The sequence below is a fragment of the Rhodoflexus caldus genome (assembly GCF_021206925.1).
In the GTDB taxonomy this organism is placed as follows: domain Bacteria; phylum Bacteroidota; class Bacteroidia; order Cytophagales; family Thermoflexibacteraceae; genus Rhodoflexus; species Rhodoflexus caldus.
Genome location: NZ_JAJPRF010000004.1, coordinates 288,358 through 340,452, shown reverse-complemented (window position 1 = coordinate 340,452; position 52,095 = coordinate 288,358). Strand labels below are relative to the sequence as shown.

Genomic DNA, 52,095 nt, shown 5'->3' with positions numbered 1-52,095 from the left:
CAGCCTTACATTTCTTGTCACTTTTAAGATTATGAAAAATACTTGCCATAGTTATATAAATTTGAAAGAATCACCAAGTAAAATTAGGTAATTCACTGATAATCACCAACCAAAAGGTCTATTAATGCCAGACTTAGAACCAAGAGATATACACTCTGTTGATTGCTACAAATCTGTTTTGGGTAGTGGTTCGCCTATTTTCAAACTACCTGATTATGATACATTGAAAATAGTTGCTATTACTTTGCAACATAATCCAATAAATAACCTTGTTTTTGGAGAAGCATTTGAGCAACTTATGAACACGCAAGAGTTTCAAGCAGACCAAGAAAGTGTAAAATTGGCTTTTTCTTGTTTCATTTCAGCGGAGTGCTTTAAAAGAGAACCTGAAACCGTAAGACTTTCAGAGCAAAGACTCACTTTGAAAGAAGAATATAGTTCATACGAAAAGATGATTGAAAAACTAAAAGCAGAAATGCAAAAGAAAATACTTTTTGCATTGGGCGACTGCAAAAATGAAGTATTTGAACAAACAATGCAGTAGAACGAAAATGCCAGCCCACAACATTGCATTTGTGGCAAGGCGGGCTGATGTGCTAAATTGAACTTTTGTGCTTTCTATGGGCTTTTGTGCGTGTGGAAAACGGTAGTGCTACTAATCCCGCCCTGCACAAATGCTTTTCCGTTAGCAGCAAGGCTATCGGACGACTGCGAGTGCATTGACGGAGTAACATAAAAGACACTGAATGACTGTCCCCCATTAGGGCTTTTTTCAAACTGACACGTAACTCAAAAATGTTGTTCTTTTCAAATTATGTTCGGTTTCGGGGGACAGTAATTCAGGTCTAAAAGGACTTGTTAACGGACTGACAATTATCCGACAGCATTACAACTAACGATTAAAATTTTTTTGAAAAATAAAATGAGTAATAACAGACAAATAATTCTTTACATCGCAATGAGCTTGGACGGCTACATCGCTAAACCCAATGATGACTTGAATTTTCTTTCAATAGTTCAAAAAGAAGGAGAAGATTACGGTTATGCAGACTTTGTTTCAACCATTGACACCGTAATACTTGGACGAAAAACTTATGATTGGGTAATGAAACAAGTTGGAGAGTTTCCGCACGCTGACAAAAACGCTTACATCATTACAAGGACAGCAAGACCAACAATTGGCAAAACGGTTTTTTACACAGGCGACTTGACCGACTTAGTGATAAAACTAAAAAGCGAAAACGGGAAAAATATTTTTTGTGACGGTGGAGCAGAGATAGTAAACGAACTATTAAAAAATGACTTGTTGGACGAGATAATTATTTCGGTAATACCAATATTTGTTGGTAACGGGACAAGACTTTTTAAAGACGGCAGACCTGAACAAAAACTGCAACTTGTAAACGTAAAAACATTTGACACCGGACTAACTCAACTACATTACAAACGTGCAGACAACTAACAACAAAACAGACGAAGGACAGGAAGCCCAGCTGCTAACAGCGGTTTGCCGCAAGCGGGGGTGCAGTGCTTCGGTTGACAGTTTTTTCGTATAATTGAAGTGCGGTTTTCCAAATGAAAAGTTGTGCTGAAAAGCCCCGCCTGCGGCAAGCCGCCAACCGTTAGGCAAAATATAAAATAATGAAAAATGATTATCTTAAAAAATATTACAGATTACATAAACAGAGTTGAAAAACTGAATGAAATTGATATAAATGAATTAAACTTATTCATTCAACAGGTAGATGATTTGATAAAGGAAAACAAAGAAAATGGAAAAATATATGGTTCTTTTAGAGGACAACTCTTAAGAATTAAAAAGTCATTACAAGATAAAAATAGCCTCATCATAAAAAAACAGGAACGATATAGTAGCCCTAACAAGCAAAGTCAATGGGTGGCGATTAGTAAAGGATTTTTAAAAATAGGGCACAAACCGGGAGGGAAAAAACTAAGTTTTAAGCAGTTATTTCATGAAGGAACAACAACAATTTTCACAATTCTAAGTGAAAGAGAAGGTGCTTTACAAATACAAAAAAATTGTGAAGAATTAGGTATTAAATGGCTATGGTTGCCTTTACCAAATGGTGATATTCCCAATGAAATACTGATACCTGAAATAATTTATAAATTTAAAATCGTGAAGGCATTATTAGAAAATCAGGAAAAAATATACCTTCACTGTTCGGCAGGGCTACACAGGACAGGAATGATAACGAATGGTTTGTTAAGATTCTTAGGATATGATGAAACCGAATCTTACCAAATTATCAATCAACTAAGACCAATTACCGCCAAGGAAGTAGGAAAAATACGTTTAGATTTTGGTAAACAATTTTATGATTTAACCATTAACTGACAGCATACGTAATAATGTGTACTTTGCCTAACATTATGTTTGCGAAAAGGCGGGCTAATGTATGTAATTTAGGCTTTTGTGCTTTCTATAAACTTTGTGCGTAGGGCAAGGGAGTGCTATTTAATCCCGCCCTTCGCAAACATTTTTCCGTTGTATGCCATTCTAAAAGAGCAGACATTCAAATTTACCAAGCAGGATAAATAGTAATTACCCCAAAATGCAAAAAAACTTCAATAGTTTTTGTATTTCAAATATATTTCGTATTTTTGCGAAATACTAAATTCAACTTAAATTCGTTTTGGATATGAAAACCATCAAAATCTTGGGAACGGGTTGCCCCAAATGCAAGCAAACCGAAGCCAATGTGAGAGAAGCCGTTTCACAATTAGGCATTGAAGCGAATATCATCAAGGTAGAGGATATTCAGGAAATTATGGCTTACAACGTGCTTTCTACACCTGTTTTGGTGATTGATGAACAAATCAAAATCAAAGGAAAAGTAGCACAAGTGAATGAAATTGTTGAACTTTTAAAATAAAAACACAATGGAAACCATAGAAAAAGCAAAAGAAATTTGCCCTACCACCACGCAAAAGTGGATAGCAGAAGGGGCTATTTTGGTAGATGTGCGTGAGCAAGATGAAGTTTCGGCACTTGCTTATGATGTACCCAATATTATACACATTCCTTTGAGTGAATTTGAGGAAAGATTTCAAGAAATCCCCACAGACAAAAAGATAGTTGTGGCTTGTAAAAGCGGCGGTAGAAGCCTCAAAGCAACGTATTACTTACTCAATCACGGCTATGACCGAGAAAATGTAGTCAATATGCAACACGGTATTATTCGTTGGGTGCAGCGTGGTTTCCCTACCAAAGGTGATACGTCGGCGGTTTTAGGTAATCAAGGTGATTGTTGTTCAAGTTCAAATTGCTGCTAAAAAACGCAACTATGTTTGACTGGATACAACACCTTGCCGACTGGTTAGTGTATCAAGTGTTCGGGATTGCCCAAAACTCACACTTGGGCAGTTCTTTGAACTTCTTTATTTACGATACACTCAAAATTTTGCTTTTGCTCTTTCTCATTACTTTTGTAATGGGCATTGTCAATTCCTATTTTCCGATAGACCGCATCCGCAATTTTTTGTCAAGGAACAAATTATACGGCTTGGAATATCTATTGGCATCTACTTTTGGGGCAGTTACGCCCTTTTGTTCGTGTTCGTCTGTGCCTTTGTTCATTGGTTTTGTAAAAGGTGGTATTCCTTTGGGCATTACCTTTGCCTTTCTTATTACTTCGCCTTTGGTAAATGAAGTGGCAATAGCTATGTTCATTGGAATGTTTGGTTGGAAAAGTACGCTGATTTACGTGTCAAGTGGCATTTTGTTGGGTAGCATTGGCGGATTTATTTTAGGCAAACTCAAATTAGAGCCTTTGCTTTCGGATTGGGTGCAAAATATCCTGAAAAATGCCCAAGCAGAGGACGAATTTGAAGAAGAAAAAAAGCCTTTTTCGCAACGCCTACCCGAAATTAGCCAAGAGGCTTTCGGGATTGTGAAAAGCGTATTTTGGTATGTGATTATAGGCATTGGTATTGGGGCATTGATGCACGGCTTTATTCCTACGGGCTTTTTTGAGCAGTACATCAGCAAAGAAAATCCTTTGGCTGTACCTTTGGCAGTTATCTTAGCCGTACCGATGTACAGCAATGCGGCGGGAGTTTTGCCGATTATTCAAGTTTTGGTACAAAAGGGTATTCCTTTGGGAACCGCCATTGCCTTTATGATGGGTGTAGTGGGGCTTTCTTTGCCCGAAGCCACTTTACTCAAAAAAGTAATGTCCGTAAAGTTGATTGCTATTTTCTTTGGGGTAGTAACGGCTTGTATCATCGTTTCCGGGTATTTGTTCAATATGTTACTTTGAGGATTAACCAAATAACCTGATGTCAAATTTCGTATTTTTACGAAATACTAACTTACTTTACGGGTTTGTAAGCATAAAAATCAAGCAAATATGAAAAAAATCGTTTTAATGGCTTTTGCCATATTGAACCTAAGTAATTGGGCTTTCTCACAAACCTTGAAAGTAAATGATACCGACTTTTCAAAAGGACGTTTAGGTAATATTCAAACCGTTGAATTGCAAGACCTTGTAAAGTTTCACGGACATCTTTGTGATGGTTTAGTAGAGGGCTTTGTGGCTTTGCAATACGGCTTGTACCAACTCTTCCCCGACAGCCTTATTGACAGAACAAATCTTAGAATTGTAAGTAAACCTTCCCCTTGTTTGACTGATGTGGCGGTTTATCTTACGGGGGCAAGGTATCAGTTCGGGACTTTCTATGTGAGCAATGATTTTGAAGGTTTATATGTTGTGCAACGGATTGATAATGCAAAAACAGTAAACATTTTGCGAATGCCCAATGTAAAACCTGAAATAATTGACCTGATGGGCAAACAAGCCATAGCAGGCAATTTAGCCCCCTGCGACTTGGAAAAACTGCGAAGATTAGAGGATGACTACACGCTGTTTTTGCAACAGAACAAGCCCGAAAACTTGTTTGAACTTAAAATATTAAATGAATTTGTTTGGCAGCCCGTTTTGAAAAACGATTTTATCAAAACTGATATTCTGAACAAAAACGCCGAAAGGTGTAACAAATAAATTTTCTTTTCACTTTAAAAATCGTTTCATTATGAAAAATCTAATGTTTTCTTTCACTCTTTTAATCGCGCTTTTGGTTGCGAACACCGTTTTTGCCCAAACCGTTGAGGTAATTGATTTTCACTCTACACACCGTTGTAAAACTTGCTTGGCAATAGAAAAATCAGCAAAAGCCGTTTTGGAAAAAGAATTTGCCAACGAACTCAAATCAGGCAAAATTATATTCAAAACCATCAATGTAGATGAGGCAAGCAATGCTAAAATTGCCGAGCAATTTGAGGCTACGGGTTCTGCTTTGTGGATTTACAGAGCCGACAAAAAAATTAAAATGGATTTGACCGATTTTGCTTTTATGAATGTAGGCAATGCCGAAAAATTTAGCGAAAAAATTAAAACCGAAGTACAAAAAGCACTAAAATAGTTATGGATTGGCTCAATGACATAGCCCAGACAAGGGAGTTACCGCTATTAGCAGCCTTTGCTTTGGGCTTGCTCACAGCGGTTTCGCCTTGTCCTTTGGCTACCAATATTACGGCTACGGCATATATTGCCAAAGGTTTTACCGACAAAAGAAAAGTGCTTCTAAGTGGCGTACTTTATACATTAGGTAGGGCTTTTAGTTATACAATTATTGGCTTGATTATCTATTTTGGAGCAAGCAAATTTCACATTGCCAAATTCTTTCAAGGAAACGGAGAAAAATACCTTGCCCCAATTTTGATAGTTGTTGGCTTAATAATGCTTAATGTGATAAAGTTAGATTTTTTAGGTAAAGTCAATATCACGGAAAGATTATCCGAAAAATTTAAAAATCAAGGACTTTTGGGAGCATTTGTCTTGGGTGTTTTATTTGCTTTGGCGTTTTGTCCGTACAGCGGAGCATTGTATTTTGGTATGCTTTTGCCAATGACGATTGCAAGCAGCGAAGGATTATCATTACCATTTATTTTTGCCGTAGGTACAGGCTTGCCCGTGTTGCTTTTCACCTATTTAATGGCTTTTGCTATGCAAAAAGTAAGTAAAACTTTTAATACTATACAAAAAACCGAAAAAGTAATGCGAAACATAGCAGGCGTGGTTTTTGTTTTGACAGGAGTATATTACGCTTTAATTTTTTTGCAATGGATATAACCACAAAAATCAACATTGCACCTTTTACCGAAAATGATGAAAAGGTTGCACAATATGCCAAGGCCTTAGGACACCCCATACGGGTTTTTATCCTTCGTTTTTTGGAGAAACAATGTGCCTGTTTTGCGGGGGATATTTCCGAGCAGTTGCCTGTGGCAAACTCTACGGTTTCTCAGCACTTGAAAGCCCTCAAAGAGGCAGGTTTGATACAAGGTGAAATCAATCCACCTACGATTAAATATTGCATCAACAAGCAAAATTGGGCAGAAGCCAAACAACTATTTGCGGATTTTTTTGAAATTAAAACACAAACACATTAGCCATACTAAATACACTTTGCTTTGAAAAAACACAAAACGCAGAACACATACAAATAGAAACGGCATACAACATTGCATTTGTGGTAAGGCGGGCAGACGTGCTAAACTGAACTTTTGTGCTTTCTATGGGCTGTTGTGCGTGTGGAAATGGTAGTGCAGTGCTATTAAGCCCGCCCTGCACAAATGCTTTTCCGTTGGCTGATATTTTAAAACACCAAAAATGAACTTTAAAAATGCAACTGCTTCTGTAATTGGAAGTTCCCACTACAAATTATATTACAACAACCAAGACAGTTACAGTTTTTATCAAGACAGAACTTGTATTTTGGGAGTTGTGGCAGATGGTTGTGGTTCAGGCTCAAATAGTGAAGTCGGAGCAAAATTGGGCGTTGATTTTGTAGTAAATTTTTGTAAAAAAAACTTTTCTCGTAATCCTTTTGACAAAAACTTATTAGAAAATGCTCTGATTGAATATTAGACCTTTTGTGTATTGATTATCAGCGAATTGATTAATTTTGTGTAGTGATCTTATTGTAGATACAATATGGCCAGTATTTTCTACAATCTCAACAATGATAAAAAATGCAGAGCTGCTACGAGCTTAACTCTTGAACAATTTCATGCACCGGCAGAGGTTTTCAGTCAATACTATGAGCCCAAATCAGGCAATCCTTACATCAAAAAAACAACCTGTTTTTACTAATCCCAAAGAGGCACTTTTCTTTGTCTTGCACTACCTAAAGTCTTATCCAACGCTGGAAAATATGGCTTTATATTTTAACGTGGATATCCGTACGGTTTCTGATTATTTGAAAATAACTAAAAAATCTTTAAAAGCAGCCTTAAAAGCACAAGATGTTTTTGTCAATAAGGTATTTAAAAGTCAATCAGATTTTGATAAGGCCTTTGAAGGCGTGGAAGATTTGATAGTGGATTGTACGGAAATACCGATACAACGACCTGATAATCAGAAGGAACAGCAGGGATATTACTCAGGAAAAAAAACGACATACGGTAAAAATGTTGATGATTAGTGATAGTAAAAAGCGAATTTTATATGTAGGTAAATTATGGACAGGCAGCGTACATGATATAACCATTTTTAAAAATGAATTTTCATGGATTAATTTCAGAGGCAAACGGACACATGTAGATTTAGGATTTCAGGGCATGGAAAGTATCATATATAACGCACGGGTTGTAAAACCCCATAAAAAGCCTAAAGGGAAGTTGTCAGGTGATTTTGAAAGAAGCATCAACAAAATATTTTTAAGTTTTAGGGTGAGAGTAGAAAATGCTTTAGCAGGTTGTAAGCATTTTTTGGTGAATCAGATTAGAAGCAGAGTGAAGCAAAAAGAGCAGATATTAGAAAATTTCCAATTAACCGCAGGCTTACATAATTACAAGTTGAAATTTTCAATCAATTGATTTTCAGTATTTTAACTTCCAAAAAGTCTATTGTTTGTTAAAATTTCCGAATGTGCAATACCTTGCCGCCAGTCAAAGCCAAACTTATCAGGCTGCCAGACCGCAAGCGATTCAACGTTTAATACCACCAATTTCCAAACGTTCCCCGATTTTTGGGAAAATTTTCAATCCGTTTTTGGCGAAATGCCGTATTTTGCTGTATATCAACCGCTTATTTGAGAGGAAGAACTTTTGTTTATTTCTGTTTTGACCGCTTCCCAATTTCCCCCTGTTTTATCAAAATCTTCCCCGTCAAGGTCGGTAAAATGACGTAAGTTCTTTGTTGTGCAGGTACTCATTGCGGCGCAGAAAAGTTTAGGGACGCGGCGCACCGCATCCCCGATGTTTCTATCCCTTCCGCTGCCTTACCGCCGTCAGTAAATTTCCAATATACCCGATTCCTCATCTGCCATGAAAGCCGCAATGACTGCTTGTTTTTCTATCAGCAGTCGGTAGAGGAAGGCTGTACTCTGATTGCCGGTGCGCAGCAGCAATACCTTGGGCGGATGTCCGTACAGAACGACAAAATCCTGAAAATCCGCATCATTGGTAACAATTGTGAATGCGTTTTTCTTTGCCTATTGCCAAATAGCCAAATCTGCGGCACTGTTGCCTAATCCGATGCCGCTCACATGCTTTACCTCTGCATAATGCGGTTGCAGTTGTTTTACCAAGCGATACGACAAATTAGCATCCGATAACAACTTCATGCCGCCAATGATTTGATGTAACGCTCTCTTTGTGCGGCAAATGCCAACGCTGCCGAATCATCGGCTCATTGATTTCGGGAAAGTCTTCCGTAATGTCTTGGAAAGTCATGCCCGAAGCCGGCCATGCAAGGATGTCTTGTACGGCTATCCGCGTGCCGCAAGTGCAGGGCTTGCCGAAACGTACTTGCGGGTCTATGCTAATGTAGGTTTGAATGTCTTCCATTTGGCAACAAGCATTTAAACAAAAATACACAATAAAGGCGGGAAAAGTATGGAGACATGCATGTGCCATGTCCCCAATCATCAATTGGATTTTGCACCTACCCGCAAAGCTAACCCGCAAGGCAAAAGCCAAAGAGCCAAACCGCCCTGCAGTTCACATACACCATTAAAAAATCAATAAATGCCGTGAGTAATTTTGCTTACGCACCTGAGCTAATTTGTTACTTTCGTGCTTTGATTAAAATGGATTTAGAATAAAATATGGCCATTAAAAAATCTGAATTATACAGCTCACTTTGGGCAAGTTGTGACGAACTGAGAGGCAGCATGGACGCAAGCCAATACAAGGACTATGTGTTGGTGATGTTGTTCATGAAATACGTTTCTGATAAGAAAGACCCGCTGGTAGAACTAAAACCCGGAACCACTTTTTACGATATGCTCCAACACCGTGGCCAAAAGGATATTGGCGACCAAATCAATAAAATCATTGGTGAGTTTGCCAAAAACAACGGCCTTTCGGGCATTATTGACCAAGCCGATTTTAACGATGATGCCAAACTGGGAACAGGAAAAGAAAAAGTTGACCGCCTCACCAACCTGCTCAACATCTTTAACAAACCTGAACTCAATTTTTCGGCCAACCGTGCAGACGGTGACGATCTGCTGGGCGATGCTTACGAATACCTGATGCGACACTTCGCTACCGAAAGCGGAAAGAGCAAAGGACAATTCTACACGCCTTCGGAAGTTTCCCGTGTGATGGCGGAAGTGATTGGCATTAGAAACTCTAAAAGCCAAAGCGAAACCCTCTACGACCCCACCTGCGGTTCGGGTTCGTTGCTGCTGAAAGCAGCAGACCTTGCCCCGCATGGCATCACCATTTACGGACAGGAAAACGACAATGCCACCCGTGGATTAGCCGTGATGAATATGTGGCTGCACAACTTTGCCGATGCCGAAATTGTGCAGGGCAATACCATGGCTTCGCCCCTGTTTACCGATGAAACAACAGGCGAACTCAAAACCTTTGACTATGCCGTTGCCAATCCGCCTTTCAGTTACAAAGCGTGGATGAACGGACTTGACCCCAAGAACGACATCTACAAACGCTTTGAAGGTTACGATGCTATTCCGCCAAAGAAGAATGGCGACTTTGCTTTCCTGCTTCATCTGATTAAATCGTTGAAATCAAAAGGCAAGGCGTGTATTGTTTTGCCTTTGGGTGTGCTGTTCCGTGGCAATGCTGAAGCCGAAATCCGCAAGCAGATTATCAAAAAGGGCTACATCAAAGCCATTATTGGTTTGCCGCCCAACTTGTTTTACGGAACAGGCATTGCCGCTTGCTTGATTGTGCTGGACAAGGAAGATGCCCACAAGCGGACACACATTTTTATGATTGATGCCAGCAAAAGCTTCAAAAAAGACGGAAACAAAAACCGCCTTCGTGAGCAGGACATTCATAAAATCGTGGACACGTTCAACAATCAATTAGAAATACCCAAATACTCCCGGCTTATTCCCATTACCGAAATAGCCGACCCCAAGAACGATTACAACCTGAACATTCCCCGCTACATTGACAGCCAGGAAGCGGAAGATATTCAAGACATTGAAGCCCATTTGCTGGGTGGCATTCCAAAACGGGATATTGATGCCTTAGAGAATTACTGGAAAGTGTATCCAACACTGAAATCGGTTTTATTTAAACCCATTGAAAACCGCCCCGATCATTACGAACTGATTATTCCCGCAGAGGAAATCAAAAACACCATTTTCAACCATCCTGAATTTACGGCATTTGGTAAACAAATGGAGCAGGTATTTGAAAAATGGAAAACAGAAACCATTGCCTACACCAAGGCATTAGACATAGGACTACGACCGAAACACGAAATACACATCATTTCTGAAAACCTGCTGAAGCATTATTCATCTGTTGTACAGACAAGGCATGCCTTGTCTCAACAGCATGCCTTGTCTCTGGTGGACAAATACGCCATGTATCAGCACCTGATGGACTATTGGAGCCCAGACGGCAACGATGAAGCCATGCAGGACGACTTTTACGAAATTGCCGCTGATGGTTGGGCAGCCGGAAACGAAGTAAAACGCAAAGAGAAGAAAACCAAAAAAGGCGATAAGGAAATTGTAAAACAAGTGCCGGGCATTGAAGGACTGGAAGGCAGATTGATACCGCCTGCATTGATGATACAGGAATATTTTGCCAAAGAGCAAAAAGCCATTGAAGCACTGGAAGCCAAAGCCGAAACGCTGAACGCCCAAATGGAAGAATTGCGTGACGAACACGGTGGCGAAGACGGTTTGCTGGCCAATGCCATTGACGACAAAGGCAAAATAAGCAAAGGCAATTTAGCCAAAGCCATAAAAGAATTGGGCAAACGCAACGAAGACAATGCCGAAGAATGGGATATGCTGCAAGCCTACAAAAAACTGATGGACCAAGAAGCCGACACCCAAGCCAACATAAAAGCCGCCAAAGCCGAATTGGAAAAGAAAGTAATTGCCCAATACCCCAAACTGAGCATAGATGAAATAAAAACCATAGTGGTAGAAAAGAAATGGATGGCAGAAATAGAAAAACGCATACGCACCGAAATGGAGGGCATCAGCCACCGATTGACCCAACGCATTAAAGAACTGGCAGAGCGATATGCCACACCTTTGCCCACGCTACAAAGCGAAGTAGATGAACTTACCGCCAAAGTAGAAGAACACCTTAAAAAAATGGGCTACAAATGGCAACTGTCAGAATTAGGATTGGGTGGATTAAAGGATGATAGGATAACAAAATCTGAAAATTCAAACCCAAACCCCAAACCAATCCTAAAATCATCAAATCCTAAAAATCATAATTCAGACAACTAATGCAGACAATGAAAAAAGGATACAAACATACCGAAGTGGGGATTATTCCCGAGGATTGGGAGGTGAAACCAATTGGAGAATTATTTGAAATATCAGCGGGAGGTGACTTAGAGAAAAAATTTTTTAGTAAAGAACAAACAGAAAAAAATAAATATCCAATTTTTTCTAATTCACCTCAAAATAAAGGATTATATGGTTTTAGTGAAAAGTTTACTTATAGTGAAAATTGTATTACAGTGACAGCCAGAGGCACAATTGGTTATTCTATTTACAGAAATGAGAAGTTCAATGCAATTGGAAGACTTTTAGTTTTGAGACCTAAAACTGATGTTGATTGCTTTTATTTTTCTGAATATATAAACAAGTATGTTGATTTTATTATTGAGTTAACGGGTGTTCCTCAATTAACTACTCCACAAATTTCAAAGTATAACATAGCACTTCCCCCCACCAAAGCCGAGCAAACCGCCATAGCCACCGCTTTAAATGATGCAGATGCACTCATCGGGAAATTAGAACAACTCATTGCCAAAAAGCGAAACATCAAAACCGCTGCCATGCAGCAGTTGCTCACACCCAAAGAGGGGTGGGAGGTGAAGAAGCTGGGGGAGGTGGCGGAGATTTATCAACCCGAGACAATCTCTCAAGAAAAATTTACCGATGATGGATATTTAGTTTATGGAGCAAATGGTATAGTCGGAAAATTTAATAAATACAACCATGAGTTTTGGCAAACCACAATTACATGTAGAGGGTCAACATGTGGAACAGTAAACAAAACAGTAGATAAATGCTGGATTACAGGAAATGCAATGGTTATAAACGTTGATAAGATTCCAAAAATTGACAAATTATTCTTGTATTTTCTTTTGTCAAATCAAGATTTTTCTGATTGTATTACTGGGTCTGGTCAGCCTCAAATAATAAGAAAACCATTAATTGATTTCAAAATTTGGGTTCCAAAATCCAAAATAGAGCAAACCCGCATTGCCCAAATCCTTTCCGATATGGACAATGAAATTCAGGCATTGGAAAAGCAATTGGAAAAATACAAAATGATGAAGCAAGGCATGATGCAGGTATTATTAACAGGTAAAATCAGATTGGTGTAATATGGCAGATTTGTTTAAAAATAAATATCGTTCTGCATCGGCACGGGCAACGTGGTGGGATTACGGCTGGGCAGGGGCGTATTTTATCACCATTTGCACCCAAAACCGTGAACATTTCTTCGGTGAAATTCAAAACGGCAAAATGCACCTGTCGCCCACGGGTATTCTGGCAGATGTATTTTGGCATGAAATTCCCCATCATTTCCCTAATGTGGAACTGGGTGCCTTTGTTGTGATGCCCAACCACATTCATGGTATTTTGATATTAAACAACCCCCAAACAGGAAATAACGATAACGATATTGATAACGATATTGATAACGATATTGATAACGATATTGATAACGATATTGATAACGATATTGATAACGATATTGATATTGTAGAGACAAGGCATGCCTTGTCTCTACAAAACCAAAACCAAAACCAAAACCAAAACCAACCTGACGAAACCAAAACCCCTGCCCAAAAACGTTTTCAAAATCAGGGGAAAAATACCGTTTCGTCTATTATTGGTTCATACAAATCTGCCGTAACGAAACACGCCCATCGTTTGGGATTACCCCACGGCTGGCAATCGCGTTTTCACGACCATATTATTCGTAACGATGCAGAATATCAACGTATCTACAATTATGTTGAAAATAATCCCCTGAATTGGGAAAATGATAAATTTTTCAAATAAAAACCTATGAGCACAGTAGGCCGAAAAGAACGCACCACCCAAAACCGCATCATCCGGCTGTTTCAGGATGAACTGGGTTATGAATATCTCGGTAACTGGGAAGAACGAGATAACAACAGCAACGTAGAAGAAGACCTTTTGCGTAAATGGCTGTTGCAACGGTATGATGAAAATCTAACGAACAAGGCAATGTATGAATTTACCAAAGCCGCAGGCGACCAAAGCCGTTCGCTGTATGATGTAAACAAAGAAGTGTATTCCTTGCTTCGTTATGGCGTAACGGTGCAACCCGAAATTGGGCAAAACAAAAAAACAGTTTGGCTCATTGACTGGAAAAATCCGCTTGCCAATCATTTTGCCATTGCCGAAGAAGTGACCATAAAAGGCATACACAAAAAACGCCCCGACATAGTGCTGTATGTAAACGGCATTGCCTTGGGTGTGTTGGAACTGAAACGCAGCACGGTTTCCATTTCAGAAGGTATTCGCCAAAATTTAGACAATCAAAAACATATTTTTATTAAATCGTTTTTCAGCACCATTCAGTATGTAATGGCAGGAAACGACACTGAAGGGTTGGCTTATGGAGCCATAGAAACCAAAGAGAAATATTTTTTAAAGTGGAAAGAAATTACCGAAGAAGCGGGCAAAGATTATCCTTATTTGTTGGAAATCACCAAACCCATTCGGGATAAGGCAGCGAAGTATGATTATCCGTTGGATAAGAACATTGTTGAACTGCTCAACAAAGAACGCTTCATTGAATTGCTGCACGACTTTATTGTATTTGACCGTGGCATCAAAAAGCATTGCCGACCCAACCAGTATTTCGGTATCAAATCGGCACAGGATTTTGTAAAGCGAAAAGAAGGCGGCATCATTTGGCACACACAGGGAAGCGGAAAGAGTTTGACAATGGTGTGGCTTACCAAATGGATAAGGGAGTTTAACGACAATGCACGGGTGCTCATCATTACCGACCGTGAGGAATTAGACGAGCAGATTGAAAAGGTTTACAAAGGCGTTCATGAAAATATTTACCGCACCAAAAGCGGCAGGGATTTACTGCAACAACTCAACGACACTTCGCCCTGGCTGATGTGTTCGCTCATTCACAAGTTTGGCGGTAAAGACAAAGGCGAAGAAGCCACTGATGAGGATGTAGAAAAATACTTGCAGGAACTCCGCAGCAGCATTCCAAGCGATTTTAAAGCCAAAGGCGATATTTATGTGTTTGTGGACGAGTGTCACAGAACACAATCGGGCAAACTGCACGCAGCTATGAAGCAATTTATTCCGGATGCGTTGTTTATCGGTTTCACCGGAACGCCATTATTGAAAAGCGACAAGCAAACCAGTTTGGAAGTTTTTGGCAGATACATTCACACCTACAAGTTCAACGAAGCCGTAGCGGACAAAGTGGTGTTGGATTTACGTTATGAAGCCCGAGACATTGAGCAAAACATCAAGTCACCCGACAAAATTGATGAATGGTTTGAACTGAAAACAAGAGGACTGACCGACTTTGCCAAAGCCGAACTAAAACAGCGATGGGGAACCTTGAAAAAAGTGTTCAGCAGCAAATCACGATTAGAAAAAATCGTGCTGGACATTGTGCTGGATATGGAGAAAAAAGAACGACTGCAAAACGGCAGAGGAAATGCCCTGTTGGTTTCTGATAGTATTTACAATGCCTGCCGTTATTATGAATTATTCCAAAATGCAGGATTAAAAAATTGTGCCATTGTAACATCATTTGTTCCCAATGCCAACGACATAAAAGGCGAAGGCGACAACTACACCGAAAAGTTGCAGCGTTTTGAGATTTACCAAAAAATGCTTTCTGCCTACTTCAATGAAACACCCGAAGATGCACTAAAAAAAGTAGAGCAGTTTGAAACCGAAGTGAAAAAGAAATTTGTGGAAGAACCTGCACAAATGAAACTGCTGATTGTGGTAAACAAACTGCTCACAGGTTTTGATGCACCGAGTGCCACCTACCTCTACATTGACAAGAAACTAAGAGACCACGGTTTGTTTCAAGCCGTTTGCCGTGTGAACCGATTAGATGGAGATGATAAAGATTACGGCTACATCATTGACTACATGGACTTGTTCAAGAGTTTGGAACAAGCATTTAACGATTACACTTCCGAAGCGTTTAGCGGTTATGAAAAATCGGATATTGAAGGCTTGCTCAAAAACAGGTTGAAAGAAGGAAAACAACGATTGGACGAAGCGTTGGAAGCCATCAAGGCATTGGTTGAACCCGTTGAGCCACCCAAAGGAACGATTGAACACATTCGTTACTTCTGCGGCAGCAATACCGAAAATCCTGATGAACTGAAAGACACCGAACCAAGACGTGTTGCCCTTTACAAATTGACCATTGCACTCATTCGGGCTTATGCCAACATAGCCGATGAAATGAAAGAAGCAGGTTACAGCGAAAAGGAAATTGAAGAAATCAAAGCCGACATCAAGCGCTTTGAAAATGTTCGCAAAGAAATTCAGTTAGCCAGTGGCGACTATATTGATTTGAAGCAATACGAGCCGGCCATGCGACATTTGATTGATAGCTACATTGGAGCAGAAGAAAGCCGAATGCTTGCCAACTTTGACGACCTGAGTTTGGTGGAACTGTTAGTTGAAAAAGGAAAAGATGCCATCAAAGCCATTCCCGACAGCATCAAGAACAATCCTGATGCAATGGCAGAAGCGATTGAAAACAATTTGCGGAAAGTAATCATTGAGGAAAGCCCCACCAACCCCATGTATTACGAGAAAATGAGTGTGCTTTTGGACGAACTCATTAAGATGCGGAAAGAAGCCACATTAGAATATGAAAAATATTTGAATGAAATCATTGCCCTATCAGGGAAAGTGAAAAAACCAAATACTGCAAGCGACTACCCTACTTCAATAAACACCAACGCCAAACGAGCCTTGTTTGACAACTTAGGCAGAAACGAAGCATTGGCAAACGAATTAGACCAAAAAATTCTGACAACGAAAAAAGACGGTTGGCGAGACAATATTCAGAAATCAAAAGCCGTAAGAAATGCCATAACCGAAGTTTTGAAAACTCACGGAATTGAAGATGACAACGAAGTGCATCGCATTTTTGACTTGGTGAAAAATCAACGCAACTACTAAAATGGAGCAAATCACCATCAGCAATATCAAAATTGATGTAGTTCGTAAGGACATTAAGAACATACATCTTGCTGTTTACCCACCGACAGGCAGGGTGCGTATTGCTGCCCCATTAAAAGTAAACGAAGATGCTATCCGACTATTTGCCATTTCAAAACTTGGCTGGATAAAACGAAACCAAAGAAAGTTTGAAAACCAGGAACGCATACCCCCACGGGAATACAAGCAACACGAAAGCCATTATTTTAAAGGCAAGCGTTATTTGCTCCGCATTGTGGAAACGGATAAAAAAACCAAAGTGGTTTTAAAGAATAAAAAGTATATCGAGCTGCATATTAAACCGGGAACACCCGCTGCCAAGCGCCACGAAATATTGACAGAATGGTATCGGGTAGAACTCAAAAAACAAGTCCCTGCCATCATTGACAAATGGGAGAAAATATTGAACGTAAAAGTTGAGGACTGGCAAGTAAAACAAATGAAAACCAAGTGGGGTTCGTGTAATATTGAAAAGAAAAGAATTTGGCTCAATCTTGAATTGGCAAAGAAACCAGAACATTGTTTGGAATACATTATCGTTCACGAAATGATGCATTTATTAGAACGACACCACAACGACAGATTTTTGTATTACATGGACACTCACTTACCAAACTGGAGACAACTAAAAACTGAATTGAATAAATTACCCGTAAGTCATGCAGATTGGAGTTACTGAAATAAAGCCCACGATAAAAGCAAACACATTTGCAAGCCGCACAAGCCTAAGCACAGACCAAAGATTTGTCAAAGAGCTTGCAAACCAACGCATAAAGACAACCTCACCATGCTTTTTGGGAATTAAAACGCTGATAATCAGCTGATTGAAATTTTTAATTTATTGTTATAACAAGCATGGACTTAACTCAAAATTTTCTAATATCTGCTTTTTTTGCTTCACTCTGCTTCTGATTTGATTCACCAAAAAATGCTTACAATCCGCTACTGCATTCTCTACTTTTACCCTAAAACTTGGAAATATTTTATTAAGCAGGTGAGCAGCTTAACGCGTTCTTTTTTACCGCGGAGTGTGCAAAGGTTTAACCGCAGTGTATACAAAGAAAAGATTCATCATAAAAACACTCAGCGCCTTTGCATAATACTCAGCGGGCTTTGTGCTAAATTTGAAAACTCGTTTTAAACTGCTCAATTATTTAGCTTAGGAAATAAAATCGGCTTACCTGACAATCCAAAGCACAATTAACATACCCGCTTTCCTGCCGAACCACAGGAAAAACCAATTGTGGCGGTCGTAGAGATTGCCGTTTGCTTCTCCAAGCAAGGCAAACAACGGACGGCTAATCAGGTATTCGCCCGCCAAAAAGCCGGTTACGGTTGCTACAAAGGTCTGCATATATCGGGTTTTGGGTGGTTTACAGGGCTTAATACCACAGACTTTCCAAACGTTCCCCGAATTTTGGGAAAGTTTTCAATCTGTTTTTGGCGAAATGCCGTATTTTGCTGTATATCAACCGCTTATTTGAGAGGAAGAACTTTTGTTTATTTCTGTTTTGACCGCTTCCCAATTTCCCTATGTTTCATCAAAATCTTCCCCGTCAAGGTCAGTAAATTCCGTGAGTTCTTTGTTGTGGAGGTACTCATCGCGGCGCAGAAAAGTTTAGGGACGCGGCGCACCGCATCCCCGATGTTTCACCCCCCCTTCCGCTGCCTTGCCTTGGCAATGGTCATTTTCAGGTAGCGCAGCCCGTCGCGGCGGGTGCCGGCTTTTTCCGATTTGCGTTGCAAGACGGCAAGAATCTGCTCATCGGTTCTGCCCTGTTCAATCAGAAAACACGCCAAAGCAAAGTCATACGCGCTGCGGTCGCGACCTTGCCGCTTGCCGCCCTGTACCGCCTTCGGGAAAACCACAGGCGGGGCTTGCCGCAACAGTTCAGCCATATCCACGCGGGCGATGCGCTGCATGAAACCGTGCAACCTGACCAACGGAAAACAGCCGTTTTGTTCGTATTTCGGCTTGCGGTTTTCAAAGCCGGGCAACCTGCCCAACTCCCGACTTGTCCGCCTTTGAAAAACGATGAAAAAACATATTTGATTATCAGTGATTTACGTCAGATTTTTTCTAATTTGACCGCACTAAGTCAGTCAAAATGCTACATATCAGGGTTGTGAGGACACAGGCAACTTACGGTCGGTTCAGGTGTTTCGCTACCAAGACGGCAGGCGTGTCATTGTCAAACACATCGGTTCTACGACGTTACCCCCCTGTACTTTGAGACCTTCCAAGACGATGAATTGCGCAAACAAGGATTTTCCAAAGACAGCAAATCCCGGCAACCGCAAATCTTGGCCGCACTCATGGTTACCCCACAGGGCTTTCCGGCTACTATACCGACCTTAAATAGCAAGCCAGTGATAATCAAACTCTTATTAACCGTTATCACGACCTGTACAAAATTGAGCAGGCTTTCAGGGTAGCTAAGCACGACTTACAAACGCGCCCCGTTTTCCATTTTAAGGAAGAACCCATCCAACTCCGTATCCAAACATATTGAAATAGCTACTGGCGTGTCCGTAAAAGCCTTTTTGACCGACTGCAAAAAGATTACCGATGCAAGGCTGTTCAACCGACTCACCCAAAAAGAAATCGGAATGGGAACCGCTATCCCGTAGTATCTCAAAAATCAGGTAGCCTCTATTATCAGACCGCACTAAATTGGACAAGTCAAGAAAAAAGTACTATATTCGGCACAAGAGAAATACTTTCTCAAAAAAGCATCATTGAAACAGTCTTTGGTTGGTTGTCCTTTCAGGCAGATATTGACCATACCGGACATCGTTCCCACTCGGGTATGTTTATCAACCTGTTAAGTGGACTGATTGCTTATACTTATTTGATAGCCTGCCGGCCTTCAAGGATTTTGCACCCCTGACAGAAATTGGATTTTTCAAATATTTAATTGCGCAACTCGCGTTCATTTAGTATGAAAGTATGGCTTGAATGACCTAAACACCTCTCAATATGAACAGAAGAAACTGGCTCAAAATCAGCGCACTATTGACAGCAAGTGCTTACACAGGTACGGCCTATGCCATGCAAACGGGTTGTTATCAACCGTTTTCCGATTTGCCCAAAGATTTGCTCAGGCTTGGCTCTAACGAAAACCCCTACGGCACATCGGCAAAGGCTATGGAAGCTATGCAGACTGCCCTGAAAGAGTGCAATCGCTACCCCAACTTTGATTTGCTGACCCAAAAAATTGCCGCCCATCATCAGGTTGCCGCCGAGCAGGTTTGTATCACCGCGGGCAGTTCGGAAGCATTGGCGCTGGCAGCCATTGCCTTTGCACGTCATACATCGCAAAACATTGTAACGGCGAAACCTACATTCAACGTTTTTCCCGATGTGGCAGAGCGGTTGGGTGTCAAGCGAATAGATATTCCACTAACGGCGGAAAAAGTAATTGACCTGAATAAAATGGCGGCTGCCGTTACGGCTGAAACGGCCGCGGTTTATGTCTGCAACCCCAACAATCCGACAGGCACAAAGTTAGAAATAGACGCACTGCATGGTTTTGTCAGGGAAATCTCAAAGCGCACCGTGGTTGTAGTAGATGAGGTTTACCATGATTTTATTGATGCGCCTTCGCTGATTCCGATGACGGCAACCAATCCTAATGTGGTGATTATCCGTTCATTTTCAAAGGTTTACGGACTGGCAGGTATGCGAATCGGTTATGCCATTGCTCACGCCGATACGGTGAAGAAAATGGCAGCATTAGTATCCCGTCCGGGTATCACCATCAGCCAGCCGGGGCAGGCAGCCGCAGCGGCAGCGCTTGAAGACCAAGCATTTGTCCGCATGTCGGTTGAGAAAAACAAGGAAAGCCAGCAAGTGCTGTACAGCTATCTGAAAGAAGCCAATATCCGCTACATCCCGTCATACGCCAATTTGGTGTATTTTTCGTTGGATGGCTTTGCAAAAACGTATGTACAAGATATGCAGGCGCGCAAAGTAATTCTCCGCGAAGTGAATGACTACGGCCAACGCTGGTGCCGTGTCAGCATGGGAACGCCCGAAGAAATGCGGCAATTTGTGGATATTTTGAGAACCATGCGCGGATAAAATCCGATTACAGGGATTGCCCGCCACATGAGCGATTTTTCACGCTAAAATTATTTTGCACAGCACCCCAAAGCCACAACTTTCGGGTGCTGTTTTTCGTAACATCTATTGATACTGTCTTGAACTGCTGATTTTATTCTGTTTCCCTTGCAAGTTTATTACGTCTTTCGGCATCTGATTATTACGGCGGCAATGTTCTGTTGCTTTGTCGCAGGAATGACCAATGCCCGTGCTGTTTACCAAGTAAGCACACACAAGGCACATCAGGCAGGCATTGTATCGGAAACAGGCTTTGATTTTCAGGCAAACCTGCCACAGGCAGAGCAACTCGGCAATCAACTGAAAGACTCCGCCCCGTCTCCTGCGTCAGGTGGTTTGCTGAAAAACTTACAGGCAGTTCTTCCCCATTGGCAGGCGTTCTTTTTTGATGATATGTCCGCACAATCTTCAGCGGCATCAAAAAATGTTTTCATACGCCCTCCCCGCCAATACGCTATTTTCCCTGCCCACTATTTCTGGTAGTTGATGTTTGGCAGCAGCCTGTAATCATTCGGCTGTAGTTGCCAAAATGCGCATTATTTTTTTACATCATCAACTATTATTTTACAAAAACATCTCGTGGACACAGGAATTTTTATTATCAGCGCGATAGCTTTGGCTGTCGTGATGACCCCTCTTATTGCAGCTGCAAATGGCCGAAGAGCCCATGCAGCCCGCTTGCGTGCAGCATTGAACCGCATAGCTGCCGATTATCACACGCAAATAGGCGAATATGCCTACGACGATTATATTGCCATAGGCATAGATACGCAGGCGAAATATTTATTTTTTCTGCAACATACACAGACAGGCAGCGATGCGTATCAGGTAATCACCTTATCCGATATGCGCTTATGCGAGTGTGTGGTCAGACGCGAAGTGGTTAGCGGCTCATCGGGCAGCTATCAGGTAATCGCGCAGATAGGTTTGCAGTTACATGCCAAACAAGGGCATCCATCTGCTTTTCTGGAATTTTACAACCGCTCCATCCGTGAGCAGTTGGGCAATGAAGAGTCATTGGCACAGCGATGGGCTAAGTTGATTAACAATCGTTTGGTGCAATAGCTGCACTATTCATTGGTTGCCCGTAGAGTTTGCCTCTGCGGGCAAATTTGCGGCAAATCTTCACATTTTGCGGAAAGTACTTCCGTTGTTTTACATTTGTACAAAACTGACTGACAACGATGAATCCGATACACGACCGCATGATACTGTTCGCTACGCGCAGCTATAGCCACCTTCGTTGCAACCTGCTGGCATCGGGGCAATACGAAGAAGGCGAGCTGGAAACCAACACTTTCCCCGACGGAGAGCACTATTACCGCATCCTGTCCTATGTGGAGTACAAAGAAGCGGTACTCATTGGCGGCACCATTTCCGATACCGAAACGCTGGAATTGTATGATATTGCCTGCGGACTGGTAGAATACGGCGTGCGCAAACTGAACATTATTATTCCGTTCTATGGTTATGCCACCATGGAACGCAGCACAAAAGTCGGTGAAATTGTAACGGCCAAAACCCGCGCCCGCTTGCTGTCTTCGGTGCCGCAGGCCTACTTCGGCAACCGCGTGATTTGCATAGACCTGCACGCCGAGGGTATTTCCCACTATTTTGAGGGCGGTATCCGCACCATGCACCTTTACGCCAAGCCGCTGATTATCAAAGCCGCCAAAGAGTTGGCCGGTGAAGATTTCATTCTGGCATCTACCGATGCGGGGCGTGCCAAGTGGGTAGAATCGCTTGCCAACGACATGCAGGTTTCGGCAGCGTTTGTCTATAAAAAACGCATAAGCGGCACGGAAACCCACCTCACAGGCGTAAATGCCGATGTAAAAGGCAAAGACGTGGTCATTTACGACGATATGATTCGCACGGGCGGCTCCCTGATTCAGGCTGCCAAAGCCTACAAGGAAGCAGGTGCCGACCGCATTTTTGTGATTGCCACACACGGCCTTTTCAGCAGCAATGCCGTAAGCCGCCTACAACAATCCGAACTGATTGAACGTATTGTTGTAACCGACACACACCCCAATGCTTTGCAATTCGCCGGCGAGTTCGTACATTTGGTCAGTGTAGCCGGTCTGATAGACGAAACACTTGCTTCGCTGGGGCGGCCGCAATTTTAGTAAAACTGATGTGTCGGAAATGTGCAGGGTGTGGCCGACGGCCAAACCCAATGGTATGATTATTAAAACGAGTTTGTACGTATGATAAGCCCTGAAAATAGCATCCCTGAACCTCTGCCCGCAGGTGTATTACCCCCCTTACCGGCAGAGGATATGCCACAAATGCCCGCTTATGATTTTAACGACCGAGATGTAAGTTGGTTGGCATTTAATTACAGGGTATTGCAGGAGGCCAAAGACCCCACCGTGCCACTGTATGAGCGAATTAAATTTCTGGCCATCTACTCATCCAATATGGATGAGTTTTTCAAAGTTCGCGTTGCCTATCTGCGCGGGCTGGCTACTTTGAAAAAGAAAACACAGAAACGACTCTATTTTGACCCTGCCAAAATTTTGCAACAGGTAAAGCGCATTGTGCAAAAGCAGCGCGCCGAGTACCTGCAACTGTTCCGCGACCTAACCGAAGAGCTGAAACAGCACGGAATTTACTTTATCGGCAACGAAGACGTCAACCAAGACCAGCACGAGTTTCTTAAAGAGTACTTCTATACCTACGTCATGCCGCTGATGAACCCTACCTACATCCACGAAAACGTAGGTGTGGTCTTTCTGCAAAGCGACATGATTTACCATGCTGTCCGCTTTCCTGACAACGAAGGCGACTATGTGTATGCGCTGATTGAAATTCCGACCAATGCACTGCCGCGTTTTTTATTGATGCCCGAAATAGGCGACCGTTACTATATCATCAGTTTGGATGATGTAATTCGCCTGTTCATCCATCAATTGTTTCCTAAGGTCAGCCCCGATGAGGTCTATTCTATCAAAATGACCCGCGATGCAGAACTTTACATTTATGACGAACATACGGGCAATTTGGTAGATAAAATCAAAAAAAGCCTTGCCAAGCGCAACTTGGGCGTGCCTTCGCGCTTCCTGTATGACAGCCGAATGCCTGATGATTTCTTGCGTGCCCTGAAAAAAGCACTGGGGCTAACCGATGCTGACCTTGTTGCGGGCGGGCGCTACCACAATTTCAGAGATTTGATGAATTTCCCCAATCCGTTTTCTCCCGAATTGGAAAACGAACCGCTGCCGGCGCTGCGCATCAAAGAATTAGACGATGCACCCAGCATTTTTGAGGCCATAGAGAAGCGCGATTGGCTGATTCACTTCCCGTATCAAACCTACGACTACCTGAGCCGATTCCTTTGGGAGGCTGCCGAAAATCCGCACGTCAGCAAAATTCGCATTTCGCTGTATCGGGTGGCAGTGGGCAACTCCAAAGTAGTGAGTGCATTGATTCACGCTGCCAAAGCCGGCAAAGAAGTAACCGTATTTATAGAAGTAAAAGCCCGCTTTGACGAAGAAAATAATATTAAATGGAGCAACGAACTGGTGCGGGCAGGTGCCAAAGTACTGTACAGCATCCCCGGCCTGAAAGTACACTCCAAAACCTGTGTGGTTACTTACCGCCACCATGGCGTACAAAAGCGCTATGCCTATTTTGGCACAGGTAATTTCAACGAAAAAACGGCACGTGTGTACGGCGATGTCGGGCTATTCACTGCCGACCCCCAACTGACCGATGAGTTGCTGACACACTACGACTTTCTGCGCCGCAAAACAGAGCGCATTGAGTCCAAAGAGTTGCTGATTGCGCCTTACTCTATGCGCAAACAACTCTACCAACTCATTCAGGCGGAAATTGACGCGGTACGCTCCGGCGAAAAAGGATATATCCTGTTGAAAATGAATAGCATACAAGACCGCGAGATAATTGAAAAACTCTACGAAGCCAGCAATGCGGGCGTACAGATTGACATGATTATCCGCGGCATCTGCTGTATCAAACCGGGGGTAAAAGGCCAAAGCGAAAACATCCGCATTATCAGCATTGTTGACCGTTTTCTGGAACATGCCCGCTGCTACTACTTCTATCACGGCGGCAAGCGGCTACTCTACTGCTCATCGGCCGACTTTATGACGCGCAACCTGAGCGACCGCGTGGAAGTGGCATTCCCCATCAAGGATGAATCTCTGAAACAGGAGGTGCTGGATATGCTGAACATTCAGTTGAACGACAACCAGAAGAGCCGCATAGTAGATGCCCGCTTCAGTAACAAATATGTGAAGCGCAAAGGCAAGCCGGTGCGTGCGCAAATCGCCTTTTACGAATACCTGAAAAACAAGTATCCGCAGGAGTAAACAATGACTTACCCCAACCCCAATAAAGAAGTCCTGTATCGCTGGCTGGGGATGATGCCCTACCGCGAAGCATGGGACTATCAGGAGCAAATTTTTCAGTCGGTAGTAGCTAAAAAAATTGCTGCACGTGCAGAAAATCGCCACATCCCGACCGATAACTACCTGCTTTTTTGCGAACATCCGCACGTTTACACCTTAGGAAAAAGCGGTAAAGACACTCATTTGCTGCTCAATGAAGAGCGGCTGGCCGAGGTAGGTGCTTCTTTTTTCCGCATCAATCGCGGGGGGGACATCACCTACCACGGGCCGGGGCAGTTGGTAGGCTATCCCATTTTAGATTTGGAAAATTTTTTTACCGATATTCACCAATATCTACGCCTGATTGAGGAAGCCGTCATCCTCACGCTGGCAGAATATGGCATACAGGCAGGCAGGATAGACAAACTCACAGGCGTTTGGATAGACCACGAAGCACAGATTAACCCGCGGAAAATATGTGCCATTGGTGTGAAAACCAGTCGCTGGGTAACCATGCACGGCTTTGCGCTCAATGTCAATACCAATCTTGACTATTTCGGCTACATTGTGCCCTGCGGCATCAGCGACAAAGCAGTAACATCCTTGCAGGCAGAGTTGGGGCATCCCGTTCCGATGGAAGAAGTGGCTGCAAAAATGCGCCGCCATTTGGCCAATTTGTTCCAAATGCACCTGATAACAGAAGAACAGATACACGGTTAATTCGGATAGCGAACTAAGCAGTTGGTCAAATAGCCGATAATTACCACAGGGGCACAAGCACGCAAAACGCTTCTGCCCTTGCGTTTTTATGACAAAGCAAACATCAAGTAATGTAGTACGCTAATCAGGTCAAAACCACCTAAATTTGCCTGACCAAAATAACACAAATCCATGCTACCTTACCAACCCAAACACAAAATCCGCATTGTAACTGCCGCCTCACTCTTTGACGGGCACGATGCCGCCATCAATTTGATGCGCCGCATGATGCAGGCGACGGGAGCGGAGGTGATTCATTTAGGACATAACCGCTCGGCACGCGAAGTAGTGGAGTGTGCCATTCAGGAAGATGTACAGGCTATTGCCATCACTTCCTACCAAGGCGGGCACGTGGAATATTTCAAATACATCTATGACCTTTTGCAGGAACGCGGCTGCGGGCACATCCGCATTTTCGGCGGCGGCGGCGGCACTATCCTGCCTACCGAAATAGAGGAACTGCACGCCTACGGTATCACCCGCATTTACAGCCCCGACGACGGGCGGCAAATGGGTTTGCAAGGCATGATTAATGACTTGATGCAAAAGTCAGATTTTGACCCTTTGCAGGCTTCCTGTTTCCTTACCGAAGGGCACAAAAAGATTGATTGGAACAACCCCGCGCATTTGGGCAGGCTGATTTCACTGGCCGAAAACCATCCCGAAGTGTACGCGAAAGTGGCCGTACAGCCCCGTGCCGATGTGCCCGTGCTGGGCATTACGGGAACAGGCGGAGCAGGTAAATCCAGCATGGTGGACGAACTGATTCGCCGCTTTTTGTACGAATATCCCGACCGCAAATTAGCCGTCATTTCCGTTGACCCTTCCAAGCGCAAAACAGGCGGCGCACTGTTAGGCGACCGCATCCGCATGAACAGCGCCGACAGCCCGCGGGTGTACATGCGCTCGCTGGCAACCCGTCAGAGCAATTTGGCGCTCAGCCGCCACGTGCAGCAGGCCATTGACATCTGCAAAGCTGCTGCTTTTGACATGGTGATTGTGGAAACTTCGGGTATCGGGCAGTCCGACACAGAAATTATTGAACATTCCGATGTTTCGCTGTATGTGATGACCAACGAGTTTGGCGCACAAACACAGCTTGAAAAAATTGACATGCTGGACTTTGCTGACCTGATAGCTATCAATAAATTTGACAAGCGCGGTTCGTTGGATGCTCTGCGCGACGTGCGCAAGCAGTACCGCCGCAACCACAACTTGTGGGATACGCCCGACGAAAAATTGCCTGTTTTCGGTACGATTGCCAGCCAATTCAACGATGCGGGAACCAATTTGCTGTTTGGCAAAACAATGGCAAAACTGCGCGAACGCATGGAAAGCCGCGGCATCCTGCTGGATTGGATTCATGCCGATATGAGCGAGAGCGACTCGCCGCTCACTTCGCTGCCCAAGCCGATTATTCCGCCCGACCGCACGCGCTACTTGGCCGAAATTTGCGAAACGTTAGACCAATACAAGCAATTTGTTAAAGAACAGAGCGCCATTGCCCGCAAAATGTACCAGCTGCAGGGAGCTATTCAGCACCTGCGCGAAGGCATTGGGCAGAAGCGCATTGATGTTACCGTTGCTGAGGGAGAGGAAAAAAGCGCCGTTCGTGCCATTGAGTACGTACAAGGCGAGCCCGATTACCTCAAAGACCTGATTGCGCAGTATCAGAGCCTTTCCGACCGCTTAGACCCCGAATGCCGCCGCTTGCTGGAATCGTGGGAGGAGGTTAAAAAACGCTACCGCGCCGACAAGTACTATTTTCAGGTACGCGACAAAGTCATCACGCAAGACCTTTATACAACTTCACTTTCAGGGCTGAAAATCCCGAAAGTGGCGCTGCCCAAATACCAAGACTGGGGCGATATCCTCACTTGGCTGCTGACCGAAAACACGCCCGGATTTTTCCCTTACACGGCGGGCGTATTCCCGCTCAAACGCGAGGGCGAAGACCCGGCGCGTATGTTTGCAGGCGAAGGCGGCCCGGAAAAAACCAATCGCCGCTTCCATTTCCTTTCTAAGGGGATGCCTGCCAAACGCCTTTCCACGGCTTTTGACTCAGTTACGCTCTACGGCGAAAACCCCGACCATCGCCCCGATATCTACGGCAAAGTGGGCAATTCGGGCGTAAGCGTAGCCACATTGGACGATGCCAAAAAACTGTATTCGGGCTTCAATTTGTGCGACCCCGCCACTTCGGTTTCCATGACTATCAACGGGCCTGCACCTGCCATTTTGGCAATGTTCCTCAACACAGCCATTGACCAGCAATGCGAAATTTACATCCGCAAAAACGGGCTGCTGGAAGAGGTGCAGGCCAAACTCAAACCCACCGAAACCGCCTATCAGGGCAGCCTGCCCGAAGGTAACGACGGGCTGGGGCTGCTGTTGCTCGGTACTACGGGCGACCGCGTGCTGCCCCGCGAAGTATACGACAAAATCAAAGCCGATACGCTGCGTCAGGTACGCGGAACCGTTCAGGCCGACATTCTCAAAGAAGACCAAGCACAAAACACCTGCATTTTCAGCACCGAGTTTGCCCTGCGCATGATGGGCGACATTCAGCAGTATTTTGTAGATAAAAACGTCCAGAATTTCTACTCGGTGTCCATCAGCGGCTACCACATCGCCGAGGCGGGTGCAAACCCCATCAGCCAGCTGGCATTTACGCTGTCCAACGGCTTTACGTTTGTGGAATACTACCTTAGCCGCGGTATGCACATAGACGATTTCGCACCGAACCTGTCGTTCTTCTTCTCAAACGGCATGGATCCGGAATATTCGGTATTGGGTCGCGTAGCGCGTCGCATTTGGGCAAAAGCCATCAAGTACAAGTACAAAGGCAACGAACGCAGTCAGAAGTTGAAATACCACATCCAAACTTCGGGACGCAGCCTGCACGCACAGGAAATCGCCTTTAACGACATTCGTACCACCTTGCAGGCACTCTATGCGCTGTACGACAACTGCAACAGCCTGCACACCAACGCCTACGACGAGGCCATTACTACGCCTACGGAGGAAAGCGTACGCCGTGCCTTGGCTATCCAGTTGATTATCAACAAAGAGTTGGGCTTGAACAAGAACGAGAACCCGTTGCAAGGCTCGTTCATTATTGAAGAACTTACCGATTTGGTGGAAGAAGCCGTGCTGAAAGAGTTTCGCGCCATTTCGGAGCGCGGCGGCGTATTGGGAGCGATGGAGCGCATGTATCAGCGCAGCAAGATTCAGGAGGAGAGCATGTACTACGAAACCCTGAAACACAACGGCGAACTGCCCATTATCGGGGTGAACACATTCTTAGACCCGAACGGCTCGCCTACGATTATCCCCGCCGAAGTGCGCCGCTCAACTACCGAAGAGAAAGAGTACGCCATCCGCTCGCTGCGTGCCTTTGAAAGTGCTTATGCCGATGAGGGCAAAAACGCATTGCGTCAATTGCAGGCAACGGCACTTTCCGGCGGCAACATCTTTGAAGAGTTGATGGAAACCGTTAAAACATGCAGTTTGGGACAGATTTCATCGGCTTTATATGAGGTTGGCGGCAAATATCGCCGCAATATGTAGAACGCCGAAAGTTGGCTTTATCAAGCATCATCTGTTGCAAAACATCGGTCAGCCCTGCGCCACAGAAGGGCTGACCGATAAAATAAACAGTTGAGCAATTGAAAATGCCTTTATCCAAATCCGCTAATTTTGCCGCTGATTTAACCGCTGTGAAAACCATGCCTACTAAGCCCCACACTGCAGTTTTACTGGTCAATTTGGGTACTCCCGACTCACCCGCACCGGCCGATGTGCGAAAATACCTGCGCGAATTTCTTTCCGACCGCCGCGTGGTAGATATCGGTGCGCTGGGACGATTCCTGTTAGTCAATCTGATTATCGCACCTTTCCGTGCGCCTAAATCGGCGAAGGTATATAAAGAGTTGTGGACAGAGCGCGGTTCACCGCTGCTGTTCTACGGTCAGGATGTGCAACAAATGCTGCAACAAGAGTTGGGCGAAGGCTATACCGTGCGGCTGGCCATGCGCTACCAAAGCCCAAGCATTGAAAGCGAACTGGACAAGTTGCGTATAGAGCAAATCCGTAAAATCATTGTGCTGCCGCTGTTCCCGCAGTATGCCTCTGCCACTACCGGCTCGGTACACGACGAAGTGATGCGCTGCCTGCGCCAATGGGAGCAAATACCGCACGTTACTTTGCTGGATACCTACGCCGATAACCCCACCATGATTTCCGTGTATGCCGAACTAGGGCGTAAATACATGGAGCAACACTCGTTTGACCATGTCATATTCTCCTATCACGGGTTGCCGGAGCGGCAGTTGCGCAAAGCCGACCCCAACAAGCGATGCATTACCGATGCCAATTGCTGTGCCGTCTATCATGAAGGCAATCGCCTTTGCTATCGCGCGCAGTGTTTTGAAACCTCGCGGCTGTTGGCGAAAGAACTTGGGCTTACACCCGACCAATACACCACGAGTTTTCAGTCGCGCTTAGGCACTGACCCATGGATTCAGCCCTACACCGATGCAACCATTGAAAAATTGGTAGCCGAAGGCAAAAAGCGCATTCTGGCATTTTCCCCCTCATTTGTGGCGGATTGTTTGGAAACAACCATTGAAATCGGCGAAGAATACAAAGAACTTTTTGAAGAAAAAGGTGGGGAACACTGGCAAATGGTTGAAAGCCTGAACAATCACCCCCGATGGGTACAGGCATTGAAAGACATGGTACTTGCCAATTAATCGTCTGCATGTGGCGGCGATGCTATCAGGTAGGTAACGGAACGAATCAGCGACTCATTGGAGTTATTGATATCGCGAACAGTATTGAGCAATGAGGCAATGTTCATTTCTTGCGTTTCCATAAAAATACGGTAAAGCGCATTAACCTCATCCTGATAAAATCTGCCTTGCGCCTGACTGATGGGGGCAATGTCGTCGGCTGTAATCAGTGGAAAATGATGCAGCAGGGTCTTTATTTCGTTGTAAAAATGCTGCTGATTGCTCTGCAACTTCTGATAGAACTGATAGAGGATGTCCGTTGCGCTATTGTTGAGTTCGTCTAAGTTGTGTTTGGTATCTTTCAAATCTTTCACGGAAAGGGTGGCATTGCGAATGCTGGCCGTCAAATTGTTGATTTTGACGGCTTCCTCTTTGGCAAGTTCGCTTTGCAGGGTTTGCATGTAGAACTCCACTACCTCGGCTTCATAACTTTTGAGCGTAAAATAAGCGTCGTTGGGGCTGCCCTCCTCCGGTGCGGCAAGTTGGAAGTAATATTCATTGACCGCAATGGCATGACCGATAAAATGGATGGATTCTTTTTGCAATGCCTCGGCTGCTGCGTGGCCTTCCTGCGGATTGACGACGCCCAGATAGTGCGCAATCCGCTCACTGCCATTGACAATTCGCTTTTCCAGCAGGCGCGTTAAGGGATTGAGAAAAGGCAGCAGCAAAATAATGCCGCTCAGGTTCAACAAACTGTGGAAAGTTACCAGCCCGATGAGAGGGTCTTTAATGGCCATCCAATCGGTTATGAGGTAATAAAACCCGTTCATTATCAGCAAGGCAAACAATGCATTGACTACGTTGAAACCCACTTGCGACCAGCCTACCTGACGGCGAATGGTGTTGCCATGAACTGTTGCAATTACTGCCGTGATGGTTGTGCCAATGTCGCTGCCTACGACCAAGTAAAAGGCCTGTTGCAGTGAAACCATACCTGCGGCAAGCGAAGAAAGAAAAATCATCATGGCTGCCGAACTTGACTGAATGGATGCGGACAAGGCCATGCCGATGAGCACAAACAACCCCCCCGGTTTGCCTTGCAGAAAACTAAAATCAAAGTGGGTGGCAAATACCATGAAGCCGTTTTTCATATAGTCCAGCCCCAAAAACAGGAAACTGAAACCCATCAGCAACTTGCTGAACTGCACCGGTTTTTCCGATTTAAGGAAGATTGTCCCTAAGCCGCCAATGGCCAAAAAGGGCAAAATGGCTGCCCCAATATTGAGTTTGAAACCGATGAGCGACACCAACCAACCCGTCATGGTTGTGCCTAAGTTAGCCCCCATAATGATGCCGATGCCGTTTTTCAGCCCGATAATGCCTGCTCCGGCAAAAGACATGACCAGCAGCGATACCATAGAACTGCTTTGTAAAATGGCTGTAATCAGCGCACCGGAAAGCACTGCTTTGATGGAATTATTGGTATGCTTTCGCAAAAATTTCTTAAAAGAGCGCCCGGTAAGGGCTTTGAGCGCTTCTTCCATCATCAGCATACCAAACAGGAATAAACCTAACCCTGCCAACACAGGCCACACTTGAATCTCACTCCAATCCATAGCGTCAAAAAAAATCAGATGCTCTAAGATGCAAAAAACCGACAGTTTTCAAAAAACTGTCGGCTTTTTTTGTGGCCTTTATACAAAAAACCGACGGGTCTCTAATTTCTTTCGGGTTTTAAGTCGCTGTTTACCAGTAATTTACATAAAAAAATCTCTGCACAACACTTGCGCTTTTTGTATAACTTATTGCTTGCGCAATTCCAGTATTTGCACCTGATTGGCTCCGTCGGTGGCTTTCCAAACCTGCGACTTTTTTTTGTTTTCTATGAACAACCACGTTTTGCCCAAATCCGAGCCTTTGCTGTCTATGGTAACATAGGTGTCGGTAGCTGTCCATCGGAAGGGGATTTTGTCTTCCTTGGCTACTCCTAAGATGTTGTAATTCAGGTTTTTTACGCCTTTGCCGTTGTTGCGGAAAGTGATGGTGCCAATGTTAGTCAAAGTGGCGCCGGCTTGCCCGGCCGCACTGACTTCATACTTTTGAATGTTCCATGTGCCTGCCAAGCGATGTGAGCAGGAGGCCGCAAACATCAAGAACCCCAATAACACCAACTTAGATACATTTTTCGCCATATTTGTATGAAAAGTTTGATAACTTGGGAGAAATTATCAATAACCCTGCCATAATTACCTGCCTACTTGGTAGAGCGGCGATAGCGAATCAGTTTATACAACTCACCTAACCACAATACGCCCGATGCAGCAAGTGCCAAAGTGGCAAATTCGCCGAAAGAGACCGGTGCAAAATGGAACATTTGCGCCAATAACGGAACTTCTATAATGGCTACTTGAACGATAAGCGAAAATATCATCGCCACGTTGATGTACCGATTGGTGAAAAAGCCAACTTCAAAGATGGAAAGTTGCAGCGAGCGCATGTTGTACACATTGTACAACTGACAAAAAGCCATTACGATAAAAGCCGCCGAGCGGGCTTTGTTTATACCGTCGGGCAAAAACCATTTGAAGGCAGCCAGTGTGAGTAGTGTCATCAACCCTGCATTGATGAGCAGAAAAGGGAACACTTCGGCATTGAGGATGTTTTCCTTCGGATTGACAGGTTTTTGGTTGAGCATATCGCCGTGCCCGCTTTCGGTGGCCAGCGAAATATCACCTACGCCGTCGGTTACTAAGTTGAGCCATAAAATCTGCGTAGCGGTCAGCGGAATCGGCAAGCCTGACAAAATAGACATAATCAGCGTAATAATTTCGGCAAAATTGGTAGTCAGCAGGTAGAAACTTGTCTGTCGTGCATTGGTAAACACGATTCTTCCTTCTTCAACGGCGTTTACGATGGTAGAAAAGTTGTCGTCTGCCAGCACAACCTTGGCAGAGTCGCGGGCTACGTCCGTACCCATAATGCCCATGGCAACCCCCACGTCGGCGCGTTTGAGTGCGGGGGCATCGTTTACCCCGTCGCCGGTCATGGCAATCAGCTCGCCGCCTGCCTGCAATTTTTCGGCAATGCGCAGTTTCATATGGGGTGTCAATCGGGCAAATACGTTGGTGGTGTGCACCACTTGTTCAAACTCTTTCTCGTCCAACATGAGCAGTTGCTGCTCGGTGAGGGCGAGGATTTGGTGTTGTTCCGTGCCGTCTATGATGCCCGTTGCGCGTGAAATGGCAATAGCCGTATTGATATGGTCGCCCGTGGCCATAATAACGCGGATACCGGCGCGTTTGCAGGCTGCCACCGCATCTCGCACATCGGGACGCGGCGGGTCTATCATGCCCACAATTCCCGCAAAGGTCAGATTTTGCAAATGATTTTCTTCTACGTGCGTAATGTCCTCCGTTTCTTCATGCCAAGCAAGTGCAATTACCCGCATGGCTTGCAGCGACCACTCGTCCATTTGGTGCCTTAGCCGATGCATCCATTCATCGCTCATGGGCACAATACCCTCGGCAGTGGATACCTGCACCGATTTGGTTAGCACCTTTTCGGGCGCGCCTACTACGAGCAACTGTTTCTTGCCTTTGTTCTGAACCAGTGTGGCGCGCATTTTCAGGTTAGAGTTAAACGGCAGGTCATCTATTTTTTGAATGCTTGTGTCTTGTTTGGGAAAGAAGCCGCCCTTGCGTGCCAATGCCAAAAGTGCTCCTTCGGTCGGGTCGCCAATAAGTTTGTAGCTGTCCTTTTCTTTATCGTGTTGAATGTCCGAATTGTTGCTCCAACCACAGATGGTCAGTAGTTGGGCAAGAGCAGGCACGTCCTTGGGGTCAATCACGGTTTCGTCGTGCATAAAATTGCCTATGGGCGACCAGCCTTCGCCCGTGATGTCCCATTCGGGCATATCGGGCACAAGCACCTTGCGCACGGTGAGCGTGTTTTGGGTCAGAGTACCCGTTTTGTCGGTAATGATGGTGGTAACTGCGCCCAGCGTTTCGGTGGCGGTAAATTCGCGCACAATGGCATTGCGTTTTGCCATGCGGTTGGCACCAATGGCAAGCACGATGGCAAGCACGGCAGGCAGCCCGGCAGGAATGGAAGAAACCATGGCAGCAATGGCCACCAGCAATACTTCGTCTAATGTACCTTGTTGATAAAAGTAAGCAATGCTAAAAAGCAGGGCTGCACTTGCCACAGCAATAATGGCCATCTGCCTTGCCAGCGCATCGGTTTTTTTCTGGAAATTCGTTTTGTCGGGCTTGATTTTGCTGAGCGACAGCGCAATTTCGCCAATGGCCGTATCAATGCCTGTGCCCGTAACCACTGCCAGCGCATAGCCGCCCGCAATGAAAGTGCCTTTGTAGAGCATGTTGCGGCGGTCTGCCATCGGAGTTTCGGCAGGCAGGCTTTCCGTTGTTTTCTGTACGGGAACCGATTCGCCCGTGAGCGGTGCTTCTATGGCGCGCAGGTTTTTGGCCTCTATCAGACGCGCATCGGCAGGGATACTGTCGCCTTCTTCCAAAATGATGATGTCGCCCGGCACAAGTTCGCGGGCAGGCAGTGTTACTTTTTCGTTGTTGCGCAATGCCTTTGCCAGCGGCACAAGCATACTTTTAAGCGAGGCTACCGCATTCTCCGCGCGGATTTCCTGCGCAAAACCGATACTTGCGTTGATAACAATCACTGCCAGAATCACGTACATATCCGCCTCGTGCCCCGTTGCCCAAGAAATGGCAGCCGCACCGAGCAGAATAAATACCAAAAGACTTTTAAACTGTTTGAGAAAAATCAGTGCCCAGTGTTGCCTGCCTGCTTCGGGGATTTCGTTGTAGCCATATTGCCTGCGGCGTGCTTGTACTTCTTTGTCGGAAAGGCCGCTGCGAAACGTTTGCAGGTGTTGTAAAACATCCTCAGGCGAGAGTTGATGGGGTTGCATAGTGAAGTTTGGTTGTTTTAGCGGAAACAAAATAAACAATCTTTGGCAAAATCACGTAGAAAAAACTATCTTCCACAGCCAATAACGCATATTGAAACAAACGCCTACGCTATGATTTACAGCCGATTTATTGTCCATGAAGGAGTAGAAATTCTCTATACCGATTTGAGTGATGCTACGCCGGAAAAAGGATTGGAAGCCCTGCGGCAATGCCGTGAAAATTGCAAACACCGTCCGCCTAAGTCGGTTTTAAGCCTGATTAATGTTACCAATGCCCGCTACAACAGCGATTTGATAGCCTATGCCAAGGAAATGTCACGCGATAACAAGCCGCATATTCTGGCATCGTCCGTATGCGGTTTTAACGACCTGACCAAACTCATGTTGAACTCTATTTTCCTCTTTGCGGGCAGGCGCGATATCAAGCTGTTTAATACACCCGAGGAAAGCCTGAAATGGCTCTTGCAGCAGCATCAGGCCGCGCACTCTGCGGCTTAGTGTACTTCCGAAATTTTCACCCTACCCATAGTACGGCAAAAGTTTTGCATAACTTTGCCGAAAAATACGGACATGAAAAAAATCGTGCTGTTTCTTGCTGCCTGCGCGCTTCCTTTATTTGCCGCAAAGGCACAGAACAACAATTGCAACAACTGCCTGCCTAAACAAACCACCCCTGCCGACTATTGCCATACATCCGCTACATTCAGCGGACTTTGTGCACAGTTTAAGGAAAAGCAAAACTTTTTCTACCTGCTCAACGGCAAAACTGCCCGCAAAGTGAACGTCGGAAAGGCCAATGACACCGCTTATTTACTCGGTATAGCCAACGATAAAAACCTGAAAATCAGCGCGGTGGAAATCCTGTTTATTCAGGAAGCGTTGCAAAACTGGTCGCTGGTAGAGCGTCGCTTGGGCTTTACGATGCAGCCGAGCGGTTTAGGCATTAAAATTATACAGGAAGGCAACGGCGAACTGCCGCCCAACGGTAAAAACGTAATTGTACACTACACAGGCTACTTGGAAGACGGCACCAAGTTTGACAGTTCGGTGGACAGAGGACAGCCGTTCTCTTTCACCTTAGGGCAAGGACAAGTCATTAAAGGCTGGGACGAAGGCATTGCCAAGCTGAAAGTTGGCACAAAAGCGGTACTGCTGATTCCTGCTAACTTGGGCTATGGCAGCCGCGGTGCAGGCGGCGTTATTCCGCCCAATGCTACGCTGTTTTTTGAGGTTGAATTGTTGGGGGTTGAGTAAATTGAAATACAAGACTCAAACCTGACGGGTTTCCAAAACCCGTCAGGTTTATTTACGTGAATCACAATCACTAATCATCCATGTTTCAAGAAATAACGGGCGCGACGCCCAAGTCGTTGGGATACAGTTTTCCCGCAGAGTGGGCAAAGCACCGCGCCACTTGGTTGAGTTGGCCGCACAAAGAGGCATCTTGGCCCGGAAAAATTCATACCATTTTCCCTGTTTATGCCGAATTTATCAAGGCAGTTGCCACGGGCGAACAGGTACATATCAACGTAGCCGATGAGGCGATGCAGCAATTTGCCCTGCAACATTTGCAGGCAGTAGGTGCAGACCTCTCGGCAATCCATTTCCACCTGTTCCCGACCAACGATGCGTGGTGCAGAGACCATGGCCCTGCATTCGTCATCAACCCAAATGCAGCCGAGCGCAAGGCAGTAGTGAAATGGAACTACAACGCATGGGGCGAAAAATACCCGCCGCACGATTTGGATAATGAAATTCCCGTACATATTGCCCGCTACCTGCAAGTGCCGATGTTCCGCCCGGGCATTGTGATGGAAGGCGGCGCGGTGGACTTCAACGGCGAAGGAACGGTGCTGACCACTACTTCCTGCCTGCTGAACCCCAACCGCAATCCGCACCTTTCGCAGGCGCAGATTGAACAGTATCTGGCCGATTATTACGGCATAGAGCAAGTCCTTTGGTTAGGCGACGGCATCGTAGGCGACGATACCGACGGGCACGTGGATGACATCACGCGCTTTGTCAATCCGCATACCGTAGTTACGGTGGTGGAACACAATAAAAACGATGAAAACTACGAGCCTTTGCAGGAAAACCTCAAAGCGCTGCAAACCATGCGTCTGCTCAACGGCAAACCATTGGACATCATAGAGCTGCCCATGCCCGATGCGGTGATTTATGAAGATATGCGATTACCCGCATCTTATGCCAACTTCTATATCGCCAATTCGGTGGTGGCTGTGCCGACTTTCCGCTGCGACAAAGACGAACAGGCGTTGGAAATCCTGCAAAAGTGCTTCCCCGACCGCCGCGTCATCGGCTTGGATTGCACCGATATTGTCTGGGGGCTTGGCACCTTCCACTGTCTCAGCCAACAAGAACCGGAGTAAGCTATGAGTAAACCTGCCCTATCCGTCATCATTCCCGTTTACAACGAGTCGCTGAATGTTCAGCCGCTCTATGAGCGTTTGTCTGCCGTAGTGCGAGGCTTGCAACTCACGCATGAGTTCATTTTCATTAACGACGGCAGCCGCGATAATACGCTGGATTTGGTGCGGCAATTGGCAGCGGCGCACCCCGAAGTAAAATACATTGACCTGAGCCGCAATTTCGGCCATCAGATAGCCGTTAGTGCGGGTATAGATGCTGCCCGCGGCGAGGCAGTGGTCATTATTGATGCCGACCTGCAAGACCCGCCCGAACTCATCGGTGAGATGTACGCAAAAATGAAAGAAGGCTATGAGGTAGTTTATGCCAAACGGCGGCGGCGCAAAGGCGAAAGTTTTATGAAACTGCTCACCGCACGGGTTTTTTACCGCATCTTGGCAGCTATTACAACCATCAGCATTCCGGTAGATACGGGCGATTTTCGCATCATGGACAAAAAGGTAGTGGAAGCACTGCGCCAAATGCCCGAAACCAACAAGTTTCTGCGCGGTCAAATCTCATGGATTGGCTACAGACAAACCTATGTGGAATACGACCGTGCTGAACGTCACGCCGGCAAAACAGGCTACACCTACCGCAAAATGCTGCGCTTTGCCTTAGACGGCATCACGGCATTTTCCAACTTCCCGATTAAAGCTGTTACCGTAATGGGTTTCGTGGTTTCTTTGGTGGCTTTCCTTTTCGTATGTATCTCGTTTTACATACGCTATTTTACCAATCTGCCCGTGGAGAGGGGTTGGACATCCATTATTGTTGCCATTCTTTTTCTGGGTGGCGTGCAGCTCATCGGTATCGGTATTTTAGGCGAATACATCAGTCGCATCAATACGGACACCAAACGCCGACCACTGTACTTCATCAGAGAAACGAACCTTGACTCCAAGTAAAAAGCGGAAATAGCATACGATTGATTCTTTTTTTTCGTTCTTTGCAGGAGAATGGCAAAAAACTTGTGAAAGAAATACCTTTGAAGGTGAGAACTTCATTCGCTGAATTTATAAAGCAAACCGTTATGAACAAAGGCTTTCAAACGATAGCAAATTTCGGTCTGGTCGCTCTGTTGGCGCTTACTATTGTCGCTTGTAACAAAAACAAGAAACCGACCAGTATAGACCCCGGAAAAGAATCTACTGCAACGGGCTTGAAATATGGCTCCGGAAGCGGTAAGAACAAAAACAATGAGTTTGCCTTGCGCAAATTCAAAGGTCAGCCCGACGGGCCGAACTTAGTGTATATTGAAGGCGGTCGCCATATCCTGGGCTCACAGGAAGAAGATGTACTGGGTGCACGGGATAACATTGAGCGCACTGTTACGGTGAACTCTTTCTACATGGACGAAACCGAAGTAGCCAATGTTCACTGGCTGGAATACCTGCACTACGTGCGCGACTCCGGTGAGCAATACTATCAGGATGCCTTGCCCGATACAACCGTGTGGGCTGCTGAACTTGCCTTTAACGACCCTTACATTGACCATTATCTGCGTTACCCCGGTTTCCGCTTTTTCCCTGTCGTAGGTGTTTCATGGCGGCAGGCCGTAAACTACTGCGTATGGCGTACACAAGCCGTAAATAATGGCCTTGCCCTGAAAAACGGTAACAAAGAAGAAAAAGCACAAGCCAAAGCCGGAGAGCGCATCCCGTTGGAAAGTGGTATTGTACTGCCGGGCTATCGCCTGCCTACCGAAGCCGAATGGGAATTTGCCGCCAAAGGTCTGGTAGGTACGCAATATCTGGACGAGATGCAGGACTATGGACGTTTGTATCCGTGGGACGGCCACTCATTGCGCAACCCTTACGGCAGACAAATGGGTGAGTTTCTTGCCAACTTCAAACGCGGACGCGGCGACTATGCCGGTATTGCGGGCAAACTTAACGACGGTGCGATGATTACCGAGTGGATTTATGCTTATCCACCTAATGATTACGGTTTGTACAACATGGCAGGCAACGTAAACGAATGGGTGGAAGACGTGTATCGCCCGCTTTCATACGAAGACATGAACGACCTTAACCCTGTTCGTACCGATGGCAAAGGTCTGAAACTGGCAGGCGGAGGCAATCGCCAAAAAGACGCGGAATATTTAGACCCTGCCCGTTTGTATGACAGAAATAATACCAGTTTGATTGACAACAAAGTGCGTGTGTACAAAGGTGGTTCATGGAAAGATGTTGCTTACTGGCTGGCCGTAGGTACACGTCGCTACTTTGCCGAAGACTCTTCAACAGCTACCATTGGCTTCCGTTGTGCTATGATTCGCGCCGGTGGCAACCACTAATATTCAAAGACATTCATCGTCGGAAGAGTCATTCCTCACAGGGATGGCTCTTCTGCTTTTTAACAATGCCCCTATGCAAAAACGAGTTTTGATAATAGACACCATGCACGAATCGCTGCTTCCGATGCTGGAAAAGGCAGGATTCGCCCCCGATTATTTGCCGCAAATTACGCGTGCGGAAATATTAGATATAGTCGGCCACTACCAAGTAATGATTGTTCGCTCCAAAACGCCCATAGATGCCGAACTGCTTGGCAAGGCCACACAGTTGGAAGTGCTTGCGCGTGCCGGTGCAGGCACCGACCAAGTAGATATGGCCGCACTTCAAGCCTGTAACATAGCCCTGATTAACGCACCGGAAGGCAATCGGGATGCCGTAGGCGAACATGCAATGGGGATGTTGCTGGCGCTGATGAATAAGTTGCTGCAAGCCGATGCACAGGTGCGCCAAAAAATATGGCAGCGCGAGGCCAATCGCGGCTACGAATTGATGGGCAAAACCGTTGGCATCATCGGTTATGGACACATGGGGCAATCGTTTGCCAAACGGCTCAGCGGTTTTGGCTGTCGTGTACTGGCCTATGACAAATACAAAAGCGGATTTTCTGATACCTATGCAACCGAAGCATCGCTCGAGCAACTATGGGCAGAGGCAGAGGTGTTGAGTTTGCACGTTCCGCTGACTGCTGCAACGCGCGGCTGGATAAACACGGATTTTTTTAATCGGTTTGCTCATCCGATATGGTTTGTCAATACTGCCCGCGGTGAAATCGTGCCTTTGGCATCGTTGCGGGAAGCACTGCAAAGCGGCAAACTTCGGGGGGCATGTCTGGATGTTTTGGAGCAGGAAAAATTAGATAAACTTACTCCTGCGCAAGCAGTTGATTTTGAATGGCTTACGCAACAGCCCAATGTGATTTTTTCGCCTCACGTGGCAGGCTGGACGTACGAATCCTACGAGCGCATTAACCGCGTATTGGTAGATAAATTAGTGCAGCTTACGGCTTAAATGCTTATTTTTGCCTTGAAAATCAAACCGAAAACACACACATAATGGCACAAACCGAAGTTTCAACCGCTAACTTTTCCCTGACACGTGAAGAGGTGCTGAACGACTACCGCATTGCCTGCGAAAGTCGTCATGCAAGTTTGATGGGGCGAAAAGAAGTGTTCATGGGAAAAGCCAAATTCGGCATTTTCGGCGACGGAAAAGAAATTGCACAAATTGCAATGGCCAAGGCCTTTCGCAAAGGCGACTTCCGCTCCGGCTACTATCGCGACCAAACCTTCATGTTTGCCTTAGGTGCGCTTACATTGGAGCAATATTTCGCGCAGCTCTATGCGCATACTGACATAGAGGCAGAACCGGCTACCGGCGGGCGCTGTATGAATGGCCATTTTGCAACCCGCAGTTTAGACAAAAACGGCAAGTGGAAAAATTTGATGGAGCAATACAACTCCTCTGCCGATATTTCTTGTACGGCCGGACAAATGCCGCGCTTGGTCGGTTTGGCATTTGCCTCCAAACTCTACCGCCAAAATCCGCAGTTGTCGTACCTGACCGATTTTTCCGTGCAAGGCAATGAGGTTGCCTTCGGTACAATCGGTAATGCTTCCACCTCCGAAGGCTTGTTTTTTGAAGCCTTAAATGCCGCAGGTGTACTGCAAGTGCCTATGGTAATGTCTGTGTGGGACGATGGTTACGGCATCTCCGTTCCGCAGGAATACCATACTACCAAGGGTGATATTTATAAAATTCTGATTGGCTTGCAGCGCACCGAAAATGAACCGGGTTTTGAACTGTTTCAAGTAAAAGGCTGGCAATACGATGAGTTGTGTCAGACCTATCTGACAGCAGCCGCCATTGCCCGTCGCGAGCATGTGCCCTGCCTGATTCACGTTACGGAATTAACCCAACCGCAAGGTCATTCTACTTCGGGTTCACACGAGCGCTACAAATCCAAAGAGCGATTGGCTTGGGAAGCAGAATATGACTGCATCAAGCAAATGGGAATTTGGATGATGGCCAACGGCTATGCAACTGCCGAGGAACTGGAAGAGATAGACCGCCGTGCCAAACAACGTGCATTGGAAGCAAAAAACAATGCATGGGCTGCCTTTGTAGATTCTATGAAAGGCGACCAGCAGGAAGTGCTGCGTCTGTTGGCAGAAGCCGCCGATACTTGTGCGGATGCCACACTGAAAGAGCAATTGCTCATGGTGCGCTCCGAGTATCAGCGCACAATTAATCCACAGCACATGGATGCCATGAAAGCCGCCCGCCATGGGTTGCGCCTGCTGCGTGGTCAGAACAGCGCCGCCCGTCAGGCATTGATAAATTGGGTGAAAAAAGCTGAAAAAGAGAACGAACGCCGCTTCAATTCCCATTTATTGAGTGAGTCGGACGAGTCAGCCCTGTTAGTTCGCGAAGTTAAGCCTGTGTACTCCGAAAACTCTCCCGTGGTAGATGGCCGCGAAGTATTACAGGCCTGCTTTGATGCCATGCTTGCCCGCGACCCGCGCGTTTTCGCCATTGGCGAAGATGTGGGCAAAATCGGTGATGTAAATCAGGCATTTGCCGGCTTGCAGGCCAAATACGGCGAACTGCGCGTAGGCGATACCGGTATTCGCGAAGCCACCATTGTTGGTCAGGGCATTGGTGCTGCCATGCGCGGCCTGCGCCCGATTACCGAAATTCAGTACTTAGACTACCTGCTCTATGCTATCCAAACACTCTCCGACGATTTGGCTTGTTTGCACTACCGCACGGCAGGCGGCCAAAAAGCACCGCTGATTGTACGCACACGCGGCCATCGTTTAGAGGGTATTTGGCACTCAGGTTCTCCTATTGGTATGATTATCAATAGTTTGCGTGGTATGCACGTGCTTGTGCCGCGCAATATGACACAAGCTGCGGGCATGTACAACACCCTGCTGCTCTCCGATGAACCGGCATTGGTAATTGAGTGCCTCAACGGTTATCGCCTCAAAGAACGCCTGCCCGACAACGTAGGAGAATTTACCGTGCCGCTGGGCGTGCCCGAAGTGATTCGTCAGGGAACGGACATCACCATTGTAACCTACGGCTCTATGTGCCGCATCGTGATGGAAGCCGCCGAGGATTTAGCAAAATTCGGTATAGACGTAGAGGTTGTGGACGTGCAAACGCTGCTTCCTTTTGACCGCTACGGCATCATCGGGCAATCGGTGCGCAAGACCAACCGCGTCATTTTTGCCGATGAAGACGTGCCGGGAGGCGCTTCGGCATACATGCTCCAACAGGTAATGGACAATCAGGATATTTTCCCGTACTTGGATGCACAGCCTGTTTGCATTGCTGCCAAAGCACACCGCCCGCCTTACGGCTCCGATGGCGACTATTTCAGCAAACCCAATCCCGAAGATATTTTTGATGCGGTTTACAGCATAATGCACGAGGTAAGTCCGACAAGGTATCCTGAAATTTACTAAGCCATTTGCCATAGATGCAAACAGCCCATATCACTACCGAACAACTATATACGCATTATTGCCAACATCCGGTAGTCAGTACAGACAGCCGCCAACTGCCCGACGGCTGTCTGTTTTTCGCTTTGAAAGGTGCTAATTTTGACGGCAACCAATTTGCAGCGCAAGCACTGAAACAAGGTGCAGCCTATGCGGTCGTAGATAACCCTTCGGTGATTGCATCCGACCGATTTTTGTTGGTGGAAAATGTGTTAGAAAGCCTGCAATCGTTGGCGCGCCATCATCGCCGACAGTTGCAAATACCGTTTATTGCCATTACGGGCACCAATGGTAAAACAACTACCAAAGAATTAGTGGCGGCGGTGCTGCGTCGGAAGTACCGCACCCATGCCACACAGGGCAACCTGAATAATCACATTGGTGTGCCGCTGACCCTGTTGCAAATTCGCCCCGAAACAGAAATGGCGGTCATTGAAATGGGCGCCAACCATATCGGCGATATAGCCGAGCTTTGCAGCATTGCCGAGCCAGATTTCGGATTGATTACCAACATCGGACAAGCGCATTTAGAAGGTTTCGGCAGCTTTGAAGGAGTCATCCGTGCCAAAAGCGAATTGTTTGACTATTTGGCGCAAAGCAAAGGACAAGCCTTTGTCAATGTCCGCAATCCGCTGCTGGCTGAGTTGGGTAAAAAATTCCCCCGACCGATTTACTACGGCCTGCACAATACGTTTGCCTGTGCGGAGCTGTTAGAAACAACACCGTTTATTTGCTACAAAGACACCGAAGGCCATACACACGAGACACAGCTCATCGGCGCGTATAATTTTGACAATATCCTGACGGCGATTGCCGTGGGAACTTATTTCAATGTTCCGGCAGCAGATATTCATCAGGCTATTGCCGCTTATGTACCTACCAACAATCGCTCGCAGGTGCGAAAAACGGGCAGTAATACGCTGATTATGGATGCTTACAATGCCAACCCCTCGAGCATGCAAGCAGCCTTAGACAGTTTTGCGCAGATGCCTGCAACCAACAAGGTGGTGATTTTGGGGGATATGTTTGAATTAGGCAGTTACAGTGCCGCCAAACACCGCGAAATAGCCGAAAAAGCCATGCAAAGCAGATTTGCATGCGTATTGCTTTGCGGGAAGGCATTTTATGACATTCGCCAAGCCGACGATTCCGCCCTGTTTTTTGAGCACAAAGCCGCACTTGCCGAGTGGTTGCAGGGCAATCCCATCCAAAACAGCTACATTTTGCTCAAAGGTTCGCGCGGTATGGGGTTGGAAACCATCACAGACCTTTTGTAGGGCTGTTTTAACCTCTGTACTAACTTTGGGAGCACCAATGATGCTATGAAAAAAATATAGGGACAGCGCATTCTCTGTCCCTATTGCTGCATTATTCGCCTGCCTGTTTGCCATTTGCAAAATGCAATTCAAAACATGCAGATTATCACATAGGCAGCGGGTAATTCAACTTGGTTTTAGAAAAGGCGATAACTCAGGCTGACCATGTACTGACGGATGCGCTGGTCGGCTGGGAAGGTAAAGCCGCCAAGCGTAAGGTCGTTGCTGATGTTGCTGAAACTGCCTTCGTAGCGGGCATCAATTCCTAACTTTCCAAAATCTAAGCCTACGCCCAATTGCAAACCTACCGTTGCGCTGTTCAACTTTTGATTGACGGTTGTGTTATTGCCTGCTGTTGCACTAATGACGGGGCCACCATTGACGCGCAGTACTTTTAACATACTGAAACCTACCAAAATAGGTACATCTACGCGGTTGATGTTGTAGTTTTTAACTTGTGTTTGTACCTGTTGTACATTTTGGCTTTCAAAAATAGCTTGGCTGCCAATGGAGGTGAAGTAGATTTCAGGCCGCAGTAAAATGCCTAATACTTTGGCCTGCAAAAAGCCGCCGCCATGAAAACTTACGCGAGCATCGCCGGGTACAAATGCACCGCCCCCTTGCGTGTTGGTTTTTTCAAAATTGATTTGCGAAACGCCGCCGCCTAATTTAAGGCCGCCATGGATGCCCAACTGTGCAAATGCGGCTGCCGGCAGAGCAAGGATGCAAAAAATTATAAGAACTTTTTTCATGGTTGAAGTATGATTGATTTAGAGGTAACAGACAGGTTGCATTGCAAAAAGGTTGCCCGATTTATCGGAGTGCAGCGATATTAGTTGATATTTTTAAATAACTGCGGCGTTTGTCCGTAAACAGGCAATTTGCCGTCCCATTTTTCAATGTACATTTTTTGCAAAAGCAAAGGAGATAGTGTGCTGGTAATCAGCTTGTTGGCATTGGCTTCTGCCTCAGCGCGAATGCGGATGGCTTCGGCTTCGCCTTTGGCTTGTTCTATATTTTTCTGTGCTTCGGCAATGATGCGCTGCTTTTCGTTTTCTGCCCTGATGGCGTCTTGCACAGCCTTGATTTTGGCATTAACGGCTTCTTCCAATGTGGCAGGCATACGGATTTTGCCAATAATACCGATTTGCTGAATTTCAAAGCCGGCTTTTTGCAAGTCGCGGCGCAGTATTTTTTCTACTTCCGCTTCAAAATCACCGCGCTTAGATACCATGTCTTCGGCAGTGTAAGTAGAGGCTACACTGTTGTGCGCATTGCGTACCATGGTGCGGATAAACTCATTGGTAATCTGGCGCAAATCTTTGCGGTAGGTGCGGAAAATATCGGGCACCCGCTCGGGAATTACCTGATAGTCTAAGCCTACGTCAAAGGAAAGGCTCAAACCGTCGCGGGTAGTAACGGTAAATTCTTCATTCACCGGGCTGTCTTCGGTAAGCTCGGCAGTCCATACCTTGTGCTGTACAAAGGTCGGGAACTCATAGATGGCAGTTGTAACGGGGTTGTACCAAACCATGCCCGTAACTTCGGTAATGTCCTGCACGCCTTTGTCTTGTCCGTACAGATTAACCTTGATGCCTACATAGCCCGCATCAATCCGCGTGCATGAAACCGTGGAGAACATGACGGTAGCCACCAAAACTACCACTATCAATATGGTGATACTGCGTTTCATATGTCGTTTGTTAAAGGTTGTTAATCTGTTTTACGGTCAAATCTTGATTCAAGTTAAGCACTGATGCCGTATTTTTGAGGAAATCACCTAAAAAATCTCTTTTCTCATGTTCACCGGACTATTGCACACGCACAAATTGGTTGTAGTGCTTTTCTTGCTCATCTATCTGGTAAAAACAGCCCTTTTGCTGGCCAACAAAACCGACACATTGGAGCGTTTCAAGAAGATAATACGCATTCCCGAAATGATTGTCAGCACACTTTTTCTGCTGACGGGGGCTGTGATGCTGTTCCAATTGCCACAAATTCATATATACATGTGGATTAAAATTGCTGCTGTTTTTGCCTCTATTCCGCTGGCTGTTGTTGGTTTTAAACGCAGCAATAAAGCGCTGGCTACACTGTCTTTTGTGCTGCTGCTGGTTTCCTACGGCCTTGCCGAAATGAGCCGCAACGCACCCGTACAGGAATTGGCAGCAGGGGTAGTAACCGATGCCACGCAAAGCGGTTACGATATTCAGTTGCACGGAAAGGCAGTTTACGATGCCAACTGTGTGGTTTGCCATGGCGAAGATGGTGCACTCGGCGCAGCAGGTGCCAAAAATCTGGCGGTTAGCCAACTGAGCGCGGAGGAAGCCGTGCAGATTATCACCAACGGAAAAAATGCCATGCCCAAATACAAAAAGGCACTTTCCGAACAAGACATCAAGGCGGTAGCCGCTTACATCGGCACATTGAAGAAGTAATCCGTAAAAATATTTTTTTATTGATTTTGCTTCTTTAATTTTGTTACGCTTACATTCGTAAAAACGCGACGGGTTTTCAAAACCCGTCGCGTCTGCGTAAGATAACTGTCAAAATCCGCCATGCTCAAACATCTGGTCATCAGAAACTACGCGCTCATTCGGCAACTGGAAATCAGCCCTTCGGCGCACCTGAACATTATCACAGGTGAAACCGGTGCGGGTAAATCCATTATGCTGGGTGCGATAGGCCTGCTGCTGGGCGACCGAGCCGACACCAAAGTATTGCTGAATGAAGGCGAAAAATGCGTAGTAGAGGGACAGTTTGATATCTGCGAATACGATTTACAACCGCTTTTTGAAGAATCAGACCTCGATTTTGACGGCCATTGTACCATACGGCGCGAAATCAGTCCGGCGGGTAAATCGCGGGCATTCATTAATGACACACCCGTTACGCTGGAAGTGCTGCGCCGCATTGGCAGCCGTTTGATGGACATCCACAGTCAGCACGATACGCTGCTGCTGGCCGCCGATGACTTCCAACGCGATTTGCTCGATGCTTTTGCTCAGCATCAGCCCTTGGTTGATGCCTATGCGCAAGCCTACCGCACTTGGCGCAAGGCAGAACAGGCGCTGCAAAAACTGCTTGCACAGGCCGATGCACTCCGCAAAGACGCAGACTATAATCAATATTTATTGGAAGAACTGCGCCAACTGCCGCTCGATGAGATGCAACAGGAGGCAATGGAGCAGGAACTGGAACGACTTGACAACATAGAAACCATCAAAACACAGTTGGCATTGCTGGGGCAGATGCTCGCCAACGATGAAAACGCTGCCGAAAACATTCTGCGAAGCGCCCTGAGCGAGATACGCAAAATCGTTAATTATTCTCCACGCTATCAGGCACTTGCCGAAAGGATGGAGAGTTTGTTCATTGAACTGCGCGACATTGGTTCTGAATTGGAAAGCGAGGAGGGTAGCCTGTTTTTTGATGAAGAGCAGGCTTACACGCTCAAATTGCAATTAGACAAACTTTACACGCTGCAAAAGAAACACGGCGCGGCAACTGTTGCGGAGCTTATTGCGCTTCGCAACTCATTGGCAGATAAACTCAGCCTTACCCACAATCTGGATGAGGCCATTGCCGATGCCCGCACCGCGCTGGAACAGGCAGAGGCTGCCATGCGTGCAGCAGCGGCACAACTAAGCGAAAGCCGACGAGCTGCCGCAGCCCCTGTTGCCCTGCAAACCAACGCACTGCTGCAAGATTTGGGTATGCCGAACGCGCGCCTTGAAATACAAGTAAGCGATACAGCCCCTGCACCCCACGGTGCCGATTTAGTAACATTCCTGTTCAGTGCCAACAAAGGCATCCGCCCCGAACCGCTGAAAAATGTGGCTTCGGGTGGCGAATTTTCGCGCCTGATGCTTTGTCTGAAATACATTTTGGCAGGCAAAACAGCCCTTCCCACCATCATTTTTGATGAAATTGACACAGGTATTTCGGGCGAAATTGCCATCAAGGTAGGCAAAATGCTGCGCGAGATGTCCAAAAAGCATCAGTTGTTTGTTATCAGCCACTTGCCGCAAACAGCAGCCAACGGAGAGCAGCACTACTATGTTTACAAAGACGATACGGCAGACAGGGTGATTAGCTGCATCCGCGAACTGAGCTACGAGGAAAGGGTAGGGGAGATTGCTCAGATGATAGGCGGCGCTAAACCTTCGGAAACCGCCTATCAGAGTGCACGCGAATTATTGGCAATGTACCATTAGCGGGCTGCCAATTCGTTTAAGGAGATTTTTTGGAAGTATTCTTTCAACTTTTCTGTGTCTTTCTGGTTGTTGGCTTCCATTTTAACAAGGAATCGGCCGCCGATGACGGCACTTAATTCGGCTACCTGCCTGTTTTTCTGATAAATCAGCGAGCCTTTGATATCCTCACCCTGTTTAAAGCCCGTCTGCTTCATATCGTTGTTTTCCATGGATATTTCGGCAGCCATGCTGAACATAGTCAGTGCACCCTGCGAAACAGCATTTGCGCCGCCGTTGTAGTCGCTCAACTCAATGTTCACGTAGTCCTGCCCTTTGGTAAGTCTTTTGCGTACAACCGAAACACTCATGCCGGGCATACTGGTCGTTTCGCCTTTTGCTTCTCCTTCGGCTTTGTAGCCGTCAATTTCGTCAGGTAAAAATTTGCCCAATTCGCTGTAAGGGATAGCAAGCGTATCCCCGCGTTTGATGCGCTCTTCTAACTTTTTGTTAGCGTCTTTTTGCGACTGTTCGGCAGCTTTTATCATGTCTTCGGCTTTGTCGAGCATGTTGGTAACGCCTACTTCTTCGCCCTCTTCCATTTCCTGATTTTCGGGCTTAGAACCTCCGCAAGCGGCAAGCACGGCTACTAACGCAAGGGCAGCTATGCTCATTTTGAAAGATTTGTTCATAAAAATTCGTTTGTTGGTTTGTGAATAATGGGCTGAATGTAGCAAATTTTTTTCACTCTCTCATTCAACAAATCTTGATGTAAATTTGACAGGCAATTGATTCACGACTAATTTTAAGTATGACAAAGCGATTGGTATTACTGCTGGCAGCGCTGCTGGCCTGCACCTGTATGGTATGCGGGCAAACAAACGAGCGCGGTATGCCTTTTATACATAATTACCTCCCCAAAGAATACAAAGCCGGCATGGCTAACTGGGCTATCGTGCAAGACGGGCGAGGAATCCTCTATTTTGGCAACGATAACGGCATATTGGAGTACGATGGCAATCAGTGGAAACTTATCAAAACGGGCGGTGCTGTCCGCACGTTGGCAAGAGATGCCAAAGGGCGGATTTATGCCGGAGGCGTAGGGCATTTCGGTTATTTGCAGGTAGATTCGCTTGGGCGTATGCGTTACCAGTCGCTGCAAAGCCTGCTTCCTGCCGACAAACGCTCATTCGGTGAAGTATGGACGGTTAATTGCCTCACAGAGGGCGTATTTTTTCAGGCCGACGAATCCGTTTTTATTTTGAAAGAAAACAAAGGGCAGCCGTATTTGCAGATTGTTCCGGCAGAAACGTTTTTTAGTTTCGGTTTTGCCGTGCGCGACCAGTTTTATGTGCAGCAAAGCGACCGCGGCCTAATGAAGTGGGTAGGCAGCAAATTAGTTCCCGTTAAAGACACAGACATGTTTTCCGCTTCCCTCATCAGTCAGGTATTGCCGTGGGGTACCAACGAGTTGCTGATTTGCGTGCAAAACATGGGGCTTTACACTACGCAACAGGGTAAAATAGTTAAGTGGAACACAGAGGCGGACGAATTGCTGCGCGATTTCAGAAGCTACAACGCACAGTGGATTAACTACGGTAAAAACAACAAAACGCTGGCTGTCGGTATGCTCGGCGTAGGGGTGCTGATGATTGATGAAAACGGCAAATTGCAGGGCATCTATAACAAACGCAACGGCTTGGCGGATGACTTTGTGCTGTCTTTTGCCGAAGATGGACAAAACGGGCTTTGGATGGGGATGTATAACGGTATTGCCCGTATGGAGTATCCCTCTGAATTTCAGTTGTATAACGAGCAGTACCAGCAACTGAAAGGAGCCGTTAATGCCATTGCCAAGCATCAGGGCAAACTGTATGTAGCTACTTTGAGCGGTCTTTTTCGTTTGGCACCCCGCGAGTTGACACATGCGGCAGCCACCCGCCGTTTTTACGACGCACAGTTTGAGCCGGTGCAGGGGTTCAAGTTGGACTGTTGGGCATTGTTGCCTGTGGACAAGGATTTGCTTGTCGGTACTTTTATGGGGGTTAAGTTGCTGCGCGGCGATGCTGTCGGCGACATTGGCGAAGAATCTACGCCCCCCAATATTTTTTGCTTTGAACGTTCGCACATAGACCCCGACCGCGTGTTTGTAGGTTCGGCGTACAGTATGCGCTGCATCTACCGCAAAAACGGCAACTGGATAGACGAGGGGAAGTTTGAAGGCCTGCGCGACGATATCCGCCACATCAAAGAAGATAAGGACGGCAACGTATGGGCTGCCACGCTGAACAACGGCATCTACCTGATTGACTTTGCCAAGGGCAGCAGCTACAAGTTCAGCATGACTCCTCAGATTCGCCGTTTGGGAACGGCAGAGGGGCTGCCATCGCTTGCCGATAACCACCTGTTTCTTATCAAAGGTCAAATTCGGGTAGCCACCGAGCGCGGCATTTACAAATACGAAGGCGGCAAGTTTGTCCCCGACAGTGCATTTGACCAACCTTTCAACAGCGAAGGCCGTAAAGTAATGCTTCCTGCTACCGACCCCAAGGGCAATATTTGGCTGTTTTCTGCGCATCGGGGCAAGATAGAGGCGGGTTTCCTGCAAAAAACGGATAACGGCTATGTGTATCGCCCCGGTTCGTTGAACCGTTTGGACGAGCTACATGCCGTTCAGGCA

The 52,095-nt window shown here is 46.0% G+C and carries 44 protein-coding genes and 2 pseudogenes (1 of these 46 only partly in view); 36 read left to right on the top strand and 10 right to left on the bottom strand.

Going from position 1 to position 52,095, the window contains the following annotated elements; genetic code table 11:
- Positions 1 to 124 precede the first annotated feature (124 nt).
- From NDK19_RS07690 to NDK19_RS17005, 12 genes and pseudogenes are all read left to right on the top strand, one after another.
- Complete coding sequence (locus NDK19_RS07690; RefSeq protein WP_250631281.1) at positions 125 to 544, top strand: hypothetical protein; 420 nt, start codon at positions 125 to 127, stop codon at positions 542 to 544.
- 378 nt (positions 545 to 922) lie between these two features.
- Complete coding sequence (locus NDK19_RS07685; protein ID WP_250631280.1) at positions 923 to 1,462, top strand: dihydrofolate reductase family protein; 540 nt, start codon at positions 923 to 925, stop codon at positions 1,460 to 1,462.
- 186 nt (positions 1,463 to 1,648) lie between these two features.
- Positions 1,649 to 2,359 (top strand): protein-tyrosine phosphatase family protein, encoded by a 711-nt coding sequence (locus NDK19_RS07680; RefSeq protein WP_250631279.1) that lies wholly within the window; start codon positions 1,649 to 1,651, stop codon positions 2,357 to 2,359.
- 304 nt (positions 2,360 to 2,663) lie between these two features.
- Positions 2,664 to 2,897, top strand: coding sequence for a thioredoxin family protein (locus NDK19_RS07675; RefSeq protein WP_250631278.1), 234 nt, complete (start codon positions 2,664 to 2,666; stop codon positions 2,895 to 2,897).
- Between the two features lie 7 nt (positions 2,898 to 2,904).
- Positions 2,905 to 3,297: a rhodanese-like domain-containing protein gene (locus tag NDK19_RS07670; protein ID WP_250631277.1), complete on the top strand. Its 393-nt coding sequence runs from the start codon at positions 2,905 to 2,907 to the stop codon at positions 3,295 to 3,297.
- A gap of 11 nt (positions 3,298 to 3,308) precedes the next feature.
- Entirely contained in the window at positions 3,309 to 4,283 is a 975-nt protein-coding gene (locus tag NDK19_RS07665) for a permease (RefSeq protein WP_250631276.1), read from the top strand.
- A gap of 90 nt (positions 4,284 to 4,373) precedes the next feature.
- Complete coding sequence (locus tag NDK19_RS07660) at positions 4,374 to 5,024, top strand: formylmethanofuran dehydrogenase subunit E family protein (RefSeq protein WP_250631275.1); 651 nt, start codon at positions 4,374 to 4,376, stop codon at positions 5,022 to 5,024.
- A gap of 43 nt (positions 5,025 to 5,067) precedes the next feature.
- A complete protein-coding gene (locus tag NDK19_RS07655; protein WP_250631274.1) occupies positions 5,068 to 5,445 on the top strand; it encodes a nitrophenyl compound nitroreductase subunit ArsF family protein in 378 nt (125 codons plus the stop codon).
- Between the two features lie 2 nt (positions 5,446 to 5,447).
- Positions 5,448 to 6,155 (top strand): aromatic aminobenezylarsenical efflux permease ArsG family transporter, encoded by a 708-nt coding sequence (locus tag NDK19_RS07650; RefSeq protein ID WP_250631273.1) that lies wholly within the window; start codon positions 5,448 to 5,450, stop codon positions 6,153 to 6,155.
- Entirely contained in the window at positions 6,146 to 6,475 is a 330-nt protein-coding gene (locus tag NDK19_RS07645; protein WP_250631272.1) for an ArsR/SmtB family transcription factor, read from the top strand. The genes NDK19_RS07650 and NDK19_RS07645 overlap by 10 nt, the downstream gene beginning before the upstream one ends.
- A 220-nt stretch (positions 6,476 to 6,695) precedes the next feature.
- Entirely contained in the window at positions 6,696 to 6,953 is a 258-nt protein-coding gene (locus NDK19_RS07640; protein WP_250631271.1) for a protein phosphatase 2C domain-containing protein, read from the top strand.
- Between the two features lie 142 nt (positions 6,954 to 7,095).
- Positions 7,096 to 7,903: pseudogene (locus tag NDK19_RS17005) on the top strand (transposase family protein).
- Positions 7,904 to 8,316: 413 nt separating this feature from the next.
- Here the strand turns inward: NDK19_RS17005 and NDK19_RS17000 are convergent.
- Together NDK19_RS17000 and NDK19_RS07620 are read right to left on the bottom strand one after the other, a co-directional pair.
- A pseudogene (locus NDK19_RS17000) lies at positions 8,317 to 8,652 on the bottom strand (DUF5615 family PIN-like protein).
- Positions 8,630 to 8,875, bottom strand: coding sequence for a DUF433 domain-containing protein (locus NDK19_RS07620; RefSeq protein WP_317207163.1), 246 nt, complete (start codon positions 8,873 to 8,875; stop codon positions 8,630 to 8,632). The pseudogene NDK19_RS17000 and the gene NDK19_RS07620 overlap by 23 nt, the downstream one beginning before the upstream one ends.
- Positions 8,876 to 9,135: 260 nt before the next feature.
- Here NDK19_RS07620 and NDK19_RS07615 point away from each other — a divergent pair, with 260 nt between their 5' ends.
- From NDK19_RS07615 to NDK19_RS07595, 5 genes are read left to right on the top strand one after another with little or no spacing between them, the layout of a single operon-like run.
- Entirely contained in the window at positions 9,136 to 11,763 is a 2,628-nt protein-coding gene (locus NDK19_RS07615; protein ID WP_250631268.1) for a type I restriction-modification system subunit M, read from the top strand.
- An 8-nt stretch (positions 11,764 to 11,771) separates the two neighbouring features.
- Positions 11,772 to 12,875 carry a restriction endonuclease subunit S gene (locus NDK19_RS07610; RefSeq protein WP_250631267.1) on the top strand — a complete coding sequence of 368 codons (1,104 nt, stop codon included), beginning with the start codon at positions 11,772 to 11,774 and terminating at the stop codon, positions 12,873 to 12,875.
- 1 nt (position 12,876) lies between these two features.
- Positions 12,877 to 13,560, top strand: coding sequence for a transposase (locus NDK19_RS07605; RefSeq protein WP_250631266.1), 684 nt, complete (start codon positions 12,877 to 12,879; stop codon positions 13,558 to 13,560).
- Positions 13,561 to 13,566: 6 nt separating this feature from the next.
- A complete protein-coding gene (locus NDK19_RS07600) occupies positions 13,567 to 16,716 on the top strand; it encodes a type I restriction endonuclease subunit R (RefSeq protein ID WP_250631265.1) in 3,150 nt (1,049 codons plus the stop codon).
- Position 16,717: 1 nt separating this feature from the next.
- Positions 16,718 to 17,434 (top strand): M48 family metallopeptidase, encoded by a 717-nt coding sequence (locus NDK19_RS07595; protein WP_250631264.1) that lies wholly within the window; start codon positions 16,718 to 16,720, stop codon positions 17,432 to 17,434.
- Positions 17,435 to 17,932: 498 nt separating this feature from the next.
- Here the strand turns inward: NDK19_RS07595 and NDK19_RS07590 are convergent, their stop codons facing one another.
- Entirely contained in the window at positions 17,933 to 18,109 is a 177-nt protein-coding gene (locus NDK19_RS07590; RefSeq protein ID WP_250631263.1) for a hypothetical protein, read from the bottom strand.
- A gap of 296 nt (positions 18,110 to 18,405) precedes the next feature.
- A complete protein-coding gene (locus tag NDK19_RS07585; protein ID WP_250631262.1) occupies positions 18,406 to 18,762 on the bottom strand; it encodes a RepB family DNA primase in 357 nt (118 codons plus the stop codon).
- Positions 18,763 to 19,735: 973 nt separating this feature from the next.
- On the opposite strand from NDK19_RS07585, the gene NDK19_RS07580 reads away from it, so the two are divergent.
- The 8 genes from NDK19_RS07580 (at position 19,736) to hemH (ending at position 30,746) form a co-directional block, all read left to right on the top strand.
- Entirely contained in the window at positions 19,736 to 20,839 is a 1,104-nt protein-coding gene (locus NDK19_RS07580) for a pyridoxal phosphate-dependent aminotransferase (protein WP_250631261.1), read from the top strand.
- A gap of 216 nt (positions 20,840 to 21,055) precedes the next feature.
- Positions 21,056 to 21,361, top strand: coding sequence for a hypothetical protein (locus NDK19_RS07575; RefSeq protein ID WP_250631260.1), 306 nt, complete (start codon positions 21,056 to 21,058; stop codon positions 21,359 to 21,361).
- Positions 21,362 to 21,457: 96 nt separating this feature from the next.
- Positions 21,458 to 21,943: a hypothetical protein gene (locus tag NDK19_RS07570; RefSeq protein ID WP_250631259.1), complete on the top strand. Its 486-nt coding sequence runs from the start codon at positions 21,458 to 21,460 to the stop codon at positions 21,941 to 21,943.
- Positions 21,944 to 22,062: 119 nt separating this feature from the next.
- A complete protein-coding gene (locus tag NDK19_RS07565; RefSeq protein WP_250631258.1) occupies positions 22,063 to 23,007 on the top strand; it encodes a ribose-phosphate diphosphokinase in 945 nt (314 codons plus the stop codon).
- 81 nt (positions 23,008 to 23,088) lie between these two features.
- Positions 23,089 to 25,215 (top strand): polyphosphate kinase 1, encoded by a 2,127-nt coding sequence (gene ppk1, locus NDK19_RS07560; protein WP_250631257.1) that lies wholly within the window; start codon positions 23,089 to 23,091, stop codon positions 25,213 to 25,215.
- A 3-nt stretch (positions 25,216 to 25,218) separates the two neighbouring features.
- A complete protein-coding gene (lipB, locus tag NDK19_RS07555) occupies positions 25,219 to 25,953 on the top strand; it encodes a lipoyl(octanoyl) transferase LipB (RefSeq protein ID WP_250631256.1) in 735 nt (244 codons plus the stop codon).
- Between the two features lie 171 nt (positions 25,954 to 26,124).
- Positions 26,125 to 29,562, top strand: coding sequence for a methylmalonyl-CoA mutase family protein (locus NDK19_RS07550; RefSeq protein WP_250631255.1), 3,438 nt, complete (start codon positions 26,125 to 26,127; stop codon positions 29,560 to 29,562).
- Between the two features lie 158 nt (positions 29,563 to 29,720).
- Positions 29,721 to 30,746: a ferrochelatase gene (gene hemH / locus NDK19_RS07545; RefSeq protein WP_250631254.1), complete on the top strand. Its 1,026-nt coding sequence runs from the start codon at positions 29,721 to 29,723 to the stop codon at positions 30,744 to 30,746.
- Here hemH and NDK19_RS07540 read toward each other — a convergent pair.
- The 3 genes from NDK19_RS07540 to NDK19_RS07530 form a co-directional block, all read right to left on the bottom strand.
- A complete protein-coding gene (locus NDK19_RS07540; protein WP_250631253.1) occupies positions 30,743 to 32,344 on the bottom strand; it encodes a Na/Pi cotransporter family protein in 1,602 nt (533 codons plus the stop codon). The two genes, hemH and NDK19_RS07540, sit on opposite strands and share 4 nt — an antisense overlap.
- A gap of 186 nt (positions 32,345 to 32,530) precedes the next feature.
- Positions 32,531 to 32,920 (bottom strand): lipocalin-like domain-containing protein, encoded by a 390-nt coding sequence (locus tag NDK19_RS07535; RefSeq protein WP_250631252.1) that lies wholly within the window; start codon positions 32,918 to 32,920, stop codon positions 32,531 to 32,533.
- A 62-nt stretch (positions 32,921 to 32,982) separates the two neighbouring features.
- Entirely contained in the window at positions 32,983 to 35,673 is a 2,691-nt protein-coding gene (locus NDK19_RS07530) for a cation-translocating P-type ATPase (protein ID WP_250631251.1), read from the bottom strand.
- A 111-nt stretch (positions 35,674 to 35,784) separates the two neighbouring features.
- Between NDK19_RS07530 and NDK19_RS07525 the strand changes: the two genes are divergently transcribed.
- The 8 genes from NDK19_RS07525 to NDK19_RS07490 all read left to right on the top strand — a co-directional run bounded on the left by NDK19_RS07525 (position 35,785) and on the right by NDK19_RS07490 (position 45,183).
- Entirely contained in the window at positions 35,785 to 36,171 is a 387-nt protein-coding gene (locus NDK19_RS07525; protein WP_250631250.1) for a hypothetical protein, read from the top strand.
- Between the two features lie 72 nt (positions 36,172 to 36,243).
- Complete coding sequence (locus tag NDK19_RS07520) at positions 36,244 to 36,927, top strand: FKBP-type peptidyl-prolyl cis-trans isomerase (protein WP_250631249.1); 684 nt, start codon at positions 36,244 to 36,246, stop codon at positions 36,925 to 36,927.
- 80 nt (positions 36,928 to 37,007) lie between these two features.
- Positions 37,008 to 38,063: an agmatine deiminase family protein gene (locus tag NDK19_RS07515; protein ID WP_250631248.1), complete on the top strand. Its 1,056-nt coding sequence runs from the start codon at positions 37,008 to 37,010 to the stop codon at positions 38,061 to 38,063.
- A gap of 3 nt (positions 38,064 to 38,066) precedes the next feature.
- The gene (locus NDK19_RS07510; RefSeq protein ID WP_250631247.1) at positions 38,067 to 39,008 is read left to right on the top strand and encodes a glycosyltransferase family 2 protein; all 942 of its coding nucleotides are present in this window, start codon (positions 38,067 to 38,069) and stop codon (positions 39,006 to 39,008) included.
- Between the two features lie 125 nt (positions 39,009 to 39,133).
- A complete protein-coding gene (gene gldJ / locus NDK19_RS07505) occupies positions 39,134 to 40,399 on the top strand; it encodes a gliding motility lipoprotein GldJ (protein WP_250631246.1) in 1,266 nt (421 codons plus the stop codon).
- Positions 40,400 to 40,472: 73 nt separating this feature from the next.
- Positions 40,473 to 41,408 (top strand): 2-hydroxyacid dehydrogenase, encoded by a 936-nt coding sequence (locus NDK19_RS07500; RefSeq protein ID WP_250631245.1) that lies wholly within the window; start codon positions 40,473 to 40,475, stop codon positions 41,406 to 41,408.
- Between the two features lie 44 nt (positions 41,409 to 41,452).
- Positions 41,453 to 43,870, top strand: coding sequence for an alpha-ketoacid dehydrogenase subunit alpha/beta (locus NDK19_RS07495; protein ID WP_250631244.1), 2,418 nt, complete (start codon positions 41,453 to 41,455; stop codon positions 43,868 to 43,870).
- A 14-nt stretch (positions 43,871 to 43,884) separates the two neighbouring features.
- The gene (locus NDK19_RS07490) at positions 43,885 to 45,183 is read left to right on the top strand and encodes a UDP-N-acetylmuramoyl-tripeptide--D-alanyl-D-alanine ligase (protein ID WP_250631243.1); all 1,299 of its coding nucleotides are present in this window, start codon (positions 43,885 to 43,887) and stop codon (positions 45,181 to 45,183) included.
- A 176-nt stretch (positions 45,184 to 45,359) separates the two neighbouring features.
- Here the strand turns inward: NDK19_RS07490 and NDK19_RS07485 are convergent, their stop codons facing one another.
- Both NDK19_RS07485 and NDK19_RS07480 read right to left on the bottom strand, forming a co-directional pair.
- Positions 45,360 to 45,974, bottom strand: coding sequence for an outer membrane beta-barrel protein (locus NDK19_RS07485; RefSeq protein ID WP_250631242.1), 615 nt, complete (start codon positions 45,972 to 45,974; stop codon positions 45,360 to 45,362).
- Positions 45,975 to 46,054: 80 nt separating this feature from the next.
- Positions 46,055 to 46,915 carry a prohibitin family protein gene (locus tag NDK19_RS07480; protein WP_250631241.1) on the bottom strand — a complete coding sequence of 287 codons (861 nt, stop codon included), beginning with the start codon at positions 46,913 to 46,915 and terminating at the stop codon, positions 46,055 to 46,057.
- A 106-nt stretch (positions 46,916 to 47,021) separates the two neighbouring features.
- Here NDK19_RS07480 and NDK19_RS07475 point away from each other — a divergent pair, with 106 nt between their 5' ends.
- Both NDK19_RS07475 and recN read left to right on the top strand, forming a co-directional pair.
- Positions 47,022 to 47,660: a cytochrome c gene (locus NDK19_RS07475; protein WP_250631240.1), complete on the top strand. Its 639-nt coding sequence runs from the start codon at positions 47,022 to 47,024 to the stop codon at positions 47,658 to 47,660.
- A gap of 120 nt (positions 47,661 to 47,780) precedes the next feature.
- Entirely contained in the window at positions 47,781 to 49,439 is a 1,659-nt protein-coding gene (gene recN, locus NDK19_RS07470; protein ID WP_250631239.1) for a DNA repair protein RecN, read from the top strand.
- Here the strand turns inward: recN and NDK19_RS07465 are convergent.
- Positions 49,436 to 50,107, bottom strand: a complete 672-nt coding sequence (locus NDK19_RS07465) for a hypothetical protein (RefSeq protein WP_250631238.1) — start codon at positions 50,105 to 50,107, stop codon at positions 49,436 to 49,438. The genes recN and NDK19_RS07465 overlap by 4 nt on opposite strands.
- A gap of 119 nt (positions 50,108 to 50,226) precedes the next feature.
- Between NDK19_RS07465 and NDK19_RS07460 the strand changes: the two genes are divergently transcribed.
- Positions 50,227 to 52,095: the 5' portion of a SpoIIE family protein phosphatase gene (locus tag NDK19_RS07460; RefSeq protein ID WP_250631237.1), read on the top strand. 1,551 nt of this gene lie beyond the right edge of the window; 1,869 of the gene's 3,420 nt are visible here — the first part of the coding sequence; it begins with the start codon at positions 50,227 to 50,229; its stop codon lies off the right edge, out of view.

Bases quoted from the DNA above. Each gene is read 5' to 3' on its own strand.
- NDK19_RS07690 (WP_250631281.1), top strand. From the start codon at position 125: ATGCCAGACTTAGAACCAAGAGATATACACTCTGTTGATTGCTACAAA.
- NDK19_RS07685 (WP_250631280.1), top strand. From the start codon at position 923: ATGAGTAATAACAGACAAATAATTCTTTACATCGCAATGAGCTTGGAC.
- NDK19_RS07680 (WP_250631279.1), top strand. From the start codon at position 1,649: ATGATTATCTTAAAAAATATTACAGATTACATAAACAGAGTTGAAAAA.
- NDK19_RS07675 (WP_250631278.1), top strand. From the start codon at position 2,664: ATGAAAACCATCAAAATCTTGGGAACGGGTTGCCCCAAATGCAAGCAA.
- NDK19_RS07670 (WP_250631277.1), top strand. From the start codon at position 2,905: ATGGAAACCATAGAAAAAGCAAAAGAAATTTGCCCTACCACCACGCAA.
- NDK19_RS07665 (WP_250631276.1), top strand. From the start codon at position 3,309: ATGTTTGACTGGATACAACACCTTGCCGACTGGTTAGTGTATCAAGTG.
- NDK19_RS07660 (WP_250631275.1), top strand. From the start codon at position 4,374: ATGAAAAAAATCGTTTTAATGGCTTTTGCCATATTGAACCTAAGTAAT.
- NDK19_RS07655 (WP_250631274.1), top strand. From the start codon at position 5,068: ATGTTTTCTTTCACTCTTTTAATCGCGCTTTTGGTTGCGAACACCGTT.
- NDK19_RS07650 (WP_250631273.1), top strand. From the start codon at position 5,448: ATGGATTGGCTCAATGACATAGCCCAGACAAGGGAGTTACCGCTATTA.
- NDK19_RS07645 (WP_250631272.1), top strand. From the start codon at position 6,146: ATGGATATAACCACAAAAATCAACATTGCACCTTTTACCGAAAATGAT.
- NDK19_RS07640 (WP_250631271.1), top strand. From the start codon at position 6,696: ATGAACTTTAAAAATGCAACTGCTTCTGTAATTGGAAGTTCCCACTAC.
- NDK19_RS07620 (WP_317207163.1), bottom strand. From the start codon at position 8,875: ATGGAAGACATTCAAACCTACATTAGCATAGACCCGCAAGTACGTTTC.
- NDK19_RS07615 (WP_250631268.1), top strand. From the start codon at position 9,136: ATGGCCATTAAAAAATCTGAATTATACAGCTCACTTTGGGCAAGTTGT.
- NDK19_RS07610 (WP_250631267.1), top strand. From the start codon at position 11,772: ATGAAAAAAGGATACAAACATACCGAAGTGGGGATTATTCCCGAGGAT.
- NDK19_RS07605 (WP_250631266.1), top strand. From the start codon at position 12,877: ATGGCAGATTTGTTTAAAAATAAATATCGTTCTGCATCGGCACGGGCA.
- NDK19_RS07600 (WP_250631265.1), top strand. From the start codon at position 13,567: ATGAGCACAGTAGGCCGAAAAGAACGCACCACCCAAAACCGCATCATC.
- NDK19_RS07595 (WP_250631264.1), top strand. From the start codon at position 16,718: ATGGAGCAAATCACCATCAGCAATATCAAAATTGATGTAGTTCGTAAG.
- NDK19_RS07590 (WP_250631263.1), bottom strand. From the start codon at position 18,109: ATGCAGACCTTTGTAGCAACCGTAACCGGCTTTTTGGCGGGCGAATAC.
- NDK19_RS07580 (WP_250631261.1), top strand. From the start codon at position 19,736: ATGAACAGAAGAAACTGGCTCAAAATCAGCGCACTATTGACAGCAAGT.
- NDK19_RS07575 (WP_250631260.1), top strand. From the start codon at position 21,056: ATGACCAATGCCCGTGCTGTTTACCAAGTAAGCACACACAAGGCACAT.
- NDK19_RS07565 (WP_250631258.1), top strand. From the start codon at position 22,063: ATGAATCCGATACACGACCGCATGATACTGTTCGCTACGCGCAGCTAT.
- ppk1 (WP_250631257.1), top strand. From the start codon at position 23,089: ATGATAAGCCCTGAAAATAGCATCCCTGAACCTCTGCCCGCAGGTGTA.
- lipB (WP_250631256.1), top strand. From the start codon at position 25,219: ATGACTTACCCCAACCCCAATAAAGAAGTCCTGTATCGCTGGCTGGGG.
- NDK19_RS07550 (WP_250631255.1), top strand. From the start codon at position 26,125: ATGCTACCTTACCAACCCAAACACAAAATCCGCATTGTAACTGCCGCC.
- hemH (WP_250631254.1), top strand. From the start codon at position 29,721: ATGCCTACTAAGCCCCACACTGCAGTTTTACTGGTCAATTTGGGTACT.
- NDK19_RS07540 (WP_250631253.1), bottom strand. From the start codon at position 32,344: ATGGATTGGAGTGAGATTCAAGTGTGGCCTGTGTTGGCAGGGTTAGGT.
- NDK19_RS07535 (WP_250631252.1), bottom strand. From the start codon at position 32,920: ATGGCGAAAAATGTATCTAAGTTGGTGTTATTGGGGTTCTTGATGTTT.
- NDK19_RS07530 (WP_250631251.1), bottom strand. From the start codon at position 35,673: ATGCAACCCCATCAACTCTCGCCTGAGGATGTTTTACAACACCTGCAA.
- NDK19_RS07525 (WP_250631250.1), top strand. From the start codon at position 35,785: ATGATTTACAGCCGATTTATTGTCCATGAAGGAGTAGAAATTCTCTAT.
- NDK19_RS07520 (WP_250631249.1), top strand. From the start codon at position 36,244: ATGAAAAAAATCGTGCTGTTTCTTGCTGCCTGCGCGCTTCCTTTATTT.
- NDK19_RS07515 (WP_250631248.1), top strand. From the start codon at position 37,008: ATGTTTCAAGAAATAACGGGCGCGACGCCCAAGTCGTTGGGATACAGT.
- NDK19_RS07510 (WP_250631247.1), top strand. From the start codon at position 38,067: ATGAGTAAACCTGCCCTATCCGTCATCATTCCCGTTTACAACGAGTCG.
- gldJ (WP_250631246.1), top strand. From the start codon at position 39,134: ATGAACAAAGGCTTTCAAACGATAGCAAATTTCGGTCTGGTCGCTCTG.
- NDK19_RS07500 (WP_250631245.1), top strand. From the start codon at position 40,473: ATGCAAAAACGAGTTTTGATAATAGACACCATGCACGAATCGCTGCTT.
- NDK19_RS07495 (WP_250631244.1), top strand. From the start codon at position 41,453: ATGGCACAAACCGAAGTTTCAACCGCTAACTTTTCCCTGACACGTGAA.
- NDK19_RS07490 (WP_250631243.1), top strand. From the start codon at position 43,885: ATGCAAACAGCCCATATCACTACCGAACAACTATATACGCATTATTGC.
- NDK19_RS07485 (WP_250631242.1), bottom strand. From the start codon at position 45,974: ATGAAAAAAGTTCTTATAATTTTTTGCATCCTTGCTCTGCCGGCAGCC.
- NDK19_RS07480 (WP_250631241.1), bottom strand. From the start codon at position 46,915: ATGAAACGCAGTATCACCATATTGATAGTGGTAGTTTTGGTGGCTACC.
- NDK19_RS07475 (WP_250631240.1), top strand. From the start codon at position 47,022: ATGTTCACCGGACTATTGCACACGCACAAATTGGTTGTAGTGCTTTTC.
- recN (WP_250631239.1), top strand. From the start codon at position 47,781: ATGCTCAAACATCTGGTCATCAGAAACTACGCGCTCATTCGGCAACTG.
- NDK19_RS07465 (WP_250631238.1), bottom strand. From the start codon at position 50,107: ATGAACAAATCTTTCAAAATGAGCATAGCTGCCCTTGCGTTAGTAGCC.